Below are 57,671 nucleotides of genomic sequence, written 5' to 3'. Positions count from 1 at the left end.
GCTTGACCTTCCTTATTGATTCCAGCACTTCAACCCCATCCATTTTGGGCATTTTAATATCACAAAGCACGAGATCATAATCTTCATCCTTAATTTTTTCCATTCCTTCCAGCCCGTCGCTGGCTTCTTCTACGGAATAATTTTTATTTTCTTCAGTAAGAATTTTTACCAGTACCCGCCTGATTGCTGCTTCGTCCTCTATTAATAAAATCTTAGCCATATTGGTTTGCTCAATTATTATTAGTTAATCCAGATTCTTGTTACCCTGCATTGCAGAATTTGGGTAAAACATATGCACATCCCTTTGAGGGAATGGAATAGTAATATTATTTAATCTGAATTTCTTATCGATATTAAATCTTAACTCGCTTTTAACTTTCGGGTCCACAAAACTATCGGATATATAGAAGTGAAGTCCAAAATGTAATGCCGAATCCCCAAAATCTTCAAATAGAACAAAAGGTTCCGGCTTCTTCAACACCCCTTTTTGGTCTTTAGCGCATTCCAGCAGCACTTTTCTAACCAATTCAGTATTACTCCCATAGGCCACCCCCACTTTTACTGCTTCCCGGGTGGTTTTATGATTTTGGGTATAGTTAAATATAGTATCACTGATAAATTTATGATTTGGGATCACCATAACTTTATCGTCCCTTGTTAAAGCACGGGTGGTTCTAAGCTTGATTTGAAATATCCTGCCTACCCGGCCGTCCACTTCAATAATATCTCCAACCAGAAGGGATTTATCCATAATGATAAAAATCCCCCCAATAATATCCTGAAACAATTCCTGTAAGGCAAGCCCAATTCCAACAAATAAAACTGCTGAAGCCGTAAGTAAAACGGTTATATCTATCCCTGCCGTACTCAGCGTGATTAAAATGACTATCAGGTAAACGGAGTACTTAATAAATTTAAAGATGCTTACAAACTTCATCTTATCTTCATCAAGCAATTTGCCCATAATGAATGAGCGGAGCACACGAAGTACAATGCTGGTGAGCACGAAAGAAATTATTATCAGCAATAACAGACCAACAGTAATTTCTATAGGAATACCGTCTTTAACCTCGTAATCAAGAATTACAAAGTTCCAGACATCTTTTACAGCCCCCCAGAGATCCTGCTCTATAAGTTCAGATATTTTTTCCTTTGTACCCGACTGCATTACTAATATTTAAGCCATTTATAGATTTCTTTGTAGCTGGCTTTTTTACCATACATTAGAATTCCTATTCTATAAATTCGTGCTGCCAACCAAACTACAGCAAAATTGGTAAGAAGTAAAATTACTATTGAAAGTGTAAGTTCCCACCATGGCACTCCAAATGGGATCCGCATAAGCATCACTATTGGAGAAGTTAATGGTATCATTGAAAAAATGGTGGAGACTGTTCCATGCGGGTTTTCAATTACGGCAAAAAATCCTATATAAATCCCCAGCATTAGTGGCAGGATAACCGGAAACATAAATTGCTGAGTATCGGTTTCGCTATCTACAGCTGCGCCAATTGCTGCATAAATTGCACTGTACAGGAAGTATCCGCCAATAAAGAAAATAAGGAAAAAGATAAGCAGGCTTAAAATTGGAAGATTCAAAACATCAACAATTAACTGCTGAATTTCCGGCTGCATCATTTCCTCTACCTGTTCCTGCGCGGGAGATTGAATGGTAAGAGGATCAATTCCGAAAAAGAAGGCCAGGATTGCAAAAAGAATTCCGCCCAGTACCACCCAGATACTAAACTGGGTGATTCCTGCAAGAGAAGTACCTATTACCTTACCCATCATAAGCTGGATTGGCTTTACCGAAGAAACAATAATTTCTATAATACGGTTGGTTTTTTCTTCAATCACACTACGCATTACCATATTACCGTAAATAATAATAAACATCATTAGCAGATAGCCTGCTGCCCCTCCAAAAAACATTTTGATGTAATTTGACATTTTGGAGCTTCGTTCCCCGGCAAAATTTTGAATTTGTACATTTACCTGTGCCCGGGCTTCTTCAATTTCAGAAGTATCAATACCCCGGTCTTTCAACTCCTGGTTGGTAAGCTTATCGGCTATAATTTTCTCAATATTTTGTAAGGTGCCCATTCCCGGGCTTTCTTTTCCGTAGAAACGAACGGCTTTGGTAAGATCTACATGGCTGGAAGTAATGGGAATATGAATAAGGCCATAATATTCCTGGTCTACCACTTTCTGTTTGGCATCCTGCAGGTCCATTGCGGAGTAATCCAGATACTGTACCTGTTCATTATCTTTAAACTCTTCTTTGAAAAGGCCTGTTTCATCATGAATTCCAATAATTCGCTGTTCACTGCTGTTGAGCATGCTAAGGTAGGCTATAAGCAGAATCATACCTACCAGGATTAAAGGACTAAGAAAGGTCATTACAATAAAAGTCCTATTCCTGACCCTTGCCAGATATTCCCGCTGAATAATTAGCTTCAGATTACGCATTTTGAGTAACTGTTTTGATAAAAATATCGTTAACCGAAGGAATCACCTCTACAAAATGATTAATCTTACCCTTCGTAATTAAATACTGCAGCAAATCGTTGGGAGATTCTCCTTCTTTTAATTGCACACTTACTTTAAGGTCGTCATTAATACTCTTGAAATATGCCTTCCCCAAAGTAAATTTTCCCTCCAAATCCCGGAGCAAGGCATCTTCATTGGACACTTCCACTCCTATTTCATAAGTATTGGATTTATATTGTTTTTTAATGTCGGAGACTTTGCCATCCAGAAGTTTATTAGACTTATTAATTAAAGCCATATAATCACAAAGTTCTTCCACACTTTCCATCCTGTGTGTTGAAAAGAGAATGGTTGCCCCATTTTCTTTAAGCTGAAGAATTTCTCTTTTAATAATTCCAGCATTAACAGGATCAAAACCGCTAAAAGGCTCATCAAAAATGAGCAGTTTTGGATTATGCAAAACGGTGATTACGAATTGCACTTTTTGGGCCATTCCTTTTGAGAGCTCCTGAATTTTCTTGTCCCACCAGCTGGTTATTTCCAGCTTTTCAAACCAATACTGCAGTCTCTCTTTTGCTTCAGATTTTGATAGTCCCTTTAATCTGGCAAGATAAAGCGCCTGCTCTCCCACTTTCATAGATTTGTACAGTCCTCTTTCTTCAGGAAGATAACCTATATGAGCAATATCATTAGGATGTAGCGGTTTGCCCTCAAGAAAAACCACGCCTTCATCGGGCATGGTAATTTGATTGATTATCCTTAGCAACGTGGTTTTTCCGGCTCCGTTAGGCCCGAGCAAACCAAATACGCTGCCCCTGGGAATGCTAATAGAAACGTCATTAAGTGCAGTAAATTTTCCGAAGCGTTTGTAGATATTTTCCGCTACTAAGAGATTCTCCATATAGAAATTTTCCAGATCGGGTAAATATATAGAAATAGCATGAGAGATACCGGAATTGATAGAATTTTATAAGAGGAATATCCTAAAAAACAAAACCCACCCTTAACCAAAGTTAAGGATGGGAAAAAAATTGCTATGAAAAAGAAAAATTATCACTAAATATTTAGTGATTCTCAAATATATAAATTTTTTCTTAAAACCAGCGGTTTATGAAAACATATCTTTAACTTTTTCAAAAAATGATTTATCGCTTTTTTCCGGATTCGGCTGAAAATTCTCGTCATTAGCCATCTTTTCAAAGAATTCCCGCTGTTCTCTGCTAAGCGTTTTTGGTGTCCATACATTTACATGGACCAAAAGATCTCCTTTTCCATATCCGTTAAGATTGGATATTCCTTTTCCCCTTAACCTAAGGATTTTTCCGGATTGTACACCTTCATCTATCTTAATGCGCACTTTTCCTGAAACCGTATCAATTTCACGTGAGCTTCCAAGGGCTGCTTCAGAATAACTAATATATAGGTCGTAATGCAAATTATCGCCTTCCCTTTGCAGGCTTGGATGTTCCTTTTCTTCAATTGCAACAAGCAAATCCCCGGGAACGCCATTTCCGGGAGCATCATTACCTTTTCCGGCAACCTTGAGCTGCATTCCATGTTCAACACCCGCAGGTATTTTAATAGAAACCGTTTCTTCCTTGGTAACCAGACCAAATGCATCTGCATCGGCAGGTTTTTCATCAATAATTTGTCCGCTGCCACCACATACATTACATGGAGATGCCGTTTGCATTCTACCTAAAATTGTATTGGTAACGCGGGTAACCTGTCCTGTCCCTTTACAGGTAGAACAGGTTTTATAAGTAGTTCCGGGAGCCTGTAACTTCCGCTTTACCTTAATCTTTTTTTCTACCCCATTTGCAATTTCTTCAAGGGTAAGCGAAACACGAATTCTAAGATTGCTGCCTTTGGCGCGACGTTGGCCACCGCCAAAGCCTCCACCAAAGCCGGAAAAGCCTCCACCGAAACCTCCTCCGCCAAAGATATCTCCAAACTGGCTGAATATATCATCCATGTTCATGCCGCCGGCACCACCGCCAAAGCCACCGCCTTCAAAAGCCTGATGACCAAACCTGTCGTACTTCGCCTTTTTCTCTTCGTTTCCTAGGACTTCATATGCTTCTGCTGCTTTCTTAAATAATTCTTCAGCCTTCTCATCTCCCGGATTTTTATCGGGATGATATTTGATGGCCATCTTTCGATAAGCCTTCTTGATTTCAGCAGAAGAAGCGCCTTTACTTAGTCCTAATATCTCGTAATAATCCTCTTTCATGATTAAATTTTGCGGGTTCTAAAAGTAATTTCTACTTGCCGGTTACAACTTTAGGATAACGAATAATTCGTTCTCCTAACTTGTATCCTCTCTCAACAACATCTACAATCTTTCCCTTCAAATCATCAGAAGGAGCCGGGATTTGAGTTATCGCTTCATGGATGTCGGCATTAAAAGTTTCACCTTCCTCCACATTCATTGGTTCCAGACCTTTACTGTGTAAAGTTTCACGGAATTTATTATTAATAAGCTCTACTCCCTGCAGAAGGTTTTTGTCTTCAGTTTTCCTGATTTCATTCAGCGCACGATCAAAATCGTCCAATACCGGCAACATGGCTGTTATAACTTCCTGGTTGGCTGTTTTAAATAATTCCAGCCGCTCTTTGGAAGTGCGTTTTTTATAATTTTCAAATTCAGCAAAGAGACGAAGAAATTTATCTTTTTCCTTTTGAACTTCCTCCTTCAGCAATTCTGTTTCAGACATTCCAAAATCAGAGTCCTCTTCAGTATTCTCCTGATCTTTTTCTTTTTCCTCAACCTCCTCAATTGCTTCGTCTAATATTTCTTCTACACGATCTTTTACAGACTCCTGTTCTTCTTTTACTTCTTTATCTTTCTTTTTACTCATTTTCTCACATTTTAAGCTTTGCAATTTAGGACAAAAGTATTGCCAATTCCGCTGAGATGTCAAAATGTCATTGAAATTTTTTAGTAATTATTTATGAACAACCTATTTATCAAATTAGTAATTTCGCCAGCTAATCAAAAAATAAATTATAAACTATGAAAACTAACTTGTTAAATACTTTTTTCGTCGCTTTTATAGCCCTATCCATTGTAGGCTGTAAAAATAACCAGGGCCATGAAGCAGAGGTAGAAGAAGCTAAGGAAGCTGCCGTTGCTGAAGGAGAGGTTATGGAATATATGGCCGATACTACTGCTTCTGTAATAGAGTGGAAAGGATCCAAGCCTACCGGAACACATACCGGAACAATTAAAATTGCTGAAGGAACTTTTTCTGCAAATGATTCTGTAGTAGAAAGCGGAAGCTTTAAAATTGATATGGTTACTATTGACGTAACCGATCTTGAAGGTGAAGACAAACAGAATCTTGAAGCTCATCTTAAAGGTACTGTAGAAGGAAAAGAAGGAGATTTCTTTAATATTATGGAGTATCCTCACGCTACTTTCGAGGTAACAGGGATTAAAGAAGAAAATGACCAGAAAATGATGGAAGGTAATCTTACCATTAAAGATCAGACTAAAAATATTTCTTTTCCTATAGAGATTAATCGATCAGGAGACGAAATAAATATCACCAGTGAAGAATTTGTGATAGACAGAACAAAATGGAACGTAAACTATGGTTCTAAATCTGTATTTGATAACCTTGGAGATAACTTTATTAGTGATGATATTCAGTTAAAACTTGATATTAAAGCTAAAAAAGCATAATCTCTAAAAGAAGTTAAAGTATGAAAAGGCTGCCGGTTTGGTAGCCTTTTTTATTTCAACAAATCCTGCAGTGCGTTTGATAAATGAGTATATCTAAAGTGAAAGCCCGTACTTTCAATTTTTTTATTACTTACCAACTGGCTTGATAATATAAGCCTGCCCATTTCCCCAGCCATAGTTTTTATCACTACTGCTGGCACATTAGGCAGCCATACCGATTTTCCCATATTTTTAGCTACGCATTTCACCAGCTCTTTATTAGTAACAGGATTTGGCGCTACGGCATTGTAAGTTCCCGCTAAATCGTTTTCCAGTGCATGTAAAAAGATTCGTGCCAAATCTTCTATATGAATCCAGGATTGCCATTGTTTTCCACTCCCCAATGGAGCTCCCACATTAAAACCAACAGGCTGCTTAAGCTTTTCCAGCATCCCTCCTTCTTCAGCCAAAACAAGGCCAATCCTTATTTTAGTAACATCTATACCAATATCCTGAAAATTATTTACTGCACTCTCCCATTTTACCACAACTCTGCCGGCAAAACTATCATCCACTCCGGTTTCATCTTCAAAATATAGTTTATCTTTAGAACTTGGATAAATTCCTATGGCACTTGCAGAGATAAAATGATCTACAGAATGATCATTTTTGGAAAGTACATCGAATAGCAGTTTTGCCGTTTCCGTCCGGCTATCCATAATGGCCTTTTTATGACTTTTGGTCCAGGGTTTGGCAATGCTTGCCCCCACCAGATTAATAATTGCACTAACTCCCTCAAGAGATTTTAAATCCATCTCCCTATCATAAGGATTCCAGTAGAATCCTTTGTATTTATCCTTCTTCTCTATCTTACTTTTACTGGTAGTAAGATAATTTACTTCAATTCCGTTTTCATGACACAATCTGGTAACATGTGAACCAATTAAACCTGTTGCTCCCGTAATTAAAACCCGCATATTTTTTCTTTTGAAGATACACATACAAAAGATTGAATGCCAAAGTTTATTATAGGTTTAACACGTGAAGATTAATCTTTTAAAGCTCTTAACATCTCCCTTTTTCCGGGGGGACCGGGAAGTTTTTCAACCTTAAAACCTACCTTAAGCATGGCCCTGCGAACACTACCTTTTGCCGCATAAGTAACCAGTACACCTCCCGGCGTTAAGGAATTAAACATCCTCTCAAAGATTTCTTCTGTCCACAATTCAGGCTGAACGCGGGCTCCAAAAGCATCAAAATAGATAAGATTAAATTTTAACACATTACTTATCTCCTCAATTTTTTTCTTTTGTTTGTGCAAATAAAAATCTTTTGAAATCTCAACTTCTCTATTCCAGGGAATAAGATGCATTTCAGCAAACACATCCTTATATTTTTCGGCGGAAAGAATATCGGGGTAATTTAATTTTTCAATTTCTTCGGGGTTTACAGGATAGGCTTCCACCCCGGTATAATAAATTTTCTTCTGAAGTTTTTGCATTTCCAGAAAAGTAATAAAAGCATTTAAACCTGTTCCAAAACCTATTTCCAGAATTTTAACTTCAACAGCTTCATATTTCTTCAGAAAATAATGCAGTCCGGTTTTAATAAATACGTGTTGTGCTTCCTGTACAGCGCCGTGCCTGGAGTGATATTGCTCATCCCATGCCGGCAAATGTATGGTTACAGAACCATCTGCAGTTGTAATAATTTTTCTTTCCAAATTTTAATTTTTTAGCAAAACTCCTTCTGCCAGAAAAGACCATTTTTGCTCTGGTTGATTGATCGCTGCTATTTCGGCCTCAGAATTCCCTGCGTCTTCAGCAAAATGCTTCAGCTCTGCCAGGGAAACTTCTTTTATATAGGCAATTCCTTCCACAATCACTTCTTTATTTTCAATGTCTTTTGGCATAAAGAAAGCATAATCCTTAAACTTCACCATTACTTCTTCTCCTCCAGGCATCTGAAGCGTCATCCAGCAGCCTTTCTTTTTACAGACGCTCATAATATTTGTTTCCATGCTTACCTGCAAGCTATCCCCAACCTCCATTTTCTTAAACTCTTCCTGCATCTGTGCAGAGGTCAATATTTTCTCAGATTGAATTTTATTTCCGAAAGCTTCATAGGATATAGGTTCCTTCGAATTTTGAGAAACTTTTTCTTCTTTGCTATCATTACAACTAAGTAATAACAAAAACAAAGACAGGGTGAAAATGGTTTTTTTCATAGAAATAAGATTAAAGTATCTACTTTAGTAAAATCAAATTTACCAAAACTTTAGATTTTGATTCTGTGTTTATTTAGGTAAATTTGCGAACATAAATTCAAGTAAATAATGAAAACCAGCACTACCAAGATAGATATCCAGAAGGCCTCTCGTTCCAAAATCAAAAATGTTGATTTTAACAATCTTTCCTTTGGACAGGTTTTTACAGATCATATGATGGTGTGTGATTATAAAGATGGTATGTGGCAAACTCCAACAATAAAGCCATATGGACCGTTTGAGCTGGATCCTTCAGCGAAGGTTTTTCATTACGGACAGGCTGTTTTTGAAGGAATGAAAGCCTTTAAAGATGAAAAAGATCAAATCTGGCTTTTCAGGCCTGAGAAAAATTTTGAGCGTATAAATAAGTCCAGCGAACGTTTGGCAATTCCGGCCTTTCCAAGAGACTATTTTTTTACCGCCATGGAAGAGCTTTTAAAACTGGAACGGGAATGGATTAAAAAAGGCTTTGGCAACTCATTATATGTAAGACCATTTGTAATTGCTACGGAAGCAGGAGTTTCAGCAGCCCCTGCCAAAGAATACAAGTTTATGATTATTTGCTCTCCGGCCCAGGCTTACTACAGCGGAGAAGTGAGGGTTCAGATTTCAGAAAAATTCAGTCGTGCTGCCGATGGTGGAGTTGGTTTTGCAAAGGCTGCCGGAAACTACGCCGCACAGTTCTATCCTACCAACCTGGCAAAAGATGAAGGTTTCCAGCAAATTGTATGGACCGATGCCAGCACTCATGAATATCTTGAAGAAGCAGGCACCATGAATGTTTTCTTCAGGGTTGGTGATAAGCTTCTTACCGCCCCAACCAACGACAGAATCTTAAATGGTGTTACCAGGGATTCTGTTATTAGCCTTGCCAAAGAGTATAATATTGACTTGGAAATACGCCGTGTTTCTGTAAAGGAAATTATAGAAGCTGCTAAAAGCGGAGAGTTGAAGGAGATGTTTGGTTCCGGAACAGCAACTGTAATTAACCCAATTTCAGGCTTTGGTTATGCCGGTGAAAAATATGAACTCCCTAAACTGGAAGATTCCTATGCCAGGTTCTTTAAAGATAAACTGACGAAAATTCAGTATAACCAGGCAGAAGATAAATTTGGCTGGAGGTATCTTGTAAAGTAAATTCACCTTCTATACTGATACTGTTTCCTGTTTTTAAACAATAATTGTTATTGATGAACCAGCGAATACGTTGAATCTATAAATTCCGGTTATCGCAGTTTTGCTGATAAATGAGTATGCACATAAATAAGATATACCTCTTCTTCATTATCATGCAAATTATTAAATCCCTGTTCAGTCAGTCTTAAAAGGAACAACTTATATAATCGTATAATTGCCTGCTGCCATTTTAATAACGATGGGAGGAATTTCTGTTTCCACTACTAGTTTCTCCGGAATCTTTCCTTTAACAGCCAATATCGGCATGCACTTTTTACGCCAGAAATAATAAGAAGATGCTTTATAAAATCTCCTAAAACTTTTATTCACTAAAGATACCTCTAATGTTGGGGCTAAAATAATGCGGACCTTTTAAAACTTTACCGTCTTCACGGTAGATAGGTTCACCATCATCCCCAAGCTTGCTCATATTGCTGGCATGAATTTCATCAAACACTTCTTCAATTTTATGCTGCATCCCATGTTCTATTATAGTGCCACACAAAATATATAGCATATCCCCCAGGGCATCGGCAACCTCAACAAGATCATTATTATTTGCGGCTTGAAGATATTCTTCGTTTTCTTCCTGCATCAGCCTGAAGCGCAGCATATTCTTAGCTGTTCCGAGATCTGCCAAAGGCTCCTCCTGAGTTCCCAGTTTGAAAGCTTTATGAAATTCCTTTACAGCTGATATTCTATTCTTCATAATTTAAAATTTATACTTTTTGAGACTCCAATTGCTTACGGGTAGATCCCTTTAAAAGTTTAACTTTGCGTAAAAATAAATAAAATGTTCAGCACAGGACAACTCATTTTCGCAGGCCTCTTCACAGTAGCTTTTGCCACTGTTATTGCCATTAGTTACCGAAAAGATTTTGCACTGCATAAAAAATATTACAAAGGAAGTATTTTTGTACTAGTAGGATTTATTGTCTTTATCCTCCTTCTTTTTTTAATCAAAAGGTTCCTGAACCACTAGTAAATAAAGGAAGTCCCCTGTAACATTATGGAAATTAATTATCTTAGCTGTTAAATTAAATAAGTACAACATGAAAATCTTCAAATACCTGCTGTTCCTTATACTTATACTTATTATTGGGACGTCCATATATGTGGCCACACAGAAAGGAGGTTTTCAGCTGGAAGAAAGCAGGCTTATAGATGCACCGCAGGAAGTGGTGTATAACGAGGTGAACGATTTCAAAAACTGGAACAATTGGGAGCCGTGGTCCGGCGAAGCTGAAGATATCACTACAAATTACGGAGATACCACCAGCGGCAAAAATGCCTTTTATTCCTGGAATAGTGAAAGCATGGACAATGGTAAAATCTCTACAACACAAGCTAATCCTTTTTCTTCCATTCAACAGGAAATTACTATCCAAACTACTTTCGGAAAATCCACCAGCCAGATTAACTGGAAATTTGAAGAAACCGAAAATGGAACCCTGGTCACCTGGGCCATGAAGGGAAAACAAAGTTTCCTGGAAAAAGCTGCCTTTATGCTTCGGGATAAAAGTATAGCTGAAATAATGCGCCCAAAATTTATACAGAGCCTGGAGGATATGGATGCTTCTATAGAAGAAAAAATGAACGTTTATTTTATTAATGTTGATGGCGTCACCCAACATGGAGGCGGATATTACATGTATACCACTACTGCCAGTAAAACAAGCCAGATAGATGAAAACATGAATAATATGATTCATGACATAGCAGCCTATATGAACAAAAACAATATTGAAAGGACTGGAAAGCCTTTTGTTCTTTATAATGAATGGAACGAAGAAAACAATTCAGCAATTTTCTCTGCTGCTTATTTTATGCCAAGCGAAGTAATTACCCCTGCTGAAAGTCCTGTGCTTACAGGGTATATGCCAAACCAAAGAGTGGTGAAAACCACGCTAAAAGGTAATCACGATAATCTTCAGGAAGCCTGGGATCAAACTTATGCCTATATACAGGAAAATGATCTTACATTAGCGGAAGGTGCCAAAACGTTTGAAGTGTACAATATTGGGCCGGATGAAAATAAAAATCCGGCAAAATGGATTACTTCAATATATATTCCGGTTCAATAAAATTTTATGAAAAGTGCGTTACTGGTATTTTTGGGAGGAGGATTTGGAAGTGTTTTGCGCTACCTGATAAGCAAAGGCTTAAATAATTCTGCAGTAACTTCTATGCCTTATGGTACCTTTACCGTTAACCTGCTTGGAAGTTTATTTTTAGGATTCCTTTTTGGATTAAGCCTTAAAAATCCTAATATTAATCCCGGCATCTCCATGTTTTTTGCTGTAGGATTCTGCGGAGGCTTTACTACTTTTTCCACTTTTGCTCTGGAAAATCAGCTCTTTTTAAGAACAGGAGACTATTTCAATTTCTTCATTTATATGCTCAGCAGCATTATTTTGGGCATTTTTGCTATTTTTCTTGGCTTGTTTTTTTCCCGGCTTACCTGATTCAGTTTTCTACTTATACACTGTAATTCTTCAAAAAACTGAAAATTTCTCCAAAATCTGTTTAAAAATCACACTCTAAAGCTTAAACCGCTCACCTTTAAGCATTTTACCTTCTGATATTTCTACGGAAACATCAAGAAATAACTGCATCTATTATTTTTTCTACAATTAATCCAAAAATAACATCTTTATAAATAAACACCCCTAAAAAAATAGGGGTGTTATTGTTTATTTCGTAAAAATAATCATACACACCCCTATTTTTGTGTGCAGGTGAGATATTTTTATAAATTTGGTTAAAGTTTTAATGAGAAATTATGAAAAAAATTGAAGCCATTATTAGAAAATCAGAATTTGACGAAACAAAGAAAGCTCTTCATGATATAGGGGTTACTTTTTTTAGTTACTGGGATGTCACAGGGGTGGGCAATGAAAAGCAGGGCCATGTCTACCGTGGCGTTTCTTACAGCACCGCCGATATTCAGCGCCGGTTTTTATCTATTGTTGTAATGGATTCCATTGTAGAAAAAGCAGTTGAAACCATTTGCAGTACTGCATATACAGGAGATGTGGGAGACGGAAAAATATTTGTTTCCCCTATAGATGAGGCTTACCGCATAAGAACTAAAGAAAACGGGGAAGACTCTCTTAAATAGAATAAGATCAAAATTTAAATAATACAACTAATTAATTAAGAAGAAATTATGGAAGGATTATTAACAGTTAATAACGTTTGGATGATGATCTGTACCGGACTGGTATTTTTCATGCACCTGGGATTCGCGCTCCTGGAAATAGGGCTTACCAGGCAAAAGAATACGATCAACATTCTTTTTAAAAATATTTTTATTATCACTGTTGGACTTTTACTTTATTGCCTGCTTGGATTCAACCTGATGTATCCCGGTGAATTTAATGGCTTCTTAGGATTTGCAGGTTTTGGCCTAAACAGTCCTTTAACTGACGGATCTCTGGACCTTGCATATAGTGAAGGCTACACCTACTGGACAGATTTTCTGTTCCAGGGAATGTTTGCTGCAACTGCAGCGACAATTGTATCCGGTGCTGTTGCCGAGAGAATTAAGATTAACGCCTTTATGATCTTTGTGGTGCTATACGTAGGCCTTGTTTATCCAATTGCAGGATCATGGAAGTGGGGAGGCGGATTCCTTGATGAAATGGGCTTTTATGACTTTGCAGGATCAACACTTGTACACTCTGTAGGAGGATGGGCAGCTATTGTGGCTATCTGGCTTTTAGGTGCAAGAATTGGAAAATTTAAAGATGGAAAAATAGGGGCATTTCCCGGCCATAGTATGCCTTTTGCTACTACAGGAGTTTTAATCCTTTGGCTGGGATGGTTCGGGTTTAACGGGGGATCAGTCTTATCTGCAGATCCGGAACTTACTTCATTAACCCTGGTTACTACATGCCTGGCAGCTGCCGCAGGTGGAGTAGCTTCCTTTATCTTCTCATCTGCTCTTTATAAGAACTATGATATTACCATGTTCCTGAACGGTATTCTTGGTGGATTGGTTGGGATTACGGCAGGTGCTGATCAAATGAGCCCTACCGATGCGATCCTGATTGGAACTATTGCCGGAGTAATTATAGTACTCGGGGTAGCATTAATTGACAAAATGAAACTGGATGATCCTGTAGGAGCAGTAGCTGTTCATCTTATCTGCGGGATTTGGGGAACTCTTGCCGTTGGAATCTTTGGAAACCTTGCAGGCTTTGATCAGTTCATAACTCAGCTAATTGGTGTTGGGTGCTATGCCGCTATTTGTGTGGTAAGTTCCTTTATCATTTTCTATGTGCTAAAAGTAACTATAGGAATAAGAGTTTCTAAAAGGGATGAGACAGAAGGTCTTGATATTCATGAACATGGCATGGATGCTTATCCGGATTTTGGAATAAAACAGCACTAGCAAAATTAAAAAATAACGGAGCGTTTGGCAGAACGCTCCGTTGTAACCATTTCAAAACTTCATCAATTGATTAACACCCGATCAATTGGTCATACTACTAACATTTAAATCACATATTTAATCAATCTCATTATGAAAATAATTACAACTTCAAAAATAATGAAATTTCTACTTTTTACAGTAGCAGGTTTCACAGGTTTTCAGACTTTTGCCCAGGAAGATGAAGAAACATCTAACTGGCTGCTTAGTGGTAGCGTTGACACCTATTTCCGGACTAATTTTAACGGATTAAACAAACAGGTATATCTTGATGATGGGGATGATATTCCTGATATTTTTCCACAGGCACCAGCTTCCTCTTTTGCAGATAATCCCGGTTTTGCCATAGGAATGGCAAATATCATTCTTGGGTACGAAGGCGAAAAAGTAGGTTTTGTGGCAGACCTGGTTTACGGGCCTCGCGGGGAAGACGCTGTTTTCCTTTCAGATAATTCCAGTAATATTGTAAATCAGCTTTATGTATATTATAAGGTTAACGATGCACTAACTTTTACGCTTGGTAACTGGAATACCTATTTAGGGTATGAGGTAATCTCTCCCGCTGCAAATTTTAATTATTCCACTTCCTACATGTTCTCCTATGGTCCCTTCTCCCATACCGGGCTAAAAGCCGATTTCAATTTTGATGATAACTGGACGGGGATGCTGGCCATTATGAACCCAACCGACTTTACAGAATTTAATCCTTACGGGAAATATTCCTTTGGTGGGCAGCTTGGATATTCCAATGGCATGGGCAGCGCTTACCTGAATTTGCTTTATGGCGAGCAGTCCTATGTTTCCGATGAAGCCACTTTCCAGATAGATCTTACTACCGGTTGGGATTTAAGCGATGTCTTTTATTTGGGACTTAACGCCACCTATCAGGATACTGACGGATTAGGATTCTACGGAGCGGCAATTTATCCTCAGTTTCAGACTTCTGAAAATTTCGCTATAGGTTTAAGAGCTGAGTATTTTAAAGAGCTGGATAATGATGATGGTATTATTGATGATGGCCTGGTATACGGTGAAGATTTTAGGGCACTGGATTTTACCCTTACCGGAAGTTACACCGTTGGAAACCTTATTATAAAGCCGGAATTCAGGCTGGACAGTATTTCTGAAGATGTATTTGTAGATCGAGATCTAAACGCTAATGATAACCTTTCATCTTTTGTACTTGCCGCAATTTATGCGTTTTAGCAAATTATTTGTATATGATTTTAGACCGGCAAATACTTCTACATCCAGGTTATTCTCTGCAGGAGGTATGGGCAGGAATATTTACAGCTACAAGCACAGTAAGGATTATATGCTTTATTAAAATTTAAAATTTTGGAATCACCCTCCGGTATCCTTAGTTCTTTATACCGTCCACCGGAGTAGGTGGTTTCACCATAAAGGCACTCCCCTCCTGATTTCTTACGATATAAGCTTCAACAATCCCGGTATTATCTACCCTGAAAACTCCAGCTTTTAATTTTTTCTGAGGGATTTGTATATCCATTAATGTAAATCAGCAATAACAGCAGGCAGATTTTTATTCAGCGGAAAATTAAATAGCTATAAAATATGAAGTAGAAAAAAACCGCATTTTATACTCCTAAAAGTTAATCCTGAAAAAAATTCCTTAACCCTCTTCCACTTCAGCCTGATAATATTTAGAGCTCCCTAGATACTTTTGAATAAGCTGATTATACTCGGGGCTCAATTTCAAATCCAGTATTCCCGGGATGTTGTATAAAGCTTCCATATCATCAAAACCGGTTTTCAACAGGTCTTCAAGGTAAAGCAAAGCAGTATCATAATCTCCGTCATGTCCTGCCAGTTCAATAATTTTTAAATAAGCCTCAGGATTTTGTTTATCTACCACAGTCCTCAGAACACTGGTAAAGATTTTAGTATCAATGTTTAAATTACTGACTGCAATTACCTGGTAACGCTGCCCGATTATATTTTGTAAAAATCCTTCAAGGCGATGTGCCATTTGCACTTCTGCCAAACTTCCTTCCTCCTGTATTCTTCGCAGTTCATCAATTTGATAAGCCCACCATCCCACGTTTTCGAAATTGGCAGTGGCCAGATCGTTTTCAAGGAAATAAATGTAGTCACTCCTGTGAAGCTGTTCCTCTTCTTCAAGATTTCGCACCTCTCTTCTTTGCCTGCGGAAGGCACGTGTTCTTCGCAAGTCCCTTTTTTTATTCTTTAATATATCTTCAAACTTCTCATATTCCTCATATTTCTCTTCCAGCTGCTCCAGCTTTTTATAAGAAGCAAAATAATTTCTGGTTCGCCGAAGCCTTTCTGCAAAATCCAGTTCACTATTAAACATTCTCTCAATAAGTTCAGGGTTGGCCGGACGTTTTCCTTTAGCTATAGCATTTAATGTAAATCCGCTTACTGCATTAGAAATAAGCCCTTCATCTGGCCACTCCTCTGCATCTCCATTATAATAACCGAGTTCAACAGGAAAATCCTCATTTTCAAAAACGTCTGCAAAACTTTCCAGTTGACCTTTCTGAAAATCTTCTTCACTTACCAAAGCGCTAAAGATAAATTTGTTGCCTTTTTCAAGATATTCGGGATTAACAACAGCATCTCCTACAGCCAGGGCACCGTCTACCTCATCATAAACCATGGGTATTGCTGAAGCAACCTGTGCCCCTTCATTAAGGCCCGCGGTGTACATCAAATTTGTATCTACAGGAATTAGCCGGAGAACACTTCCAACCAGTTTTAGTGCTTTAGTAAGATTCACCTGTAACGAATCCTCATCATAACGGGAGTTGGATGCCGCTATTATATAAGATTGTTCTTCAGCAACCGTACGGAATAATCCGGCTGCCAAAGCACCTCTACCCTTAGGGTCATAAACAAAAATCACCGGATTTACCTCACCGGCATCTATTGATTGCGGTATGTATAATGCATAAGTACCAGAGAGGCTATCCTGAACGGGAATAGAATCAGTTACTCTTCCTTTAAGAATACGCATTTCCTGTGCTCCTGCCATTCCATTGAATAGCAACAAAAAGGAAATTATTAACCATATACCATTTTTCATAAAATCGCACTTTACAGTAAATATAAAAAAAAGCTTCTACCCTGAAGTAAAAGCTTTTTCTAGTAATCTTTTTTTATAAAACAGGTTTTCTATTTACTCCTGACTTTTTTCAGTTTTAAATTTTGTTTGGATTGCTCTGAGAAGAACACTGTTGCCAACAAACTAATGATTAATAAATCAGCGAAAATTAAAAATGCTATTCTTACTACAGCAATACCTGCAAAGCTAATTCCGGAAAATCCGATAATTCCCGTTATTATGGCGATTATCAGATAAAGTAATTTCTTTTTCATAGCGCTTCTTTTTTTGATAAAGATAATTCAGAGAAGCTTTAACTATTCCAAAAAAAAGTACAATTACCAGTTATTTAACGGAAAAAACGCAATAAACCTCAAAATGTTAAAACCGAACCTGATGGCTTCTATTGATAGGCTTGGCAATTAAATTATCTTTACACTAAATTTAATCCATTGAAGAAACACACTACAAATAAGGGGCATTCTGAAGAATTCTTTGGAGATTACAGAAATTTCTGGTGGAACAAACCATTTCTGGACCTTACTGCAGAAAGGCTTCAGCTTAATAATGTTGGAAGCATGTTAGATGTGGGCTGCGGCAAGGGCCACTGGACCAGGATACTGGCCCCCTATCTTAAAGAAAAAGCAGAAATTACAGCGGTAGATAATGACAGGAAATGGCACCTCGGGAATACTGAACTTCAACAGTATTTTCAAAGTGTAGAGCAAAATTTTACTCTTATGGCAGGAGATGCCCAAAATTTACCTTTCCCTGATAACAGTTTTGAATTTGTGACCTGCCAGACTGTACTTATCCATCTTCCAGAGCCGGAGAAAGCTATCAAGGAAATGAAAAGGATATTGACAGATAACGGCCTCCTTTTATGTGTAGAACCAAATAACATTGTACAGAGCCTTGTAAAAAATAGCATCTCTAAAAATGATTCTATAGAAGAAACCCTGGATCATATTAAATACCGGCTTATTATTGAAAAAGGAAAGCGGAAACTGGGCCGGGGAGATAATTCGCTGGGTGATTTACTGCCCGGTATGTTTGCTACAGAAGAACTGAGAGAAATTGAGGTAAGGCTTTCAGATAAAGCAATAGCCATGTACCCACCTTACGATAATGAGGAACAGGTGGCAACGGTAAAACAATGGATTAATGGAAGCTCCTGGAAATCTGAAACCCAGAAAGATATTGATTTTTTCAATGCTGCCGGAGAGGAATATATGCCTTTTTATTTTGAATACCAGGAAAAATATCAGTCGCAGGACGAGCATATAATGGGAGCACTGCAACGGGAACAATATCATGCAGCTGGCGGCTCTTTAATGTATCTGGTAAGCGGAAGAAAATAATTACTTAATGGCCAGCCAGGGCCGTGGTACAGGAGCGTCTTCAATTACATTGGAGAGAACTATATGTGTTTTGGTCTCTCCATATGTAATCATTTTATCTATAAAAGCTTCAAGATGTGCCTGGTCATGAAGCACCACTTCCATAATAATATTCTCATTGCCTGTAATGCGGTAACAATTAATTACTTCTTTAAATTCTTTCACCTTTTCCAGGAAAGCTTTAAGTCTGCCCATAAAAGCCCGAAGGGTGATAATTGCTTTTAACTGATGTCCTGCCTGCCGGTATGAAATTTCGGTATGATATCCCTGAATAACCCCGGCATCTTCCATTTTTTTTATTCTTTCGGATACTGCCGGAGAACTTATACCAACTTTTCTTCCAATTTCAGCGTTTGATAACCGGGCATTGGCCTGGAGATAGGAAAGTATTTCCCAGTTAATTTTATCGACTTTCATTTTAAAGGCTTTAAGTGCTAAATTTAGCAATTTTAAAGCAAATCATACTTTTTGCTTTAAAATCAATATCAATAAAGATTTTCTTGTAATTAAATTTGGAGAAGAATTTTATCATTAAAAATTATTGTGCAATGTCTCCATCTCAGGAAAACACTTCGAATTCAGCCATTTATAAGAAGGCTACAGACATACTAAGGCTTTCCCGACGGATTTCCCAGTATCTGGTGCAGGACCTTTCAAACCTGCAAAAGAATGGCAAAGAAGATCCGCATATTTATTTTTGTGGAGATATTGTGCAGCAATCCGTCTCACTCGCTCCTGAAATTTTAAAAGCAGAGAGCAAGACATTTTCTGAAGAGCGGCACCCTCACATTGCTTCTTTGGAGCGCATGGTAAACCTGCTTTATAAGAATTGTGAACGGCTGGAGCTTTCTAACAGCAACGGAAGGGAGTTTCTTCAACTATTGAAAATTGAACTTAGAAAGTTCAGAAAACTTCAACGCCACTGGATGCTAAAGCTGTAATTAATTCCAGGATATTATTATTAATTATCCATCTATTCCGCAGAAAAGTTCGTAAGCTGTACGGGCTCAAAAAAGGCTATGTGAATGCCTTCAATTAGCATGTTGGTGCCAATAATCGCAATTATGAGTCCCATTATTTTTTCTATCACCACAATTTTATTCTGGCCTATTAACCTTACCAGGTAATCGCTTGAAATAAAAGCCAGGTGGTTTAGCAGCATAATAAGGCCAAACATTAAAATTATTACCAGCATATCAAGATAACTGGCAGTTGTAGTATAGTTCATTGCTGTTACAATTGTACCCGGACCTGCCAGAATTGGAATGGCCAGCGGAGATATGGAAATCCCCTCATTAAAGTCAATTTCTGTCTGGTTATCAATACTGGATTGCTGCGCACGAATCATTTCGAATCCTACAAAGAACACCAAAATCCCACCGGTAATTTTAAAGGCAGGAATGGTGAGTCCAAACAGCTGAAAAATATATTTTCCCAACACTATAAAACCGGTAACAATAACAAAAGCGGTAAAAGTAGCCTTCTTGGAAATATACCTTTTCCTTTTAACATCGGCTTGTTTGGTGAGGCTTAAAAAGATAGGCATATTACCAACTGGATTATTAATCGCAAAAAAAGCGGTAAAAGCTCCTATGGCATACAACCAGATATTTTCCATTTTATTACCTTTTGAGGTACAACAAATTTTCAAAATTTCAAGCTGCAAAAATAGAAGTTAAGTTTGAATTGCATAATCTTCAGATCACTTTCTTTTCTAAAAAATACATTATAAAAAAGCCTCCCGATTTCATTCCCGAAAGGCTATAATTCATTTAAAAACATGCGCGATATTTGAAGGTTTTCCTGCTTTACATATTCCTCCTGTATTGCCCTCCTACTTCAAACAAAGCATTAGTAATTTGTCCTAATGAACAAACTTTAGTTGCACGCATCAGTACCGCAAAGAGATTTTCATTTTTTACGGCGGCATCTTTTAACTCAGCCAAAGCATTATCTGCTCCATTACCTTTGGCTTTATGCAGGGTGGTAAGGGTTTTAATCTGATGCTGTTTTTCCTCTTCAGTAGCGCGGATTACTTCTCCCGGCGTTACTGTTGGAGAACCGGTTGAACTTAAGAAAGTATTCACCCCAATAATAGGAAAATCACCATTATGCTTCAGGGTTTCATAATAAAGGCTTTCCTCCTGAATTTTACCGCGCTGATACATGGTTTCCATTGCACCAAGCACTCCTCCCCTTTCGGTAATCCTGTCGAATTCGGTAAGTACAGCTTCCTCAACCAAATCTGTTAATTCTTCAATAATGAAGGAACCCTGAATAGGATTTTCATTTTTAGCAAGCCCAAGTTCCTTATTAATAATCAGCTGAATGGCCATCGCCCTTCTTACTGAAGCCTCAGTAGGTGTGGTAATTGCTTCATCGTAAGCATTGGTGTGCAAAGAATTACAGTTGTCATAAATTGCATAAAGCGCCTGCAGGGTTGTCCGTATATCATTAAAATCTATTTCCTGTGCATGCAGTGAGCGGCCGGAAGTTTGAATATGATACTTCAGCATTTGCGCCCGTGGGTTCGCCTCATATTTATGCTTTAATGCCTTAGACCAGATTTTCCTGGCTACACGCCCAATTACTGCATATTCAGGATCTATTCCGTTAGAAAAGAAGAAAGACAGGTTGGGACCGAATTTGTTAATGTCCATTCCGCGGCTTAGGTAGTATTCCACATATGTAAATCCATTGGCAAGGGTAAAAGCTAATTGCGTAATTGGGTTTGCCCCTGCTTCAGCAATATGATAACCAGAAATAGAAACCGAATAAAAATTCCGCACCTTTTCTTCAATAAAATATTGTTGTACGTCTCCCATTAACCTCAGCGCAAATTCCGTGGAAAAAATACAGGTATTCTGTGCCTGGTCTTCCTTCAGAATATCTGCCTGCACTGTTCCTCTTACAGAACTTAAGGTTTTTTGTCTTATTTCTTCATAAATATCTGAAGGTAAAATCTGGTCACCGGTTAAACCTAGCAACATCAATCCAAGACCATTATTACCCTCGGGAAGATCACCTTTATAAGATGGCCTGTCAATTCCATTATCATCATAAAGCTCTTTCAGCTTCGCCTCTACTTTATCTTCAAGTCCGTTTTCCTTTATATATTTCTCACATTGCTGATCTATTGCCGCATTCATAAAGAAACCCAGTAACATTGGAGCAGGACCGTTAATAGTCATACTTACTGATGTTAAAGGATCTGCAAGGTCAAAACCGGAATATAATTTTTTTGCGTCATCAAGACAACAAATAGATACACCCGCATTCCCGATTTTCCCGTAGATATCTGGGCGGTGATCTGGATCGTTCCCGTAAAGGGTAACCGAGTCAAACGCAGTTGAAAGCCTTTTTGCCGGCAATCCCAGACTTACATAATGAAATCTGCGGTTAGTACGCTCCGGCCCGCCTTCTCCGGCAAACATCCTGGTGGGATCCTCGCCCTGTCTTTTAAATGGATAGAGCCCGGCGGTATATGGAAATTCCCCGGGAACATTTTCCTGAAGGCACCATTTTAAAATATCACCCCATGCTTCATATTTAGGCAACGCCACCCGTGGAATCTGGGTGTGGGATAGTGATTCAGTATGTGTTTCAATTTTAATTTCTTTGTCCCGAACTTTAAAAGAATATATAGGCTGCCGGTATTTATTCACCTTTTCCTCCCAACCCAGGATCATTTCCCAGTTGTAAGGATCAAGATCCATTTTTACACGATCGAATTCCTTTTTCAGCAGTCCGACAAATTCTTTGTTTTCTTCGGAAGTCGAACTTTCAAGAGCCTCTTCTTCAATTCCATATTTATCAAGGCTGAGTTTTGTTCCGGTTACACTTTCCAGGGTTTTATATATTCCGTAAAGTTTCTGCGCAATTTCAGCCTGGGATTTGGCTTTTTCATCATAACTCCTGTTATTTTCAGCAATTTCTGAAAGATAACGCGTTCGTTTAGGCGGAATCACAAAGATCTTCTCGCTCATTTCCCTGGAAATTTCGAAAGTGGAATTCAGCTTTGAATCTGTTTTCTCATCGATTTTATCCATTATTTTTTTGTAGAGCGTGTTCATTCCCGGGTCGTTAAACTGGGAAGCAATGGTACCAAAAACCGGAAGTTTTTCAGCATCTTCATGCCACAGTGCGTGATTGCGCTGATATTGTTTTTTTACATCCCTAAGCGCATCCTGGGCGCCCCTTTTATCGAATTTATTGATCGCCACCAAATCGGCAAAATCCAGCATATCAATTTTTTCCAGCTGAGTGGCGGCACCAAATTCGGGAGTCATTACGTAAAGTGAAACATCGGAATGGTCGAGAATTTCGGTATCTGACTGGCCAATCCCTGAAGTTTCCAGAATTATAAGATCATAAGCAGCGGTTTTAAGAATATCTACCGCTTCAGCAACATACTTTGATAAGGCAAGATTAGATTGCCTTGTAGCTAAAGAGCGCATATAAACCCGCTCATTATTGATAGAATTCATCCTGATACGATCTCCCAGCAATGCCCCTCCGGTTTTCTTTTTGGAAGGATCTACGGAAACAATTCCTATATTTTTTTCGGGAAAATCGGCAAGAAAACGTCTCACCAGTTCATCAACAAGGCTGGATTTCCCTGAACCTCCCGTTCCGGTAATTCCCAATACCGGGATTTTAATTTCTTCGGATTTTTGAGTTGCGGAAAAATGTTTTTCAAATTCTTCATGCTTATTTTCAGCAAGTGAAATAAGCCTGGAAATAGTATTTACATCCTTTTTCTTTAAAGAATCTCCTACATTTTTTTCATTCTGAAGTGGAAGCGTTGGCTGGTCTACTCTCTTAACCATATCATTTATCATCCCCTGGAGACCCATTTCGCGGCCATCATCTGGAGCATAAATACGGTCAATTCCGTAATCCATCAACTCTTTAATTTCCTCCGGAAGGATCACACCGCCGCCGCCGCCAAAAATTTTAATATGGCCGGCATTTTTCTCCTCTAACAGATCATGCATGTATTTAAAATACTCGTTATGACCGCCCTGATAGGAAGTCATTGCGATAGCATTTGCATCTTCCTGAATGGCACAGTTCACCACCTCTTCCACACTGCGGTCATGGCCAAGATGGATCACTTCCACCCCGGTGGATTGGATAATACGGCGCATAATATTTATGGCCGCATCATGGCCATCAAAAAGAGAAGCCGCCGTTACTATTCTGATTTTATTTTTAGGTGTATATGGTTGCTGTTGTTCCATTTATAATGATATCAATTTTTTGATGCTGCAATTTACGAAAATTGTAAAATAAAGCTTTCTTCATTAACAATTATACAATCTTTATTCCGTGTTTAGAGGAGTGGCTCAAAATGTTTAATTTTAGCAGGCAAACAATCAAGAATGTATAAAATTACGCTGTTAATTCATTGTCCCGACACTTCGGGTATTATCTCTAAAATCACCACTTTCTTCCACGCCCGCAAAGGTAATATAATCTATATAGACCAGTATGTGGACACCGAGAACAAGATCTTTTTTATGCGAATGGAAAGTGAATTCAGCAATAAAATAGATATTGATTCTTTCAGGAAAAATTTTGAAGAGAAAGTAGGGACACCTTATCAAATGTCCTGGCAAATATATACGGCAGGTAAGCCATTAAAAATGGCAGTTTTTGTTTCTAAATATGACCATTGCCTCTACGACATCCTGGGAAGGTACAAATCTGGTGAACTTCCTGTGGAAATCCCCATGATCATCAGTAATCATCCTGATTTGAAATCTGTAGCAGATAATTTTGAAATTCCTTTTTATCATATTCCGGTGACCAGTGACAATAAAAAAGATGCAGAAAAAGCCCAGCTTGAGCTTTTAGAAAAGGAAGGAATTGATTTGGTTATTTTGGCGAGGTATATGCAGATTATTCCGGAAAAATTTATTTTAAACTATCCAAACCGGATTATAAATATTCACCATTCTTTTCTTCCTGCTTTTGCAGGAGCAAAACCTTATCATTCTGCCTACAAAAGAGGAGTCAAAATTATTGGTGCCACCTGTCACTATGTTACCGAAGAGCTTGATGCCGGACCTATTATTGAACAGGATATCACCAGGATTTCCCACAGCCATTCCATTAGGGATCTTATTTTAAAAGGTAGGGACCTGGAAAAAATAGTGTTAGCCAGAGGAATAAAACTTCATGTAGAGCGGAAAACACTGGTCTATAATAACAAGACCATAATTTTTACTTAATTTTTTGCGAGCTAAAAAGACTGGTAATAACTTGAGCCCGAAATCAAATTTGACCAATGTCTGGTTTTTGCTTGATAAAAAGGTCAGGCTTTGGTTATTCCTAATTAGTTATGATTAAATAAATTCAAAAATGAAAAAGTATCTCTCCCTATGCCTGATATTCACATTAACTTCCTGCGCCGAATTACAGGATATTGCCAGCCAACTTCCACAAAGCGGCTATGGTGTGACCAATTCTGAAATTAGTTCAGGCCTGAGACAGGCTTTAAATTTGGGAATAGACAAACAGGTTACCAAACTGGCCGCAGAAAACGGTTTTTTCAGCAATGAACTGGTACGAATTGGCCTGCCTCCTGAACTCCAAAAAGTAGACAAAACTTTAAGAGATGTTGGGCTAGGGTCTTTGGCCGATGAAGGTTTAAAAGTATTAAATCGTGCTGCTGAAGATGCCGTACAGGAAGCAACTCCAATTTTTGTAAATACTGTGAAGGAAATCACATTTACAGATGCACGAAATATTTTATTGGGTGACAATAATGCCGCAACCCAATACCTGCTGAATAATACCGAATCCCAGCTTTACTCCAGGTTTAATCCTATTATCCAAAATTCACTTGATAAAGTTGGTGCTAACCAAATTTGGAACAATCTTATTAAAAAATATAACAACATTCCCCTCACTACTAAGGTAAATCCGGATCTCTCAGATTATGTAACGCAACAAGCCCTGGATGGTGTTTATACCATGATTGCAGTAGAAGAAGAGCAAATAAGGCTACAGGCATCTGCACGTACCACCGCCTTACTTAAAAGAGTATTTGCCTTACAGGATTAATTATCTGGATCCCTCAAAGATATTCGTATAGAATTAACAATTCTAATCTTTATTCAGGAGAATATTACCAGAAGGTTAACTATTAATAATACTTCTTACCCAGACTGGTATTTATCTTTGTAATTGAAAATATTATTAAAAGTTATGTTTAAGATTTTTCAGAAAAAACAAAAAGAAGAGCGACTTTGCGAAAAATACAAAAAACTCATGCAAAGAGCATATAAGGCTGCTCTCTATGATAAAGAAAAAAGTGACAAATTAAATTCCCGGGCAAGAAAAATCCTCTGGGAACTTAGAAGACTGGATTACCGGGAAATAGATGCCTGGTCCTGAAGTTGATTAAAATAATCCATCGCCTTTAGCAAACGACTGCCGTACCAGCTAAAGAATTCTCCATCCACCAGTATTACCTCAGCCCGTAGAGATTCAAAAATTTCTTTATGTTTTTCTTTAAAAGGAAAAGGTTCTGAAGAAAGAAAAATGAGGTCAGGATCATTTTCCTGAAGTTGCTGCAAATCCGTTTCAGGATAACGTCCGGAATATATGTTTTCAAACTGGTTCAATTCCAGCAGATTATTTATAAATGTATCTTTTCCTGCCACCATTAGGGGTTTTTTCCAGATAAAATACGCCACCTTTAACCTCTTCTTTCCCCGAATTTGATTTTCCAGCAGGTTCTGTTTTGCCCTGATCTCAGCAATTATTTCCTCTACCTTCTTTTTACGTTCAAAGATTTCGCCATATTGACGCATAAGCTGAAAGGCATCCTCTAAATTAACAATATCGGAAACATGCACCGGACAGATTTTTTCCAGCTCCAGCACCATTTCTTCAGTATTTTCTTCTTTATTGCAAAAAATAAGATCTGGTTGTAAAGCTTTAATTTTCTCAAAATGAACAGATTTGGTGCCGCCAACAATTTTTTTCCTTTTCTGCAGATCTTCAGGATGTACACAGAATTTAGTGATTCCGGCTATTTTGTTTTCCAGTCCAAGGTCTATCAGTAATTCTGTTTGACTGGGGACAAGGGAAACGATCTGCTTCGGACTGTCAGGAATTTGAAGTTTTCTGCCGAGCTGATCTTTAATTTCCATCAAAGTAATTTAAAGTTGCCTTAGCTGTTCTGCCATTTGCTTTTGAAGAACTTCTGCCTTGGCACCGGCGATTTCAGCAAAATTTGAAGAATCTGAAGCATAAATTATTTTACGGGCTGAATTTACCAACAATCCAACATCTTTATTCATTCCATATTCACAAACCTCTTCCAACTTACCGCCCTGGGCCCCCACACCGGGAACCAATAAAAAGTTATCAGGTACAATATCTCTGATCTCCTTTAAATATTCAGCTTTTGTCGCCCCTACCACATACATTAGGTTTTGGGCATTTTTCCAGGTTTTTGAAATCTTAAGAACCTGTTTATACATCTCTAAGTCGTCAATTTTTCTGGTCTGAAAATCGAAAGCGCCTTCATTAGAAGTTAGCGCCAGTAAAATGGTATGCCTGTTCTGAAACTCCAGGAATGGTTCTACAGAATCTTTTCCCATATAGGGTGCCACGGTAACCGAATCAAAACCAAAATCTTTTAGGAATGTTTTTGCATACATTCTTGAAGTATTACCAATATCGCCACGCTTGGCATCGGCTATGGTATAAATTTCAGGATAATTATCGTGCAGGTAATCTACCGTTTTCATTAAGGCCTTCCAGCCATCAATTCCACAGGCTTCATAAAAGGCTGTATTAGGTTTATAAGCTACGGCAAATTGATGAGTAGCATCAATAACAGCCTTATTAAATGAGAAAATTGGATCCTCCTCAGAAAGCAGATAAGTAGGTATTTTTTCTAAATCTACATCCAGCCCAATGCATAAAAAAGATTTCTTCTTATGAATTTGATTGATCAGTTCTTCTGTAGACATAGTTTTTCAGTTGTTTGTTGTTTGTTGTTTGTTGTTTGTTGTCTGTTAATAAAAGTCCAATCTCATAACCGACAACAGATATCGTTTTCACTTCACTCGTTCCCACTTCTAAATTCTAACTTCGTACTTCCCTAATTTTACTTCTAATTAAAAGATATCGGAATTCTCTTTAAGTTTTTCGGTATTTTCAACCAGCTGAAGCTCGTCCACTATCTTTTGGATATCCCCGTTAATAATATTTGAAAGATCATAAAGGGTTAAGTTTATCCTGTGATCTGTCACCCTGCCCTGAGAATAATTGTAAGTACGAATTTTGGCACTACGGTCTCCACTGGAAACCATGGAATTTCTTTTAGCTGCGTCTGCTTCCATTTTTTTCGCCAGTTCCATTTCATATAATCTGGAACGTAATACTCGAAAGGCTTTCTCCTTATTTTTATGCTGAGATTTCTGATCCTGACATTGCGCCACCAAACCTGTTGGTTCGTGGGTTAAACGTACCGCAGAATAGGTGGTGTTTACCGATTGGCCTCCAGGACCTGAAGAACAGAAATAATCTATACGAACCTCTTTAGGATCAATTTCCACATCAAATTCTTCAGCTTCCGGCAAAACCATTACCGTTGCTGCAGAGGTATGCACGCGGCCCTGAGTTTCTGTTTGCGGCACCCGCTGTACCCGGTGTACCCCGGCTTCAAATTTTAAAGTCCCGTAAACATCTTCCCCGGAAACTTCAAAAATCATTTCCTTAAATCCGCCACTGGTGCCTTCACTAAAATCCACAATATTGTGCTTCCAGCCTTTGCTTTCTATATACTTTGTGTACATGCGATAGAGGTCTCCCGCAAAGATACTGGCTTCGTCTCCGCCGGTTCCTGCACGAATTTCCATCACCACATTTTTAGCGTCTTCAGGATCTTTTGGAACCAGCATCATTCTAATCTTTTCTTCCAGGCCGGGAAGTTCCTCTTTGGCTTCATCCATCTGGAGCTTTGCCATTTCGCTCATTTCCGGATCACTGCCATCGGCAATAATTTCTTCCGCCTCTTTTATATTTTGAGTAAGCTCCATATAAGTTTCACGAACATCCATTAGAGCCCTTAGTTCCTTATATTCCTTATTTAATTCTATATATCGTTTCTGATCTGCAATCACATCCGGCTGAATGATCAAATCATTCACCTCATCAAAACGTTGCTTTACTATGTTAAGCTTCTCAATCATATAACCCCTCTGATTTTAGGATAGCAAATTTACGATAAAAACATTAAATTTCAGGATTGAAAACAAGGTATCTAAACTCTTCTCAGTTTTACATTTCAGAAGTAAAATTGGAAACTATCCATGATAAAACCGTATTTTTAAGCATATAATTAGAAATGTTCAGGAAATTTAAAGTTATTTTTATCTTTTATAAAGGCTATATAATTCCTTCGCTCCTCCTGAATTTGATAATGATTTTTCTTGAAATCGTACCGGCTGTAATAATTATCTATAAAATTTTTTTAGCGACCCTGGTAATTTTCTGGTACCTGAGGCCGTCAAAAAGTGATAAGCTGATCTTCTACTATAACCTTGGCCTTAAAAACAGAAGCCTTTTTGGTATCGCATTCATTTATGATCTTATCTTAACCGCCGCCTGTTTATATATAATTTCTATTATATGAAGCTTGAAATTGATAATGTGGAATTAAATTATTCCGGGAAAAAGATCCTTAGCGGAATTTATCTGAAGGCTGAAAAAGGTCAAATTACAGGATTACTTGGCTCCAACGGCTGTGGAAAAAGTAGTTTACTGAAGATTATCTTCGGAAGCCTTAAGCCAAAAAACAAACTCATAAAAATTAATAATAATCCTTTTCTGAAACGCTTATATACTTCTAAGAAAATAAAATATCTGCCACAGCATCCCCTTTTTCCTAAAGACCTAAAAATCAGGCAGGCCTTCCTTTTATTTGAAGCCGAATGGGAGATGTTTATTTCAGCTTTCCCGGAATTTAAAAAACACTCAGAAGTCAGATTTGGAAAACTTTCGGGTGGTGAACGTAGGCTAACTGAAATTTTCCTGGTGATGAACAGCTATTCAGAAATTATTTTACTGGATGAACCTTTTACTCATCTTTCTCCTCTTTATATTGAAATAATAACAGATCTCCTTCAGAAAGAAAAACATCAAAAGACAATTATCCTTACCGACCATCTATACCGGCATGTTTTAGATTTAGCCGATAATCTTTACCTGATTAAAGACAGGCACAGCCATTTGATTAAAGGTCCTACTGACCTTGAAAAATATAATTATATAGCCGCCAATAGTTTTTGATCCCTCACAATTAACAGAACATGTTGTAAAACTTACACTTCAAGGTTGTTGAAGTCTCCCTCCTTGTTTTCATAATATAAAAATTTCAACAATGCAGTTAGTCCTGTAATGTTGGCCACAACATCTGCCAGATAAAAAACATTAAATTCTAAATAAGCAGCAATTACATAGGCTAAATCTGAAAAAACAAAGCTTATAATAATGAAAACAAAATAGAAAGACGATTTATTTGAATAACGATTATTATAGGATATTCCCAAAGTTGAAACAAAAATGACTAATATTCCAAAAAGCACTATTAAAATATCTGAAAAAAGATAATTGTTATCAGGCGACATCATATTAAGCAACTCAATCAGCAAAAAGATATTCAATCCAACGGCACCAATAAAGATTATTTTCTGAAATAAGTTTGATTTCAAGGCTCTTACTTTGGGGAAAATTACCCATCCCAATAAAATGAAAAGGAGTATCCTGGATAAAAAAATGAACATCTTAAAATACTCATTTTCATAGTTAAACAAAAGGGCATCACACAGTAACAGCAAAAAGAAAATCCCAAGTACTTTCTTATCCGACACCCTTTTATGCTGAACCAGAAAAAAAACAAAAAACAAAAAAGTGGAAAAAAAACGGGTAAGGGCCCCAACTGCTTCTCCGAAAAAGAGAATTACAGCACAGTTAACAGCCACTAAGAATATAACTGATACTAGCAGTAGCGTTTTATAAGCTTTCATGTAAGGTTAAGTTCAAAAACAATTGAGGCAAATTGTTTTTTGTACAATATAAAGGTTTTGCAGCTATCTCCTCATTTCTTTCAAGAATTAGTAGACAAAGTTCCCAAACTCACTGTTAATGCTTAGCTTTTTACCTTCTGAAGCCTCTACTTTTCCCACAATTTTAGCTTCTACATTAAAAGATTGAGATATGGAAATAATTTCGTTGGCAACAGAAGGATCTACATAAAGTTCCATACGGTGGCCCATATTAAAAACCTGGTACATTTCTTTCCACCCGGTATTGCTTTCTTCCTGAATAAGCTTAAATAGGGGCGGCACCTCAAACATATTGTCTTTAATAATATGAAGATTTTCTATAAAATGAAGGATTTTGGTTTGCGCTCCCCCACTGCAATGAATCATTCCGTTAATTTCTTTATTGCTGAAGCGGGAAAGTATTTTCTTAATGATCGGGGCATAAGTACGTGTGGGTGACAACACCAGCTTTCCTGCATCCAGAGGAGAGCCTGTAATTTTATCGGTTAAAGATTTTGTGCCTGAATAAGTGAGCTCTTCAGGAATCCCATTATCATAACTTTCCGGATATTTTTCTGCCAAAACTTTAGAAAACACATCGTGCCTGGCTGAAGTAAGGCCGTTGCTCCCCATTCCGCCATTGTACTCCTTTTCATAAGAAGCCTGCCCGGAAGAGGAAAGACCTACAATCACATTTCCCGGTCTGATATTGGCATTATCTATTACTTCACTTTTCTTAATGCGGGCAGTAACGGTGGAATCTACAATTATTGTCCTTACCAGGTCTCCAACATCGGCTGTTTCTCCCCCGGTAGAATGAATTTCAATCCCAAAATTTTTCAATTCTGAAATAAGCTCTTCCGTACCATTTATAATTGCTGAAATCACCTCACCAGGAACCAGGTTTTTGTTCCTGCCTATGGTAGAAGAAAGCATAATTTTGCTGGTAGCGCCCACACACAACAAATCGTCAATATTCATGATGAGCGCATCCTGGGCAATACCTTTCCAAACCGAAAGATCACCGGTTTCTTTCCAATACATATAAGCAAGGGAAGATTTTGTGCCCGCACCATCGGCATGCATTAAAAGGCAATACTCATCATTTCCTGTTAAATAATCAGGAACTATTTTACAAAAGGCTTTGGGAAAAAGCCCTTTATCAACATTTTTAATAGCGTTATGAACATCTTCTTTTCCTGCCGATACACCGCGTTGCGCATATCTTTTGCTGCTTTCCTGACCCATTAATTAAAATTTAAAAGCTCAAAGATAAGGAGATAAAATTTGCTGCCGAAGTGGAATAAAAGCAAAAGCGGCAACTTAAGATTAAATTGCCGCTTTTGCTTTTATTATCCGTTATTTGCTGCCTACTCCCAATCCGGCATTATAGCATTCTCAACTAATACTGTCCTGTTATTAGAATCATCATCGTCAGGATTGATATCTGTAGTTAAAATAGAATTTTGAGATACCCCATCATTGGAAGTATTTACAAAAATAACCTGAGCTTCATTAGGAGAAAATCGCGGATCCAGATCATTGGTACCATCTTCTTTGTCTTCGCTTATGTTTCTTATTTCACCGGTAGCAAATGTATAAAGGAAAATTCTAGAATCGAGTTGACGGTTATTCGCATTTTCAAATCCCGATACATCGCGGGTAAACAAAAGTGTTTGTTTATCTACTGCAAGATCTATCCCACCAAGGGCACCATCCATCCCGGAAATGACTGTTTGTAAACGATTCCCATCAGCATCAATGGTATAAATAGAACTATTATACCCGTTGGCATCATTAGTAAGTAAAGCAATAGTGTTATCATCATTGCTCACTTCCACATCAGTAATAAAATTGCCATTTTGAGTTTTATAGATCCTTTCGGTGCCTCCTCCGGTAGCATTTACTTTATATAAATTTTCAAAATTAGGATAAACTAAAGATGCTCCATCATTAGCCCATGAGAATCCCGTCTTTTCCAGGTTATAACCTCTTACCGGAATTGTTGAAGTTATCTGGAATTGGTTTGATCCATCGGGATTCATACTCATAACATGTGTTTGCCCACCTATTGTTCTAAGAAAAGCAATTTTATTGGTGGCATTATTTTTTCTAGGTCTGAAACTATTCAATGAAGAAGACGTTAACTGTACCTCATCTCCCTCTTCATTTGAAGAAAAGATCACATTATTACCATTCACCTGCTTCACATAAAGATATCGCCCAGCAGGAAGACCGGAGGTTTCAAAGGCATAAACCGGCCCCAGCACAGTATTAATACTATCAGAAACTTTTACCTGCCAGAAATATTTATAACCGTAATTTAATCCCTCAACCGTGTAGGTGGTATCGTTGATATTTGAAAAGGTACGAATTTCCTCATTGGCACTGTTGCGCAATTCCAGTTCATAGGTGAGATCATCACCATCAGGATCGGCTGAAGTCCATACAAATTCTACATTGACTCCCAATCCCGTAGCATTATCTTCAGGAGAAAGCGGCTGCGGAATATCAGGTTCGCGATTGTTTGCTGTTTCAGCAAGTAATTCAAAAATCACATTCACCGTATTATCCGGCATAACAGTAACGCCTTCAAATTGGGTTAATAATCCTTCCTTACGGGCTTCAACAGAATAATCACCTTCAGGAATATCCTCCAGTATAAATTCTCCATTTTCATCAGTAAAGACTGTAGAAGAGGCCGGGTTGGTTGAAATTCTTACATTTTCAACCGGTTCATTGCCACCCTCTTCCACTACAGTCCCGGTTATAATACCGCTTCCATAGGAATCTATAGTGTCTTCACTACAGGAAAGCAGTGTTCCAAACAAGATAAATCCAAGTATATATTTTGCTAATTTCATCCTTTTGTTATATTACTTTGTGCCTTTATTGCCTGATCCTCCCAGGTAAAAATTAACTCCCAATCCAAAATTAAAATACTGGTCGTTTCTCTTCCCATTAATTATATAATCTACCTCATCATCAAAAGAAAGGTTATGCTGTGCAAAGATTTTAAGCCCAAGGTTATTATTTAAAAGATATTCTAATCCCAGGCCGTACTGAACTTTAAGATGTATATTTTCCTGATCTTCCGGGATGTTGTCCAGACCCAGAATAATCCCGGGGCCTCCATAAATATAGGGAGAGAGGTTATCATTTGGAAGAACAAGATAACCGGCATTTAAATCAAAACCCGCTAATTTTCTGGAAAAGGCATTTTGATTCTTCAGCTCAAAAGCACCCAGATTCATATTCAAAAACAGCGATCGGGAAAAATTTGTGGTGAAATCAATATTAAGCGCTGCTCCCACTTCTTCATCAGAATAATCACCGCTCATTAAAGTACCTCCAATACCTACCCCAAAAGAACTCCCTGACTTTCTTTCCACAAATTTGCGATCATATAACTTGGTCATTTCTGCCTCTTCTTTTTCAGCTTCATAGTCGGCAATCATTTTTGCCTTTACATCATCTCCTTCTTTTGTGTTCCATAAATTGTCTTTCACACCCTCAATTATAAGACCTTCAACGGCTTTTTCTATAGCTTCCTTTACAGCCAGTTGCACGGGTTCATTCCGCGTAAATCCAACTTCAACTTCCAGCAAACGCTGAAAATTCACATATTTATATAAGCTCGCATCCAAAGCCTGGGATAGAATGGTTTTGGAGATATAGACATTTTTTAAAATTTTCCCATTAGAGGTAGAGATCGCTCGTAGATAGACTGTAATCCTGTCTTCCCTGTATTGCGTACTTCCGCCAACTCCAAAATAACGTGCACCCATGCCGCCTGTGATAATATTGGTATCATAGGAAACTATACCTCCCTCTAATAATATCCCGGCGTATAGCAATGGCGGCACCTGGGGCTGACTTTCATTTGACCCCTGATATTCCTGCCTGGTAGATCTGATGATATTGCGCTCATTCAGAAGGTTTCCAATATTTTCACGCTCAATAGGAGTAAACCATTTAGAGTCTTCCAGGGCTTTTATCAAAATTGAAGTTGCTCCCTGTGTAACGGCTGTACTAAAAGTGCTCCCAACATCTGAAGGCTTATATTGTCCTGTAAGATCCCTGAAGTTATAGACCCCCACAACAACCGGTTCCTGTGGAAGAGGCAGGGTGTTAAGTCTTTTGGTAACGGGAGAAGTTTCTCCAATCCTTGCTTCTGTAAAATCAACAGGCTGATTAAAATAAGTACCACAGGATATTGTAGTAGTTATTACAGATACTAAACAAATTATCTTTAGTAATTTCATAAATAGTAGGTGGAACAGTTAATTTGGAACAACAATTTGTGTCTGCTCTCCGGTATCGGTGTCAAGAATATTAATTACAAGACCTTCATTAGAGGGATAAATATCTACTGCCAGGCTTCCGAAGGAATATGTTCCCGGTGTTAATCCATCTTCTCCAAACTCTCTTGTAAAGGCACTTCGCGATACCTGACCCAGAAGTTGTGAATTAAGACTTTCGGTAAAACGGTCCAGTTCTGAAAGCTGCTCCCTTTGTGAAGCATTGGGATCTTCAAAAGAATTTTGTGCCTGGGCAGATGCCAACAGCCATTGTGAGTTATAAGGATTACCACCAAAAGCAGGATTCTTTGGCGTGTAAACCAAATCCTGTGCATTAATAGAAAAACCTGCAAAAAAAATAAAAAGTAGTAGCGTTAATTTCATTAGAAGTAATTTTGAGGATTAATATTGAACAAAGTTCTCATTTCTGTTCTTTAAATATTCAAAGTATCTGTTAACCTGTTTTAGAGCTTCATCGGCCTGTTCTTTTAAATAATCCAGTTTTGGCCGGGCAAAAAACTGATAGACAATCCTGTCATCTATTTTCACCATAATCCGGGTTGTCCTTCCAAAACTAATCATTTCATCTATATGAATAATCTTATTTCCTTTGTTTGATCCCAGGCTGTATTGCTGATAGAAAAAATCATAGAAATCCCTTCCCGGTTTTGTTTTGGTATTTTCAGTAACCATACCTATTAATCTAATACCTTCATTTGGCTTTTGATAGGAAATTTTATTTTCCTGATTATTTCTATCTGCCTTGTTATACACAACTCTTTTCATTCCTATAGGCTTATTATCTTCATCATGAATCATTAGAAGAATGATGGTTTCTTTATCGGGATTTACAGAAACAGAAGTCTGAGATAAATTTTCGGTCTCAAATGGTTCCAGGGTAAAACGCCCACTTTGAGCATTTTTAGAGGTATTATTTTGGGTTTCATTGGTAATTACGGAAAGTTCATAACGTAGACTATAATTAGCTTCGGTTAAGTTTTTTGCTGAACCTACTATATCCAAAATATCCTGTTTAGAATCATTTATGTTGATAACAGCCTCAACTTTGGAATTAAAATTTTGTCCCAGAACGATTACTGAACACAGAAAAAATAGCAAAGTGCTGCAGTACCTGAACATTCGGAAAAATTTTAAATCACTAATCATTGAAAATTGCTTAAAATTATTGCTTTAGAATGATCACTCATACTGGATTGAAGTTTACAACCAATTGAATTGGTTCCATAACTTAAGAAATGCTGCTCATTTCAAATTTATGTTAGGTTCCAATTTTCTCTTGATAAAGGCCCTTGCAAAATTTAGAAAAATTATTATTCAGGCAATGAAATTATCTGGAAAAATTTAAATCCGAATTTTGATATTAATAATATTTTTTAATCTGATGTATTAATGATTTTGAATCTATTGTCTATTTCTAAAAACATTCTTATTCCTATAATTTCCTTCTATACGTGATAAATTCAGTACCTAACAGCGCTGACCAAGTGAAGCAAAGTTCATATAACAATGCGTTAAACAGGAAATAATTAAATTATATTCGAAAAAATAAAGGACAGTCTAAAAATCTCAAACTGTCCTTTATATAATTTTAATTAAAATTTCCTGACTGGATCACAGTTGTACTGTTGGCTGCTCCATTTTGAGACACAGAACTGTTATGACCATTTCCTGCTTGGAAAGATCCTGCATAATTGTTCTGGCCAGATTGGGTATGAGCTATGGTATTGGCATCTCCAAATTGATTTGTTACCGAGAAATTTTCACCAACTCCATGTCCGCTTCCATTATTATCCCTTTGAGTGGTTACCACATTATTACCATTCCCAAACTGGGATTGCCATGATATATTTTTATCACCAGTTTGGTCCGTCAGCGCTATATTGCCATTTCCCCATTGCAAAATAGAAGCAAAATTCTCCTGATCCTCCTGTTTAATACGGGCGGAATTTGGATCTTCTCCATTTCCGAATTGAACTACATAAGCATCATTACCCTCTCCCGGATTATTGGGATACTGTATTACGTTTGCATAGTTTAATGATCCAGACTGGGCTACAAAAGCCTGCCCATCAACTCCATCCTGAGTTATTGCCGCTTCGTGGTCTTCTCCAACTTGTGAAACGACAGAGAGATTGTTTTGATTTCCGGAACGATTTTGTTTTACTCTTACTTCATTTTCACTCCCATCCTGATTGATGAAACTCCTGCTTTCCATACCTCTTTGACCTACTTCTATGGTATTGCCAGCACCTGTTTGATAAGAATTTGAACTATTCCCCTGATTGGTTTGATTAATCTGTGCACTGTTGCTGCCAACTTGACTAACTGTTGCCTGATTGTTAGTGGAAAGCTCCCCTGCTGTACCTTGAGTAATTGTACTGGTGTTTTGAGCAAACGCCATTACCCCACACATTAGCGCTGCTGCGCTTAAACCTGCTTTTTTCATAATAATAAATTTATAAATGGTTAATAATTGATTACACAATTTCAAGCAGGTAAAGATGTATGGGGCTCAAATTCTGTAGGGCAAGAATCTATTCTACAGCTAATATAGAAGAAGCAAATGGTACAAACTTAAAATTTCGATGAAGAGCGAAAATTCTTGTTAAAAAGAAGAAAATTATTAATACTACCCCTTATTAGGTAGTATAAAATATTAAAAATCCTGAAACCGATTGGCCTTTAGGCAAGCCGTAGCATTTCAATTCAGTAGTGTGGTATCAGAGGTACTTGAGGAGAGATTTATATATACTACAATTAGCTTTTGCTAATGATTTATAGCAGCAATTCTGTTTAAATATTCCTGACAGAGTTACTAATTTTATAAAGCCTCAACTTGAAAGTTGGAATTCTGAGAAGTAGTAAGGAGGTATTTTAGAGTCTAGAAAAAGATAATAGCAGCTTAAGTAGCTATAAAGGCATTTATTGATAACTTCTAATAATGAGTGATTTGTAATCTCCTGTAACATCCAATTTCAGCTTATTAGTAATAGAATTTGTCCCGTATTTTTCTACGTGGATATTGCTACCCTGTTGTTTCAAATTCAGCGTAGCAGACTGTGAAGGTGCAGATGTAAAATCAAAAAATTGATTATGATTTCCATTTTGCTGAACATTATAGGTAGCTTCATTTGCCATCACCTCCATCTGCATATTATTTCCATTACCAGACTGCTGTAGATGCATTTTTGTATTTGGAGAAGAAACCCTGGTATTTAAATTATTCCCATCCCCAATTTGCCTTATAAAAACTTCATTATTTTCAGGTAAAGCTTTAGCAGCATCCCCAGAAAATGATTTAATAGCCTCTGAAGCGTTAAACAGTAATTCTTCATTCTGAAGGGCCACTTTTGAAGGATTAACAGGAGCATCCTGAGCATAAGTAATGTAAGAAATAAAAATAATAAAATTTAAAAGAAAGTTTTTTGCTTTCATGACTGTACTAATATTAAAATTAATAGATGATTAGCCTCACCTCTTCCTGAATTCAATTTTAGACATAACAACAGCTAATGAAATAAATTGATTCCTTAAAGAAAAAAAGATGCACAGTGTTACTGTACATCTTTTTTTAAACTAATTAAACCATTATTTCAGAGTAGGTCCTGTAGTTGGTCCCCCAGGGCCAGGAGTTCCAGGAAAGTCCACTGAAGACTGATAAACACTAGCAGCATTGTTATTACCTACCTGGTTTATAGTACTGGTATGCCCATCACCCAACTGAGTAGTAGAGGCTCCATTATTCAGGCCGTTTTGAGTATGAAGAGCATAGTTTGCTTCACCATTTTGAGCAATAGTTGAGATGTTTAAACCTTCACCTGTCTGCCGGGTAGTTGCCCAGTTATCATCACCAAATTGCTCCTGAAAGGAATCATTTGAACTAAAATACTGCTGAGTATTTGCATAGTTTCCGTTTCCTTCCTGATACTGTCTTGAAAAGTTTTCATTATTTCCCTGATACGCATTTACCTCATTATTATCTCCTAGTTGAGCCTGTAAAGCTGTATGCGCACTTCCTCGTTGGGTGATTTTTGCAACATTGCCATTTCCATATTGCTCCTGTTGTGCAACACTAGCCTGAGAGCTTGCCCATCCGGTTAAAGATTCCCCCTGCAATATGTCGGCATCATTACCATTGCCTACCTGAAATTGAAATGCTGTATTATCATTACCCCATTGTCTTACATTTGCATCGTTACTGTTACCGGTTTGTTCAATCTCAGCATAATTGTAATTTCCTTCCTGTAATATACTGGCGGCATTTAACTGTCCGTCCTGAATTACAGAGGCAGTATTTCCAAGTCCTGCCTGCTCTACTTCCCCTTCATTGTTAGGCTCTGAATCGTTCGCATCACCAATCTGCACAATACTAGTAGCGTTTAGCAACCCGTCCTGATACACATCAGCATAATTCGAAGAACCTGACTGATCTATAGAGGATTCATTAAGAGATCCATACTGCTCCACAACTGCAATTTGGTCATCTTCTACCTGATTAACTTCAGAAGTGTTAGAAGCCCCTTCCTGTATAACGGTAGCTTCATGGTTAGCATTCTCATCTGCATCCCCTCCGCTTTGGTAAATATCCGAGAAATTATCACTGCCCACCTGTCTGACATCCGCTTGATTAGCATTGCCAATTTGATCAACATTACTTTCATTGCTTTGGGCAAAAGCAACTGTACTGAGCATAAATGCTCCTGTGTAAAAAATAATTTTTTTCATAAAATAATAAATTAGAATGGTTAAAGATTAATAAACATTTTTTCAACTTCTGTAGTTTAAGCAAAAGCCCCCAGTTTAATGAGATTACGCGTAATTGTTTTACTAAGCTACAGGGAAATATATTAGGGAAATAAATTATTCGACAAACAGTGCAGATTCTAGTTAAACGTATATTTTTAACATTAAACTTCAAATCTCTGTGCTGTAACTTGATTATAGATATGAAAAATACCTTAATGGCAATCTACAAAAATTTAAATAAAATGCAACATAATTTCTGTTTTACAGAGAATATTCCTACAAAATTGAGATTTTGAAGAAAAAATTAAAACTAATTGTTTGCAGATACTAATAAATTATCTAGGTTTGGTATGAGTGAAATATTTTACTTTTTATTAACCTTAATTTTTAATTTATGAAAATCCAAAAACTATTACTTCTCGCAGCAATTATTCTAGCTGCTTCATGCCAAAAAGAAGAAGAGGTAACTAATACTTCTGAATCTTCTTCTATCCAGGATTCTAAAGTTTCCAAAGAAATAATTGAAAAAATAGAATCTTTGAACTTCAATTCTGAAGGAGTGGAAAAGGTTGAACTGCAACTACCCGGCGGGGAAAAAAAAGTTTCTTACCTAATTGAAGGTGATATAACCTTAGATGCTGAACAACTAAACAATATGAAAGCCGGAGATGTTACCGATAAGCAGTACAGGACCTATAGTCTTGTTTATTCTCCTAGGGTTATACAGGTAGTAGGCTGGACAGGATTAGGGTCTGGGCAGAATCTTACTGACAAGCAACAGCAGGCTTTAGAAAACGCAGTAGAAAATTACAATGCTCTTGATCTTGGACTTACTTTTGAACTTAGTTTTACTAATGATCAGAGCCAGGCTGATATTCTGATATTTCAGGTTCCCGATGGTTCAGTAGGTGGTAGTGCAGGTTTCCCAACTGGAGGTGATCCATATCCTTTTGTTCAAATTTATTCCGGAATGGAACAATACAGCCTGGAAGTAAATACTCATGTTATGACGCATGAAATAGGTCACACCCTTGGATTACGCCATACCGACTGGTTTACAAGAGAAAGCTGCGGAAGGCCAAGTTTTGGTGAATTAGCGAATCCTACAGGAGCCGTACATATTCCCGGAACACCTTTTAGATTAGATCCTAATTCCATTATGCTTTCCTGTTTCAGCACAAGTGAAGATGGAGAGTTTGGAGAATATGATGTAGTTGCCCTGGAATATCTTTACTAAGAAAATATTTTTAGCATATTTAAAGCCCTACCTGATTTCTCAGGTAGGGCTTTTTTAATATATTATCTATGATTATAGTGACCTGTTTAGCTATAGGGTATTTATCCACGTGATTAGTATTTGTATTGTCTTGTTTCAAAATAAGAGTTCATTGATAACTCCTTATAATTAATGATTTTGAATCTCCTTTAATATTGAATTCTAGCTGGTTAGTAATAGAATTAGTACCATACTTAAGAACCTCATTTTTATTCCCATTTTGATAAAGATTAAATTCGGCAGTTTTATAAGATGTGTAGGTGTGATCCTGAAGGTAATTATTATTACCAATCTGGATTACGTTATATCTCACCTTTTCGGCCTGTAAATCTATATAAATTTCGTTCTCCATTCCATCCTGAATTAATTTTGCCTGGCCGGTACTGGAAGAAATCGCAGATTTTACAAAGTTATTTTCACCTAATTGTTCTATGAAAATATTATTTTGAAAGAATACACGATCAATTTGGGATTCAGCTATTTTCAAATTTTGAAAAGTATGGATGGTATATTGTTGTTCCTTATTTACATGCCCTAATTCTGAAGTCATTCTTCCCGTTTCCTGTGAAAACGCCAGTAACGAAGCAGAAAAATAAATAAACCCTAAAACACTAATATTTTTTATTAAATTCATGGCATTATTTTATTAGTCTTTGTTGAAAGTTATTTTCACATCATCCTATCTTAACTAAATTAATTACTATTACAGCCTCACTTATATTCTTTCGCTGACCATCGTTTTTACTTGATTGTATAAAAAAAGTAATAGGATCTAATAGTACTAACGTATTTAAAAGCTCTTTTCATGATTGATTCTCTTCTAGTTCAACTTAATTTCATTAATAAGAAAAGCATGAGAGCTAGCAATTGCCCCATGCTCTTCTTATTCTTTTATAAGTACTAAGAATATTTACAGTTGTAAAATTCTACTTTTTGCTCCAAAAATTACTAATTTGTTCTCCCATAAGAACCACGAGACGACGCATGATCCAGTTGTTCTACAGTAGAAATATTCCCACTTCCGGTTTGTTTTACATTACTCCCTTGATTAGTGCCATTTTGAGTCACCATAGATTGGTTGTACTCTCCGCTCTGATTCACAATACTTTCATGTGAGAAACCGTATTGCCAAACCTCTGAACTGTTGTTAGAACCTCTATCGGGATATCCTGCAAGTCCATTTTGATTTACAGTTGAAATGTTCTCATCTCCATCTTGCCACACAAGAGAGGAATTATTTGCACCTCCTCTTTGTGTAACATAACTGTCGTTGTCGTTACCAATTTGGTCGACATAAGAACTAGAAGAACCAGTTTGATATACATCACTATAGTTACGGTCACCCCCTAATTGATCAACTGAAGAAAACGCCAGAGACCCGGTTTGTTCTACATAACTCTGATGTTCACTTCCTAATTGATCTACATAAGAGGTATTTGGTCCATCTCCATCTTGTGCTACCTGAGAAATATTGTCGCTACCAATTTGTTCAACATCACTTTTGTGAGGTCCCAACGTTACACCACCAATACCTTGAGCAACATCTGATTCGTTACCAGAACCGTCTTGAAGAACAGTACTAGTTGAACCACCTCCATGCTGCATGACATAAGAGTTGTTCCCATCGCCCCCTAATTGATCTACATTAGAAGTTTGATTACGCCCATTTTGATAGACAGTAGATTCTTGAGCATTACCGTTTTGATCAACGGTACTTTCATTGTTTTGAGCAAATCCAATTACTCCAATCATTAGCGCTGCTGCGCTTAAAACTACTTTTTTCATAATTTAAAATATTTAATGGTTAAAATTGATTACAAAATTTAAAGCAGGAATAAGATGATGGAGCCTTGAGATCATTAATAATTCTTTAACGAATATAGAACTATAAGCCCTACAAATTAAAATTTTTCGATAAACAACCTTAATTTTAGTTAAAATATTATCAATAATATATTTATACCACTATTTGGTTAGGAAATATTTAATATAATAACAACTTAAATGTAAGAAACCGGGGGTGCACTTATTTGAAATACATGGATGTCACCTTCTTTATGAATAGCACAGAACAAGAAAACATGAATAAGTTAAAATATAAAAGCCACCCTGCTAATGCAACGTGGCTTTTATATTTTAGTTAGGAAAGACGTTTATCTTGTAAACAACAACTCTCTATATTTGGTCAATGGCCATAATTCGTCATCAACCAATAGTTCAAGCTTGTCGCAGTGATATCTAATTTCTTCAAAGAATGGACGTACATCATCACAATAGGCGAATGCCTTTTCTTCAGCATCTTCTATCTGATTAGCGACTTTACGGGCGTCTATCATTTCCCCAACTTTACTGTTTATGGCAGCAATGTGAGTTGAAATATTTTCAATAATATCCAATTGTTCATCGGCATGCTGTTTATAATGTTCAGCATAAATCTCTTTGATCCCGCGTACGTTCTTAATCAGGATATTTTGATACCTGATTGCAGTTGGAATAATATGGTTTCTGGCAATATCTCCAAGGATTCTGCCTTCAATCTGAATACGCATGGCATATTCTTCCAGCTCAATTTCGTGACGCGCTTCAATTTCCACCTTATTCATCACTTCAAGTTCTTCGTATAACTTGATGGTTTTCTCTGAAACCTGAACTTTAAGTGCCTGTGGAGTTCTTCTATTATTACTTAAGCCTCTTTTTTCTGCTTCCTTTTCCCAGGCTTCACCATAACCGTCTCCTTCGAACCTGATTTTTTTAGATTCCTTAATATATTCCCTAAGCACATTAAAGATCGCATCATCTTTCTTCATTTTCTTATCCTTGATGAGCTTATCTACCTCTACTTTAAAATCTTTCAGTTGTTTAGCCAATATAGAATTCAAAACAGTCATAGGACTGGCACAATTCTGCAAAGATCCAACAGCTCTAAATTCAAATTTATTACCTGTAAAAGCAAAAGAAGAAGTCCTGTTACGATCTGTATTATCCAATAAGATTTCAGGAATTTTACCTACTACATTTAATTTGAGTTCGGTTTTTTCCTGAGGAGATAATTTTCCGTCAGTCACTTTTTCAAGTTCATCAAGCACAGCAGTTAGCTGAGACCCTATAAAGACAGAAATTATAGCCGGAGGTGCTTCATTGGCTCCAAGCCTGTGATCGTTGGAAGCACTTGCTATGGATGCTCTAAGTAATTCCTCATTATCATGAACAGCCTTAATAATATTAACAAAGAAGGTAAGAAACTGGAGGTTTTTCATAGGAGTACTACCTGGAGAAAGAAGATTTGTTCCGGTATCTGTTCCTAAAGACCAGTTATTGTGTTTCCCACTACCATTAATTCCGGCAAAGGGCTTTTCATGTAGTACTACTTTGAAGTGATGCTTCTCAGCTGTTTTGCTCATAATATCCATAATAAGGGAATTATGATCTACAGCAAGATTCGCCTCTTCAAAAATAGGAGCAAGTTCAAACTGATTTGGTGCCACCTCATTATGCCTTGTTTTTACAGGAATTCCAAGCTTCATACACTCAATTTCCAGATCTCTCATAAAGGCCAGTATTCTTGAAGGAATAGAACCAAAATAGTGATCGTCCAGTTGCTGTCCTTTTGCAGGAGAATGTCCTAACAAGGTACGTCCGGCCAATTGTAAATCTGGACGGGTTACCGCCAAAGCAGAATCAATTAAGAAATATTCCTGCTCCCACCCAAGGGTCGCATTTACTTTAGTCACATTTTTATCAAAATACTTTGCAACTGCAGTAGCCGATTGATCTACTGCCTGAAGTGCACGTAGCAAAGGAGTTTTATAATCTAATGCTTCCCCTGTATAGGAAACAAAAACTGTAGGAATACATAAAGTGGTTCCCCAGATGAAGGCGGGAGATGTAGGATCCCAGGCAGTATAGCCCCGGGCTTCAAACGTATTTCTAATTCCACCATTAGGAAAGCTGGAAGCATCAGGTTCCTGCTGCACAAGGGCTCCACCTCCAAATTTTTCTATAGCCCCACCATCTCCGGTAGTTTCAAAGAAGGCATCATGCTTTTCAGCAGTTGAACCCGTTAAAGGCTGAAACCAGTGTGTGTAGTGGGTGGCTCCCTTAGCCATTGCCCATTGCTTCATTCCTGAAGAGATATGCTCGGCTACTCCCCGGTCTATTTTTGATCCATTTTTAATAGCGTCTAATACACTGGTGTAAGCTTCTTTTGTAAGGAACTGTTTCATTATTGAAGTGTTGAAGACATTACTCCCGAACAATTCTGATCTTTTAGAAGGTTCTTCAATCTTCACCGCACTCCGGTTGAATGTTTGTTTTAAAGCTTCAAATCTTAAGGTTGACATATTGCGTTGTTTGATATTTTAAAAGTTGCCTGCCAATTTAAAAATTTTTATCCATCCCCCCTAAAATTAGATCCTATTTTAAGAAGAATTAAATATTTCGCATTACACCCCCCTAAATTTATCCTAAAAATGCAAGACTCACAAAAATTGTATATCCTACAAATAATATGATACCCTTATACCTGCCCATTTCCAGTTTAACAGGTAAAAAAGCCAGTGGAATTAAAATAAATGCCACCCCAATCATCCAGAAAATATCATTGCTGAGGATTGCTTCAGATTGAATATAGATAGGTTGTATTAAAGCAGTAATTCCCAATACCGAGGCTATATTAAAAATGTTAGAACCTATCAGGTTACCAAGAGAAAGCGCTTTTTCCTTTTTTAATGCAGCCATTACAGAAGCAGCAAGTTCGGGTACGCTTGTTCCAATGGCAATCATAGTTACTGAAATTACTCTTTCACTTACTCCCAGTTTTGTTGCGAGATCTACCGCTCCGCTTACCAAAAGCTCAGATCCTCCGTACAATGCGGCTCCCCCTATTAGCAGCCACAAGACGATCTTAAAAACAGAAACAGCCTGCAGGGATTCATCTACCTCTTCTACCACCACATCCTTTTTTTTACGAGACCTTGTAATAAGAATTATCAGGTAGGTCACTATTCCTAAAAGAAAAGCCACACCTTCAATCCGGGAAATATTCTGACCGCTTTTCAGAAAAAAATAGAGGGCAATAGAAAAAATCATCATTACCGGCCAGTTAAAACGATAAAAATCACGATCTATTCCCAATGGAGTAATAATTGCCGTTATGCCCAGTACCAGCGCAATATTGGCAATATTTGAACCTATAACATTACCCAGAGAGATGTCGCTAAATCCCTGCACAGCAGCCTGCAGGCTCACCAGTAATTCGGGTGCTGAAGTAGCAAAAGACACTACCGTAAGCCCAATCACCATTCTTGAAAGGTTAAGCTTAAAAGATAGAGCTACAGAAGATCTTACCAGAAATTCCCCTCCAATTACTAAAAGAACCAGACCTACAAGAATAAATATTACGCTCATTTACTTTTTTATGCGAAGATAACAGAATCTTTTAAAGCTAAATAAGTACAGGAATCCGTATTAAAACTAAAAATCAAGTTGAATAACTATATTCGTAGTTTTATATTAAGAATTCTACAACTATGCTAAAAACTTTTATTCTTTCACTATTGTTCGTTTATGTCAATGTCGCAACCAGTCAGGAGAAACTGAGAGGTATTATATATAATGCAGAAGATTCAACTGCTGTCTTTGGAGCATCAGTATATTTTGACGGCACAAGCATTGGCGTCTCTTCAAATAAAGACGGCACTTTTGCTTTAAATAAACCTTCGGAAATACTAGCACCCCTGGTTATTAGTTCCCTCGGGTTTGAAACTGTAGTAATCAAAGATTACGATCGATACACTTCCTACCTGCCTCCTGTTTACTTAAAGCCGGGCAAAGAACAACTGGCAACTGTAAATATTGAAGCCGATCCATGGAGCCGGGAGAAAAAACTTAAAATTTTCAGGAGAGAGTTTATTGGCAGCACCAAAGAAGCAAAAGATTGTTTTATTGAAAATGAAGAAGTAGTAAAACTCACTTATCGCCCTTCTACAGAAGTTTTAACTGCTTATTCAAATGAACCACTTAATATAACAAATAAATATTTAGGTTATCAGGTAAAGTATAATCTGCAAAATTTTAAAATACAGTTCAGCATAGGAACTTCCGGTATTCAGTTTACTCATTTTGTATATTATGATGGCACAAGTTTTTTTCAAGAACTTAAAGAAAAGACAAAGCGAAAGATTTTAAGGCACCGGAAAAGAATTTATAACGGCTCCATTCTCCAATTTATGAGAAGCCTCGCCACAAAAGATCTGGAAAATAACAATTTTGATATTTACCACGACCGCTATAAGGTGCCTCCGTATAAATATATAAAGCTCAGTAAAAGGAATAATTTAGTTGAAGTAAAACTGCTTACCGATAAAATTATCATACTTCACAAAAACAAAAACCAATCTGCCATGAGTACAGAAGGAACTTTTGTAATAGATGCTTTGGGCAATCACAGTCCTCCACAGAATGTAATTTTTAGTGGTGTTATGTCAAACGGCAGGACCGCTCACCTACTTCCGCTAGATTACCAACAATAAAAAAACTATATTTTTAGTAATTAAACTATTTTTATAGTTATATTAGCAAAATATTCTTGGAAATTTCTGAACATCAATTTTCAGCATTATGGAAAAACTTACCAATAAAGAAGAGGAAATAATGGCAATCTTATGGAAGCTGGAAAAGGCTTTTGTAAAAGAAATCCTGCCTGAGATTACAGAGCAGAAACTTCATTACAATACCGTTTCCACAATTGTAAGAAATCTGGAAGAGAAAGGTTTTGTTTCGTATAATGCCTATGGAAACACTCACCAATACTATCCTGTAGTTTCCAGAGAAGCTTACCGGAAGCAGTTTATGACACAGGCCACCAAGAAATTCTTTGACGACTCTTATAAAAGTGTGGTTTCGTTTTTTGCTAAAGAAGAAAAAATTAGTGCTGAGGAGTTACGGGAGATACTGGATATTATTGAAAAAAAGAATAAGTGATGGAAAATTTTCTAATTTACCTACTCAAAAGTGCGGGCATTTTAAGTATTTTTTGCCTGAGTTACTATCTTTTTCTACGGAAGGAGACTTTTTTTATTCTAAACAGAAGTTTTCTTCTGGGTGGTATTCTTGCTTCTTTTATTCTTCCCCTAATTTATTTTACCAAAACTGTTTACGTTGAAGCTATAACCATGCCGGGCAACTATAGTATCGATATGGAAGATAACACCTTTCCCATAGCTGAAGAGGCCACTATAAACTGGTGGCTGATTGGCGGACTAATATATTTTACTGTAGCTGCCTTTTTCCTGATCCGGACAGGTATTCAACTTTTTCAAATTTGGAGGATCATAAAGCTGAATGGAAAGAAACCGGAAAACGATTACAGTCTCATTGATATGGGCGGCGATTCGGCTCCATTTTCTTTTTTCAAATATATTTTCATTAATCCCGATGCTCATTCCCACAGGGAAATGAGGCTTATTCTAGAGCACGAAAAAGTACATGCCCGCCAATTACATTCCGCAGATATTCTTCTGGCAAATATTACTGCCGCTATACTGTGGTTTAACCCGTTTAGCTGGCTCTTCAGAAAGTTTATTGAACAAAATCTTGAATTTATCGCCGACCGCAGAACAGTTGCAGGCACTAATTCTACTAAGGAATATCAGCATACTTTGGTAAAGAATTCCATTGCTGGTATGCACCCGGAATTGACTAATTCCTTTTATCAATCATTCATCAAAAAACGAATAGTTATGCTTAACAAAAAAAATGACAATCAAAGAAACACCTGGAAAATTGTATTAGTTTTCCCTTTCCTCCTCACTTTTATGCTTTTATCTAATGTAAAAACTGAAGCACGAATTAAGAATTCTTCAACAACACCTGCATCTCTTCAGGTTTATCCTTCGGAAGAGAAAGATTTGCTTGCCACTATGGGAAGAGCTCCCCTCTATATTCTTGATGGTGAAAGCTATTCCGCTAAAGAATTACATGGCAAACATCTTTCTTTTGAAGAAATTTCAGGCCTTTCCCCAGCAGATGCTATTGCAGAATATGGTACTGAAGCTAAGGATGGAGCACTCATTTTAAAGGGTGCCGAAATAATTGATGATTTTTCAAAAGAAGCTCAAAGAATAGATCTTCAGAAAAAAGAGGTAAAACGGAAATATATTAAAGTAAGCCCTGGGTATGAAAAACCGGTACTAGTTACACTAGACAACAAACCCCAGGTAAAACATGAAGTTACAATAAAGGTGCACGAAAATAAAATTACTGGCGTTGGCAGTAAAAAAACCGATAGTTCATCAACATTCGCCGTAAAAAAAGCAGGCAATTCAAACACAGATTCTACCAATGTCATTTACGGCAATGGCATTATAAGAAACGAAACAACATCATCTAAAAGTAACGGGGAGGTAATTGTAGTTGGTTATAGCCAACCCAACCACCCACATGATATTAATGCCTATGAAGGCACGGAAAGTAACGAGCAGGAAGCAAAAGAATATGCACAAACTCAGGAAAAGAAACCTCTTTTTATAGTTGATGGAAAAATAATGGATGAGGACTTTGATCATAAAGAGCTTGATGCAAATAAAATTGCCAGCATTAACGTTCTGAAGGGTGATAAGGCAATAAAGAAATATGGAAAAAAAGCTGCTAATGGAGCCGTGCAGATATTTACCAAAAAAAACAGCATAAATAAAACAGGAATTATTACCTCCTCTTCTACTGAAGCAGACCTGGAACAACTGAAACGAAGACTCAAAAAAGAAGCCAGCCTCGAGGTTACTTACAATAGTATTAAAAGGAACAGTGATGGAAAAATCACTGAAATTGAAGTAGGTATAAGAAGCAAAACAGCTAACAGCTCTGCCTCTTTTTCAGTAGAAAGTGGAATCCCTGATATTATTGTGGGCATCCAGGCTGGTACAACGATAGTAAGAGCCGGTGAATAAATCAGCTAGCATTTTCAGAGAGATTGTTAATGAAGATTATAAACTCCTACTGGAGCAGATAATTAAGAAAGGGGGAGAGCATTCTTCTAACAATCTCTTTGGATATTGTTTATATTTGGGAGAAAGGAACAGTAATGAAAAAGAAAATCTTTCAAATACTCGCAGGGCTAAATAAGAAAATATTTCCCAGTTACAGTAAGAATCAGTTAGACCTGCAAAAAGCCAGCAAAATACAGAAAGTCATTATAGGCTGGAAACTTTGGGTAACAAAGAATTCCCTGGATTAACCAATCATTTTTCTGTCCATTACCGCATAGCCATTATTCACTCATTTTTTTAGCCTTTTCCTCCAGTTTATTCACCTGCGTTGGATACGGATTTTCCTTTAATGCTTTAGCAAGATGCACCATATTATGAACCATTAGCAGGATCATATTATTAGTAAACTCATGTTTATCACCTTCTGCCTCTATATAACTTGGCCCTGGTCCTGCTTTACCCACATAATAGGTAAATCCGTTAACCGGTATAGAGAAGCCATGTTCAGACAGATCAAAAGTGATGCTGGAAATAGCCTTTTTCGCGCCATCTTCATTTCCATCTACCATTACTCCGGCAACTTTATTATAGGTAGGAAATTGGCCGTTCTCATCATTAGCCTCTTCCATAATACCATCAAAACGCTCTGCTACCAACTTAGCCACGGCGCTGCGATCACCCCGCCAGATGGGAGTCGCAATAATTAGCATATCTGCTGCTTTTACTTTTTGAAGAACAGTGGGCCAGGCATCTCCCTGTCCTTCATCTGAAGTATTTCCAAATTTTACATCATAATCTACAACCCTTACAACTTCAGTGTTTACATTAAGTTCGTGAAAAAATTTTTCAGCATTTTTTATAAATGCTCCTGTATTGGAAGTTGCAGGAGACTTCTTTAATGTACAATTTAAAAATAGTGCCTTTAGTGCCATGATTTTCTTTTTTAAATTAGTTTAGCTGAACTTATTAATTTTCTGATTCAATCGCAGTTAAACTCGGGTTAAAGAAGATAATGAATCTATTAATATGCAAATAAGAATTCTCCAGGCTTTTAATAAAGATACCATACACTCGAAATTTAAAAATTGTCGTTCTTAAGTATTGACCGGTATTCAACAAAAATTTTATCAGGAAAAAATTAATACCGGCCATTGAAGATGAGGATAAATATTATTGCTTTCGCAAAGCCCTGCCTACCTCTATCATTCAATTTTAGCTCCCGGAATCCAGGTACAACTATTACGTGGCCCAGAAGAACATCCTGTTTGTAAGGTTTAACAAAAACGGCAACTGCTCTCCGTTAATGTTGAACCTCTTCCATAAAAAATCCTTTAGAAAAATTCTAAAGGACTTTTTAACTAGACTGCTCTAATTTGAAAATTTGAAATTCCCTAAAACTCCTGAACTGTCGGGCGAATAACTATTTCATTTACATCTACATCATTAGGCTGCTCAATTGCATATACTACAGCTCTGGCAATAGAATCTGCCGGAATAGCCTGCTTGTAAAATTCCTTTACATTCTCAGCACTTTCGTCATGGCTGCTACCAAATTTTAGTTCAGACTCTATAGCTCCGGGTTCTATGGTTGTGGTTCTTATATTACCTCCAACTTCATGTCTTAAACCTTCAGAAATGGCTCTTACTGCATACTTGGTTCCACTATAAACCGTACCACCGGGACTAAATACTTTGATGCCTGCTACTGAAGATAAATTAATAAAATGTCCATACCCCTGTTCCTGGAATACTGGTAAAGCAGCAGAAATTCCATATAAGACACCTTTGATATTTATATCTATCATTTTGTCCCATTCTTCTACTTTGTCTTCAGCAATTGGAGCAATAGCCATCAAGCCGGCATTGTTTATCAGAACATCTATTTTGCCATATTCCCTTTTAGTTGTTTCAATAAGATTTTTAACTTCTTCTCTATTTGTAACATCTGTTTTTACAACAAATACTTCTCCTCCATTTTTCTGAATATCTTCAGCAATAGCCTGGAGTTTCTCCTTACGCCTCGCAGCTATAATCACCTTTGCTCCTTTAGAGGCAAGGTGACGTGCAGTATGTTCTCCCAATCCGCTGCTTCCACCTGTAACTATTACTACCTTTCCTTTAATATTATCTTCCATAATAATTTCAATTTAATATTGTTTAAAGGAACTAATTTAAGGCACATTGCGCCCGATATCTAAGGTTCATTTATGATTGTAAATATTTTAACCAGCTTTATTAACCTACATCAAGAGGAATTCTTAACAGGAATATAAAATTTGATAAATTTATTCTATACTTCTACCAAATATCAAAATTCAGGTCTCCAGATTGATTCAAGATATATTAAGAGAACCAAAAACTTCAACTTTTCTATATGCAGAACTGGATCATCAACAAAATGTAGCAATCGTGGAATGAATATATATCTCTAGCGGCGGTACCGTGTTTGGAACCTCCAAAATTTGTGCATTTAATATAAATTAGCAGAAGTATTGTACTTATCTACCTTTAAAATATTCTATAAAAAATTGTTGATTTAGTTGCTTTCCTACTTTATTTCCCCTGTTCCTTTTTTAGCTGATTTTCTTTTTTCACATACTCTTTATGCTGAATATCACCTTCCATATGTTTGGATCTGTTATAGATATTTTTAAAAACTTCCGCTTTTCCATAAAGCGTAATTACATCACCCGGCAGGATTTTTGAGTTTCCTGAGGGCGAGCCTAAATAATCTTTACCCTTACGGTCTATTCCCAGCACGGTAATGCCTTCTTTCCTCAGCTCAAGTTCAATCAAAGTTTTATTAGCCAGCCAGCTATCGGCTTCCACTCTTTTTTCACTTACATGGTAATTATCATGTAAATGCAGTACCGCGGCATAGTCCTGAACGTTGATATCAGTATATTTTTGTAGCATCCTGTTAATCAATTTTGAAAGACCACGATCTACCCAATCACTTCTAATTGCCCACCAAAGAAAACCAAGCCCACCTACCACAATAAGCAGTCCGTAAAGCTTAGAGGTTAAGGTATCGGGAAGTACAAAAGTGAGGATTAAGGAAGACATTGCGGTTACAATGCCGGCATTACCAATGAGCATTAAGGTGTAAACGATTTTTCTACGAACCGGGTGGTTCATTATTTTCTCAGATTCTGAAGTACTATACCCCGTACCGGTATATGCTGAACGTGCCTGAAACCTGGCACTTTGTGTAGAAAGGCCGGTATGGGCCAGGGCGATCGCCGCAACCCTGGTTATGAGAGCAAATATGGTAATAATCAGGAACAAGGTGATAGCAGCAATCATACTCGAGTTTTTTATAACCTGAAATATAAAAATAAGTCATGAAATAATGTAAAAGCCAAAAGCCTCAATATTACTAAGAATGAGATTATATATTTCAGGGTCCTCTTAATTAAAACCTTTTGAATAAATCTGTCAGTTTTTATCGCACAAGAATTTGCTGCGTCTGCCGGTAAAGCACCTGAAGGTTTTAGATTGGACCACAAATAGCCGCTTCAGCGATATATTGAAAGGCGTGGGATGAGCCTATCCACAGGAAGAAAAAGGGAGGTGTTAAAATGCCCGATTATAAGTTTCATGGAGGATATTCCCTATCTTGTCAGCTTCAGCGGTGCTGCTACCCGTAATTTTTAGCAGAACCAGCTGTTATATTCTTTAGACTGGAAATCTATCTAATCAGCCTATGTAGACAAAATGCGAACTTAAAATTTAAATTTTGAGACAAAAAAATCGCAATCCCTTTATTTATTGAGCATTGCGATTGATTTAGACTATAGGTGACTTTAGATTTTTACTGTTAAAAAAATGAACCACTATGGACTCCAAGTCCATAGTTTCGGGCTGGTGACTTTAAGTCACCGCTAAGGTTTAGTCTTCAATGATGAAATTCGTGCCTCCCCTATCGTCCGGTTTTCTGTGATGTTCCAAATATTCATTTACCATTTCATCAGTAATATTTCCCGTACTCCAACAACCATATCCGATTGCCCAAAAATGTCGACCCCAGTACTGCCTTTTTAACTCGGGGAACTCCTGTTGTAATTTCCGAGAACTTCTACCTTTTAATTTCTTGACTATATTGCTTATGTTCTGCGAAGGACGGTAATCTATATGCATATGCACGTGATCCTTAGATATCACGCCTTTTAATATTTCCACATCCTCAGCTTCACATATTTGTATTAAAAGGCTACGACATCGAACTTGTATATCTCCCTTTAAGACTGAATATCTGTATTTCGTGCTCCATACTATATGGGCGGTAAGAAGAGAAACGCTATGTCCATTCGACCGTTGTTCCGACATAGAACAAAGATAGTTTTTTTAGAAGCTAAAGCGAGATGCACTAAAGTGCATAGTTTGAACTATTCCTGAGACCAATAAAATAATTATTTATTCCGGAGCATTCCGAAAAAGGAAAATCTTCTAGTTGTCTAGAACGTTCTTCTTTTTGGATTCAATAATTTGCTCAGCAAGGAATTTCAGTTCTTGACCCTTAGTTTGCGGCATTTTGAGCTTAACCCATATAAGTTGGAGTACCATCATAAAAGTGAAGATTCCAAAAATTGGAGGAGCCCCAATGTTGTCTCATAAGAAAGGTAGAAAAGAGGGTTTTGCTGAAGTGAATTTTTACTAATGAAAGCAAATGTGGTAAGCGATTATTTAAATATTTCCTTTCGTCAAAAAAATCCATTTTTTATAAAAATTTTCCGGTTTTACCAGGCTTCACCATAGGTGAATAAATCTCCATCATTATTTATAAATACTTGTAGTCTGAATTCCTCTTCTAAATTCTCTTTCAAATTTAATTCTCCCTTGAAACAAGGAATATTATTTAAATTACCAAAATTCCATTGGGTCAGTCTGCGGGACCAGGAAATGCAAAAATTTTAGTTATTGGAGTAATATCGAAGATTTTAATAAGCTCGTGAAAACCATTAAAATTATTTTAAGCACAAATCTAAATCATATCTAATTATCTCTTTAATTAATGGCTTAGAGATTTTCCACCTCTCTCAGTTGCCATGAAAGCAAAATTACCCCCCTCCGCATCTAATGTTAATACTATTAATCCTATTTTCTGGTAAATCCGTTTTTTAAAATAGAAATTTTTGCCCAGAAATGATCCTTTCAAAGGTTCATACTATTTAATCCTTATATGCTCGCTCCCTGAAGATATACTGACACAGGAAAATTACCATCATCATTCGCGAAAATCGCTTCAGGAACTTTCAGCCTAAAACTATGATCCCCTGCTTCCACCATTCCTAAATCATAAGTTCTAATAGGTATGGTATTACCGGGACACCAGTTACTCCATTTATTCCAGTTTGTTCGTGGCTCTCTCCCATAAATTCCGTTTCGTTGGGTATTATAAACCCTAAATGGTTCGCAGCTTTTACCTCCCGGAGTATATTCGGCAATAAGTTGCTCATCAAAATACAAATAATGCTTTCTGCGAATATATTCTTCACCTTGGGACTGCGCCCCGTGATTGGAAATAATTACGTGCAAGCTGGCATTGCGAATATCCTTGTCTGTTTTAAACTTAAAAGTTTTATAGGATTCACCAATTTCATCTGAAGCACCTTCTTGATAATCATTAAATTGAAAATTATCGCTGATACTAAGAATATATTGATTGTGTGCAGAAGAAACGGATCCAGAAGTTTCTAAAGCAACAGTACCCTCAAAAACATCATTTCTTCCTTCACAACCTTCAACTTCCTTATTTGCCGCATAAGGCACACCCCCCAGATAAAATTTAAGGTAGAAGTCGTATTTCTTCTGCATGGCCGGGTCATTTAAAATTGCGGCCAGATTATTTACTTCAAAACTATATGGAACTTCTTTAGGCTCCTTATTTTTGTTCATAAAAGGAGTTATAAATCGTCCTATTTCTAAACGTTGTTTAACATTTGCAGAAATGAATTCTTCACCCTTTGGTACTAAATCCATAAAGAGTCCGCCAATTCGGTCATAATTATCACAACGGGCACCTATTCTGAGATTTATAGTAAGTTTTTCTCCTATACTTAAAGATTCCAGATCCAATTTTTTAGCGTAAGCCGTATTATCAATCCGAATAATTCCTTCAGGAACAGGTTCATCCACTGTCTCTGCGTAAAGATCATAAAATACAACCTCATCAAAAATTATGTCGCCTGCTATTGGTTTAACCTCAAACTTTTCCATGCCTGATCCAACCATATTTGCATTGTAAATAGAATCTTGACCTATACATAATGCAAATGGAGCGAATAGGAAAAAGAATAAAATATGTCTAAAATATTTGATAGTCATTTTCTAAATTTGATTTAATCCGAATTCGATTTTTATAATAGTTGATATTTGATTTTTAAACTATATCTTGATGGTTATAAGGAACAATTTTCTGAAAGAAATGAACGCTCCCCAAATCAAATAACAACTGTTAAAATATAGCGAAAAAGAATGTGGAGATTCACTCGATATTTACCAATATTACCATTTTGAACCGCTTTTCGTTTTTGTTATTTAAATATATAAGCTATTGTGAATAGAAAAGTGAACGATATTTGCCATGATTTGAAGTATTTATCCTCCACCCTTTTAATCTCCATAAATTCTTTTGAAGAATAATTATCTTCTTAATTAAAATAAGTGACATACAGATGAATTATAAAAAATTGTTGCTTCTAGTTTTTATTATTAGCTGCCTTTCGCTGAATGCTCAAAGAAAAACGGCTCCCCATCATTTAGAAAAAAAATCTAATACCGAATGGTTTGAAAATGCTGATTTTGGCATGTTTATTCACTTTGGCTTATATAGTGAACTCGGAGGCTTTTGGAAGAACGATACTATCCAAGGTTATGCAGAATGGATTCAGGCCAAAGCGGATATTCCATCTAAAAAATATTCTAAACTTATTAAATCTTTTAACCCTGAAAATTTTGATGCCGATGCTATTGCGAAGCTGGCGAAGAAAGCCGGAATGAAGTATTTGGTGGTCACGGCGAAACATCACGAAGGATTTTGCCTCTGGAGCAGTGATTACACTAAATTTGATATTTCAACTACGCCGTATAAAAAAGATATTATTGAGCAACTTACGGAAGCCTGTAAAAGTAACGGACTTAAATTTGGTGTTTACTACAGTATTATAGACTGGCATCATCCTACTCAGAAAACAAATAACTCTGCAAAGGATTATTGGGATAAATGGGCGCAAATTGAAATGAAGAAAGGACAATTTGAGGATTATCTGGCTTATATGAAAAATCAGCTTAGCGAGCTCATCACTGAGTATGATCCTGATATAATATGGTTTGATGGCGATTGGGTGGACTGGTGGAGTCTGGAAGAGGGTATCGCTTTATATGACTATATCAAAAATTTAAATCCTGAAATACTGGTCAATAACCGGGTGGCCAAAAGAGAATTATTCAAAAAAGATTTCGGCACTCCCGAGCAGGAACATTTAAAAAGTGGAGAAGATTACCTCTGGGAGGCCTGTTATACCTTGAATGATTCCTGGGGTTATAAAAAGGGTGATGATAATTGGAAATCTGCCAGCACGATTTATAGCAAACTTCAGGAAATTAAAGTCAACGGAGGGAATTTATTGCTAAATATTGGTCCGAAAGCTAACGGCTCCATTCCGGAAAAATCACGTTTCATACTTCTTGAAGTAGGCGAAATGCTGGAAAACGAATAAAAGTAATAGATTTATTGAATATCCGTTTGATG

57 protein-coding genes (1 of these 57 running past the window's edge) are annotated in these 57,671 nt (G+C 37.2%); 19 read left to right on the top strand and 38 right to left on the bottom strand.

Annotated features, from left to right (window positions below; all coding sequences use genetic code 11):
* From RM539_RS16405 to RM539_RS16380, 6 genes are all read right to left on the bottom strand, one after another.
* Positions 1 to 220 carry the start of a sigma-54-dependent transcriptional regulator gene (locus RM539_RS16405; RefSeq protein WP_311504502.1) on the bottom strand. The gene continues 947 nt to the left of window position 1, outside the view, so the window shows 220 of its 1,167 coding nt (coding positions 1–220); its start codon is at positions 218 to 220; its stop codon lies beyond the left edge, outside the window.
* Positions 221 to 244: 24 nt separating this feature from the next.
* Positions 245 to 1,168, bottom strand: coding sequence for a mechanosensitive ion channel family protein (locus RM539_RS16400; protein ID WP_311504501.1), 924 nt, complete (start codon positions 1,166 to 1,168; stop codon positions 245 to 247).
* Between the two features lie 2 nt (positions 1,169 to 1,170).
* Positions 1,171 to 2,469: an ABC transporter permease gene (locus tag RM539_RS16395; protein WP_311504500.1), complete on the bottom strand. Its 1,299-nt coding sequence runs from the start codon at positions 2,467 to 2,469 to the stop codon at positions 1,171 to 1,173.
* Positions 2,462 to 3,391 (bottom strand): ABC transporter ATP-binding protein, encoded by a 930-nt coding sequence (locus tag RM539_RS16390; RefSeq protein ID WP_311504499.1) that lies wholly within the window; start codon positions 3,389 to 3,391, stop codon positions 2,462 to 2,464. Before RM539_RS16390 ends, RM539_RS16395 begins: the two co-directional genes overlap by 8 nt.
* Before the next feature lie 207 nt (positions 3,392 to 3,598).
* Entirely contained in the window at positions 3,599 to 4,723 is a 1,125-nt protein-coding gene (gene dnaJ, locus RM539_RS16385; protein ID WP_311504498.1) for a molecular chaperone DnaJ, read from the bottom strand.
* A gap of 31 nt (positions 4,724 to 4,754) precedes the next feature.
* Positions 4,755 to 5,351, bottom strand: a complete 597-nt coding sequence (locus RM539_RS16380; RefSeq protein ID WP_311504497.1) for a nucleotide exchange factor GrpE — start codon at positions 5,349 to 5,351, stop codon at positions 4,755 to 4,757.
* A 155-nt stretch (positions 5,352 to 5,506) separates the two neighbouring features.
* Between RM539_RS16380 and RM539_RS16375 the strand changes: the two genes are divergently transcribed.
* Positions 5,507 to 6,178, top strand: a complete 672-nt coding sequence (locus RM539_RS16375) for a YceI family protein (RefSeq protein WP_311504496.1) — start codon at positions 5,507 to 5,509, stop codon at positions 6,176 to 6,178.
* A 50-nt stretch (positions 6,179 to 6,228) separates the two neighbouring features.
* Here the strand turns inward: RM539_RS16375 and RM539_RS16370 are convergent, their stop codons facing one another.
* The 3 genes from RM539_RS16370 to RM539_RS16360 all read right to left on the bottom strand — a co-directional run bounded on the left by RM539_RS16370 (position 6,229) and on the right by RM539_RS16360 (position 8,384).
* A complete protein-coding gene (locus RM539_RS16370; protein WP_311504495.1) occupies positions 6,229 to 7,134 on the bottom strand; it encodes a TIGR01777 family oxidoreductase in 906 nt (301 codons plus the stop codon).
* A 71-nt stretch (positions 7,135 to 7,205) separates the two neighbouring features.
* Positions 7,206 to 7,880 carry a tRNA (5-methylaminomethyl-2-thiouridine)(34)-methyltransferase MnmC2 gene (gene mnmC2, locus RM539_RS16365; RefSeq protein ID WP_311504494.1) on the bottom strand — a complete coding sequence of 225 codons (675 nt, stop codon included), beginning with the start codon at positions 7,878 to 7,880 and terminating at the stop codon, positions 7,206 to 7,208.
* 3 nt (positions 7,881 to 7,883) lie between these two features.
* Positions 7,884 to 8,384 (bottom strand): DUF4920 domain-containing protein, encoded by a 501-nt coding sequence (locus RM539_RS16360; protein WP_311504493.1) that lies wholly within the window; start codon positions 8,382 to 8,384, stop codon positions 7,884 to 7,886.
* 108 nt (positions 8,385 to 8,492) lie between these two features.
* Between RM539_RS16360 and RM539_RS16355 the strand changes: the two genes are divergently transcribed.
* Entirely contained in the window at positions 8,493 to 9,560 is a 1,068-nt protein-coding gene (locus RM539_RS16355; RefSeq protein WP_311504492.1) for a branched-chain amino acid aminotransferase, read from the top strand.
* Between the two features lie 361 nt (positions 9,561 to 9,921).
* On the opposite strand, the gene RM539_RS16350 is transcribed toward RM539_RS16355, so the two are convergent.
* The gene (locus RM539_RS16350; RefSeq protein ID WP_311504491.1) at positions 9,922 to 10,308 is read right to left on the bottom strand and encodes a pyrophosphohydrolase domain-containing protein; all 387 of its coding nucleotides are present in this window, start codon (positions 10,306 to 10,308) and stop codon (positions 9,922 to 9,924) included.
* 343 nt (positions 10,309 to 10,651) lie between these two features.
* Here RM539_RS16350 and RM539_RS16345 point away from each other — a divergent pair, with 343 nt between their 5' ends.
* The 5 genes from RM539_RS16345 to RM539_RS16325 all read left to right on the top strand — a co-directional run bounded on the left by RM539_RS16345 (position 10,652) and on the right by RM539_RS16325 (position 15,240).
* Entirely contained in the window at positions 10,652 to 11,683 is a 1,032-nt protein-coding gene (locus tag RM539_RS16345) for an SRPBCC family protein (protein WP_311504490.1), read from the top strand.
* A gap of 6 nt (positions 11,684 to 11,689) precedes the next feature.
* Complete coding sequence (crcB, locus tag RM539_RS16340) at positions 11,690 to 12,064, top strand: fluoride efflux transporter CrcB (RefSeq protein ID WP_311504489.1); 375 nt, start codon at positions 11,690 to 11,692, stop codon at positions 12,062 to 12,064.
* A 317-nt stretch (positions 12,065 to 12,381) separates the two neighbouring features.
* The gene (locus RM539_RS16335) at positions 12,382 to 12,720 is read left to right on the top strand and encodes a P-II family nitrogen regulator (protein ID WP_311504488.1); all 339 of its coding nucleotides are present in this window, start codon (positions 12,382 to 12,384) and stop codon (positions 12,718 to 12,720) included.
* A gap of 48 nt (positions 12,721 to 12,768) precedes the next feature.
* Positions 12,769 to 13,995: an ammonium transporter gene (locus RM539_RS16330; protein ID WP_311504487.1), complete on the top strand. Its 1,227-nt coding sequence runs from the start codon at positions 12,769 to 12,771 to the stop codon at positions 13,993 to 13,995.
* A gap of 132 nt (positions 13,996 to 14,127) precedes the next feature.
* Complete coding sequence (locus tag RM539_RS16325) at positions 14,128 to 15,240, top strand: porin (protein WP_311504486.1); 1,113 nt, start codon at positions 14,128 to 14,130, stop codon at positions 15,238 to 15,240.
* Positions 15,241 to 15,278: 38 nt separating this feature from the next.
* Here the strand turns inward: RM539_RS16325 and RM539_RS16320 are convergent, their stop codons facing one another.
* The 4 genes from RM539_RS16320 to RM539_RS16305 all read right to left on the bottom strand — a co-directional run bounded on the left by RM539_RS16320 (position 15,279) and on the right by RM539_RS16305 (position 17,394).
* Positions 15,279 to 15,392: a DUF1684 domain-containing protein gene (locus RM539_RS16320; RefSeq protein ID WP_311504528.1), complete on the bottom strand. Its 114-nt coding sequence runs from the start codon at positions 15,390 to 15,392 to the stop codon at positions 15,279 to 15,281.
* 2 nt (positions 15,393 to 15,394) lie between these two features.
* Positions 15,395 to 15,544, bottom strand: a complete 150-nt coding sequence (locus RM539_RS16315) for a hypothetical protein (RefSeq protein WP_311504485.1) — start codon at positions 15,542 to 15,544, stop codon at positions 15,395 to 15,397.
* 123 nt (positions 15,545 to 15,667) lie between these two features.
* Entirely contained in the window at positions 15,668 to 17,101 is a 1,434-nt protein-coding gene (locus tag RM539_RS16310) for a hypothetical protein (RefSeq protein WP_311504484.1), read from the bottom strand.
* 89 nt (positions 17,102 to 17,190) lie between these two features.
* Positions 17,191 to 17,394 carry a DUF1328 domain-containing protein gene (locus RM539_RS16305; protein WP_311504483.1) on the bottom strand — a complete coding sequence of 68 codons (204 nt, stop codon included), beginning with the start codon at positions 17,392 to 17,394 and terminating at the stop codon, positions 17,191 to 17,193.
* A 177-nt stretch (positions 17,395 to 17,571) separates the two neighbouring features.
* Here RM539_RS16305 and RM539_RS16300 point away from each other — a divergent pair, with 177 nt between their 5' ends.
* Positions 17,572 to 18,480 carry a class I SAM-dependent methyltransferase gene (locus RM539_RS16300; protein WP_311504482.1) on the top strand — a complete coding sequence of 303 codons (909 nt, stop codon included), beginning with the start codon at positions 17,572 to 17,574 and terminating at the stop codon, positions 18,478 to 18,480.
* Here RM539_RS16300 and RM539_RS16295 read toward each other — a convergent pair whose 3' ends face one another.
* A complete protein-coding gene (locus tag RM539_RS16295) occupies positions 18,481 to 18,936 on the bottom strand; it encodes an Lrp/AsnC family transcriptional regulator (protein WP_311504481.1) in 456 nt (151 codons plus the stop codon).
* Between the two features lie 131 nt (positions 18,937 to 19,067).
* On the opposite strand from RM539_RS16295, the gene RM539_RS16290 reads away from it, so the two are divergent.
* Entirely contained in the window at positions 19,068 to 19,460 is a 393-nt protein-coding gene (locus RM539_RS16290; protein ID WP_311504480.1) for a hypothetical protein, read from the top strand.
* 32 nt (positions 19,461 to 19,492) lie between these two features.
* Here RM539_RS16290 and RM539_RS16285 read toward each other — a convergent pair whose 3' ends face one another.
* Complete coding sequence (locus RM539_RS16285; RefSeq protein WP_311504479.1) at positions 19,493 to 20,137, bottom strand: MarC family protein; 645 nt, start codon at positions 20,135 to 20,137, stop codon at positions 19,493 to 19,495.
* A 190-nt stretch (positions 20,138 to 20,327) separates the two neighbouring features.
* On the bottom strand, positions 20,328 to 23,762 hold the full coding sequence (locus RM539_RS16280; RefSeq protein WP_311504478.1) for a methylmalonyl-CoA mutase family protein: 3,435 nt from the start codon (positions 23,760 to 23,762) through the stop codon (positions 20,328 to 20,330).
* A 141-nt stretch (positions 23,763 to 23,903) separates the two neighbouring features.
* Here RM539_RS16280 and purU point away from each other — a divergent pair, with 141 nt between their 5' ends.
* The 3 genes from purU to RM539_RS16265 all read left to right on the top strand — a co-directional run bounded on the left by purU (position 23,904) and on the right by RM539_RS16265 (position 25,923).
* Positions 23,904 to 24,755 carry a formyltetrahydrofolate deformylase gene (purU, locus tag RM539_RS16275; protein WP_311504477.1) on the top strand — a complete coding sequence of 284 codons (852 nt, stop codon included), beginning with the start codon at positions 23,904 to 23,906 and terminating at the stop codon, positions 24,753 to 24,755.
* 130 nt (positions 24,756 to 24,885) lie between these two features.
* The gene (locus RM539_RS16270; RefSeq protein ID WP_311504476.1) at positions 24,886 to 25,590 is read left to right on the top strand and encodes a DUF4197 domain-containing protein; all 705 of its coding nucleotides are present in this window, start codon (positions 24,886 to 24,888) and stop codon (positions 25,588 to 25,590) included.
* A gap of 144 nt (positions 25,591 to 25,734) precedes the next feature.
* On the top strand, positions 25,735 to 25,923 hold the full coding sequence (locus RM539_RS16265) for a Lacal_2735 family protein (protein WP_311504475.1): 189 nt from the start codon (positions 25,735 to 25,737) through the stop codon (positions 25,921 to 25,923).
* On the opposite strand, the gene RM539_RS16260 is transcribed toward RM539_RS16265, so the two are convergent.
* The 3 genes from RM539_RS16260 to prfA all read right to left on the bottom strand — a co-directional run bounded on the left by RM539_RS16260 (position 25,896) and on the right by prfA (position 28,736).
* Entirely contained in the window at positions 25,896 to 26,684 is a 789-nt protein-coding gene (locus RM539_RS16260) for an ABC transporter substrate-binding protein (protein WP_311504474.1), read from the bottom strand. The two genes, RM539_RS16265 and RM539_RS16260, sit on opposite strands and share 28 nt — an antisense overlap.
* Before the next feature lie 9 nt (positions 26,685 to 26,693).
* Positions 26,694 to 27,512, bottom strand: coding sequence for an orotidine-5'-phosphate decarboxylase (gene pyrF / locus RM539_RS16255; RefSeq protein WP_311504473.1), 819 nt, complete (start codon positions 27,510 to 27,512; stop codon positions 26,694 to 26,696).
* A 147-nt stretch (positions 27,513 to 27,659) separates the two neighbouring features.
* The gene (gene prfA, locus RM539_RS16250) at positions 27,660 to 28,736 is read right to left on the bottom strand and encodes a peptide chain release factor 1 (protein WP_311504472.1); all 1,077 of its coding nucleotides are present in this window, start codon (positions 28,734 to 28,736) and stop codon (positions 27,660 to 27,662) included.
* A 439-nt stretch (positions 28,737 to 29,175) separates the two neighbouring features.
* Between prfA and RM539_RS16245 the strand changes: the two genes are divergently transcribed.
* Positions 29,176 to 29,835 (top strand): ATP-binding cassette domain-containing protein, encoded by a 660-nt coding sequence (locus RM539_RS16245; RefSeq protein ID WP_311504471.1) that lies wholly within the window; start codon positions 29,176 to 29,178, stop codon positions 29,833 to 29,835.
* Between the two features lie 32 nt (positions 29,836 to 29,867).
* Here the strand turns inward: RM539_RS16245 and RM539_RS16240 are convergent, their stop codons facing one another.
* From RM539_RS16240 to RM539_RS16200, 9 genes are all read right to left on the bottom strand, one after another.
* Positions 29,868 to 30,257 (bottom strand): hypothetical protein, encoded by a 390-nt coding sequence (locus RM539_RS16240; protein WP_311504470.1) that lies wholly within the window; start codon positions 30,255 to 30,257, stop codon positions 29,868 to 29,870.
* A 402-nt stretch (positions 30,258 to 30,659) separates the two neighbouring features.
* Positions 30,660 to 31,838, bottom strand: a complete 1,179-nt coding sequence (locus RM539_RS16235; protein WP_311504469.1) for an AIR synthase related protein — start codon at positions 31,836 to 31,838, stop codon at positions 30,660 to 30,662.
* Positions 31,839 to 31,960: 122 nt separating this feature from the next.
* Positions 31,961 to 33,454, bottom strand: coding sequence for a carboxypeptidase regulatory-like domain-containing protein (locus tag RM539_RS16230; protein ID WP_311504468.1), 1,494 nt, complete (start codon positions 33,452 to 33,454; stop codon positions 31,961 to 31,963).
* 12 nt (positions 33,455 to 33,466) lie between these two features.
* Positions 33,467 to 34,855, bottom strand: coding sequence for a CsgG/HfaB family protein (locus RM539_RS16225; RefSeq protein WP_311504467.1), 1,389 nt, complete (start codon positions 34,853 to 34,855; stop codon positions 33,467 to 33,469).
* A gap of 18 nt (positions 34,856 to 34,873) precedes the next feature.
* Positions 34,874 to 35,275 carry a curli production assembly/transport component CsgF gene (locus tag RM539_RS16220; RefSeq protein WP_311504466.1) on the bottom strand — a complete coding sequence of 134 codons (402 nt, stop codon included), beginning with the start codon at positions 35,273 to 35,275 and terminating at the stop codon, positions 34,874 to 34,876.
* Positions 35,276 to 35,293: 18 nt separating this feature from the next.
* Complete coding sequence (locus RM539_RS16215; RefSeq protein ID WP_311504465.1) at positions 35,294 to 36,031, bottom strand: CsgE family curli-type amyloid fiber assembly protein; 738 nt, start codon at positions 36,029 to 36,031, stop codon at positions 35,294 to 35,296.
* Between the two features lie 469 nt (positions 36,032 to 36,500).
* Positions 36,501 to 37,358 carry a hypothetical protein gene (locus tag RM539_RS16210; protein ID WP_311504464.1) on the bottom strand — a complete coding sequence of 286 codons (858 nt, stop codon included), beginning with the start codon at positions 37,356 to 37,358 and terminating at the stop codon, positions 36,501 to 36,503.
* Positions 37,359 to 37,834: 476 nt separating this feature from the next.
* Positions 37,835 to 38,347 (bottom strand): hypothetical protein, encoded by a 513-nt coding sequence (locus RM539_RS16205; protein WP_311504463.1) that lies wholly within the window; start codon positions 38,345 to 38,347, stop codon positions 37,835 to 37,837.
* A 153-nt stretch (positions 38,348 to 38,500) separates the two neighbouring features.
* A complete protein-coding gene (locus RM539_RS16200) occupies positions 38,501 to 39,637 on the bottom strand; it encodes a hypothetical protein (RefSeq protein ID WP_311504462.1) in 1,137 nt (378 codons plus the stop codon).
* Positions 39,638 to 40,052: 415 nt separating this feature from the next.
* Here RM539_RS16200 and RM539_RS16195 point away from each other — a divergent pair, with 415 nt between their 5' ends.
* On the top strand, positions 40,053 to 40,895 hold the full coding sequence (locus tag RM539_RS16195) for a M57 family metalloprotease (RefSeq protein ID WP_311504461.1): 843 nt from the start codon (positions 40,053 to 40,055) through the stop codon (positions 40,893 to 40,895).
* Between the two features lie 148 nt (positions 40,896 to 41,043).
* On the opposite strand, the gene RM539_RS16190 is transcribed toward RM539_RS16195, so the two are convergent.
* The 4 genes from RM539_RS16190 to RM539_RS16175 form a co-directional block, all read right to left on the bottom strand.
* Complete coding sequence (locus RM539_RS16190) at positions 41,044 to 41,568, bottom strand: hypothetical protein (protein WP_311504460.1); 525 nt, start codon at positions 41,566 to 41,568, stop codon at positions 41,044 to 41,046.
* Between the two features lie 314 nt (positions 41,569 to 41,882).
* Positions 41,883 to 42,719: a hypothetical protein gene (locus RM539_RS16185; RefSeq protein WP_311504459.1), complete on the bottom strand. Its 837-nt coding sequence runs from the start codon at positions 42,717 to 42,719 to the stop codon at positions 41,883 to 41,885.
* 368 nt (positions 42,720 to 43,087) lie between these two features.
* Positions 43,088 to 45,274 carry a glutamine synthetase III family protein gene (locus RM539_RS16180; protein ID WP_311504458.1) on the bottom strand — a complete coding sequence of 729 codons (2,187 nt, stop codon included), beginning with the start codon at positions 45,272 to 45,274 and terminating at the stop codon, positions 43,088 to 43,090.
* Positions 45,275 to 45,392: 118 nt separating this feature from the next.
* Positions 45,393 to 46,340, bottom strand: coding sequence for a calcium/sodium antiporter (locus RM539_RS16175; protein WP_311504457.1), 948 nt, complete (start codon positions 46,338 to 46,340; stop codon positions 45,393 to 45,395).
* Positions 46,341 to 46,462: 122 nt separating this feature from the next.
* On the opposite strand from RM539_RS16175, the gene RM539_RS16170 reads away from it, so the two are divergent.
* The 4 genes from RM539_RS16170 to RM539_RS16155 all read left to right on the top strand — a co-directional run bounded on the left by RM539_RS16170 (position 46,463) and on the right by RM539_RS16155 (position 50,166).
* Positions 46,463 to 47,464, top strand: coding sequence for a carboxypeptidase-like regulatory domain-containing protein (locus RM539_RS16170; protein ID WP_311504456.1), 1,002 nt, complete (start codon positions 46,463 to 46,465; stop codon positions 47,462 to 47,464).
* 88 nt (positions 47,465 to 47,552) lie between these two features.
* The gene (locus RM539_RS16165) at positions 47,553 to 47,915 is read left to right on the top strand and encodes a BlaI/MecI/CopY family transcriptional regulator (RefSeq protein ID WP_311504455.1); all 363 of its coding nucleotides are present in this window, start codon (positions 47,553 to 47,555) and stop codon (positions 47,913 to 47,915) included.
* On the top strand, positions 47,915 to 49,879 hold the full coding sequence (locus RM539_RS16160) for a M56 family metallopeptidase (RefSeq protein ID WP_311504454.1): 1,965 nt from the start codon (positions 47,915 to 47,917) through the stop codon (positions 49,877 to 49,879). The genes RM539_RS16165 and RM539_RS16160 overlap by 1 nt, the downstream gene beginning before the upstream one ends.
* A gap of 134 nt (positions 49,880 to 50,013) precedes the next feature.
* Positions 50,014 to 50,166 (top strand): SsrA-binding protein, encoded by a 153-nt coding sequence (locus tag RM539_RS16155; protein ID WP_311504453.1) that lies wholly within the window; start codon positions 50,014 to 50,016, stop codon positions 50,164 to 50,166.
* 33 nt (positions 50,167 to 50,199) lie between these two features.
* On the opposite strand, the gene RM539_RS16150 is transcribed toward RM539_RS16155, so the two are convergent.
* The 5 genes from RM539_RS16150 to RM539_RS16130 all read right to left on the bottom strand — a co-directional run bounded on the left by RM539_RS16150 (position 50,200) and on the right by RM539_RS16130 (position 56,245).
* Complete coding sequence (locus RM539_RS16150) at positions 50,200 to 50,850, bottom strand: flavodoxin family protein (RefSeq protein WP_311504452.1); 651 nt, start codon at positions 50,848 to 50,850, stop codon at positions 50,200 to 50,202.
* A gap of 459 nt (positions 50,851 to 51,309) precedes the next feature.
* A complete protein-coding gene (locus RM539_RS16145; RefSeq protein ID WP_311504451.1) occupies positions 51,310 to 52,053 on the bottom strand; it encodes an SDR family oxidoreductase in 744 nt (247 codons plus the stop codon).
* A gap of 418 nt (positions 52,054 to 52,471) precedes the next feature.
* Positions 52,472 to 53,224 (bottom strand): TrkA C-terminal domain-containing protein, encoded by a 753-nt coding sequence (locus tag RM539_RS16140; protein WP_311504450.1) that lies wholly within the window; start codon positions 53,222 to 53,224, stop codon positions 52,472 to 52,474.
* Between the two features lie 585 nt (positions 53,225 to 53,809).
* Entirely contained in the window at positions 53,810 to 54,247 is a 438-nt protein-coding gene (gene tnpA / locus RM539_RS16135) for an IS200/IS605 family transposase (protein ID WP_311504449.1), read from the bottom strand.
* An 849-nt stretch (positions 54,248 to 55,096) separates the two neighbouring features.
* Positions 55,097 to 56,245 carry a peptide-N-glycosidase F-related protein gene (locus RM539_RS16130; protein WP_311504448.1) on the bottom strand — a complete coding sequence of 383 codons (1,149 nt, stop codon included), beginning with the start codon at positions 56,243 to 56,245 and terminating at the stop codon, positions 55,097 to 55,099.
* Positions 56,246 to 56,595: 350 nt separating this feature from the next.
* Here RM539_RS16130 and RM539_RS16125 point away from each other — a divergent pair, with 350 nt between their 5' ends.
* Positions 56,596 to 57,639: an alpha-L-fucosidase gene (locus RM539_RS16125; protein WP_311504447.1), complete on the top strand. Its 1,044-nt coding sequence runs from the start codon at positions 56,596 to 56,598 to the stop codon at positions 57,637 to 57,639.
* Positions 57,640 to 57,671: the final 32 nt, after the last annotated feature.

Source organism: Autumnicola musiva, assembly GCF_031846585.1.
In the GTDB taxonomy this organism is placed as follows: domain Bacteria; phylum Bacteroidota; class Bacteroidia; order Flavobacteriales; family Flavobacteriaceae; genus Autumnicola; species Autumnicola musiva.
The sequence above is the reverse complement of the archived record's forward strand: the minus strand, read 5'-3'. Positions and strand labels throughout refer to the sequence as shown.

Bases quoted from the DNA above. Each gene is read 5' to 3' on its own strand.
- RM539_RS16400 (WP_311504501.1), bottom strand. From the start codon at position 1,168: ATGCAGTCGGGTACAAAGGAAAAAATATCTGAACTTATAGAGCAGGAT.
- RM539_RS16305 (WP_311504483.1), bottom strand. From the start codon at position 17,394: ATGAAAAAGAAATTACTTTATCTGATAATCGCCATAATAACGGGAATT.
- RM539_RS16200 (WP_311504462.1), bottom strand. From the start codon at position 39,637: ATGAAAAAAATTATTTTTTACACAGGAGCATTTATGCTCAGTACAGTT.
- RM539_RS16335 (WP_311504488.1), top strand. From the start codon at position 12,382: ATGAAAAAAATTGAAGCCATTATTAGAAAATCAGAATTTGACGAAACA.
- RM539_RS16190 (WP_311504460.1), bottom strand. From the start codon at position 41,568: ATGAATTTAATAAAAAATATTAGTGTTTTAGGGTTTATTTATTTTTCT.
- RM539_RS16225 (WP_311504467.1), bottom strand. From the start codon at position 34,855: ATGAAATTACTAAAGATAATTTGTTTAGTATCTGTAATAACTACTACA.
- RM539_RS16145 (WP_311504451.1), bottom strand. From the start codon at position 52,053: ATGGAAGATAATATTAAAGGAAAGGTAGTAATAGTTACAGGTGGAAGC.
- RM539_RS16230 (WP_311504468.1), bottom strand. From the start codon at position 33,454: ATGAAATTAGCAAAATATATACTTGGATTTATCTTGTTTGGAACACTG.
- RM539_RS16285 (WP_311504479.1), bottom strand. From the start codon at position 20,137: ATGGAAAATATCTGGTTGTATGCCATAGGAGCTTTTACCGCTTTTTTT.
- RM539_RS16290 (WP_311504480.1), top strand. From the start codon at position 19,068: ATGTCTCCATCTCAGGAAAACACTTCGAATTCAGCCATTTATAAGAAG.
- RM539_RS16140 (WP_311504450.1), bottom strand. From the start codon at position 53,224: ATGATTGCTGCTATCACCTTGTTCCTGATTATTACCATATTTGCTCTC.
- RM539_RS16130 (WP_311504448.1), bottom strand. From the start codon at position 56,245: ATGACTATCAAATATTTTAGACATATTTTATTCTTTTTCCTATTCGCT.
- RM539_RS16205 (WP_311504463.1), bottom strand. From the start codon at position 38,347: ATGAAAGCAAAAAACTTTCTTTTAAATTTTATTATTTTTATTTCTTAC.
- RM539_RS16170 (WP_311504456.1), top strand. From the start codon at position 46,463: ATGCTAAAAACTTTTATTCTTTCACTATTGTTCGTTTATGTCAATGTC.
- RM539_RS16280 (WP_311504478.1), bottom strand. From the start codon at position 23,762: ATGGAACAACAGCAACCATATACACCTAAAAATAAAATCAGAATAGTA.
- RM539_RS16210 (WP_311504464.1), bottom strand. From the start codon at position 37,358: ATGAAAAAAGCAGGTTTAAGCGCAGCAGCGCTAATGTGTGGGGTAATG.
- RM539_RS16175 (WP_311504457.1), bottom strand. From the start codon at position 46,340: ATGAGCGTAATATTTATTCTTGTAGGTCTGGTTCTTTTAGTAATTGGA.
- RM539_RS16260 (WP_311504474.1), bottom strand. From the start codon at position 26,684: ATGGAAATTAAAGATCAGCTCGGCAGAAAACTTCAAATTCCTGACAGT.
- RM539_RS16370 (WP_311504495.1), bottom strand. From the start codon at position 7,134: ATGCGGGTTTTAATTACGGGAGCAACAGGTTTAATTGGTTCACATGTT.
- RM539_RS16295 (WP_311504481.1), bottom strand. From the start codon at position 18,936: ATGAAAGTCGATAAAATTAACTGGGAAATACTTTCCTATCTCCAGGCC.
- RM539_RS16195 (WP_311504461.1), top strand. From the start codon at position 40,053: ATGAAAATCCAAAAACTATTACTTCTCGCAGCAATTATTCTAGCTGCT.
- crcB (WP_311504489.1), top strand. From the start codon at position 11,690: ATGAAAAGTGCGTTACTGGTATTTTTGGGAGGAGGATTTGGAAGTGTT.
- RM539_RS16245 (WP_311504471.1), top strand. From the start codon at position 29,176: ATGAAGCTTGAAATTGATAATGTGGAATTAAATTATTCCGGGAAAAAG.
- RM539_RS16345 (WP_311504490.1), top strand. From the start codon at position 10,652: ATGAAAATCTTCAAATACCTGCTGTTCCTTATACTTATACTTATTATT.
- RM539_RS16155 (WP_311504453.1), top strand. From the start codon at position 50,014: ATGAAAAAGAAAATCTTTCAAATACTCGCAGGGCTAAATAAGAAAATA.
- RM539_RS16395 (WP_311504500.1), bottom strand. From the start codon at position 2,469: ATGCGTAATCTGAAGCTAATTATTCAGCGGGAATATCTGGCAAGGGTC.
- dnaJ (WP_311504498.1), bottom strand. From the start codon at position 4,723: ATGAAAGAGGATTATTACGAGATATTAGGACTAAGTAAAGGCGCTTCT.
- tnpA (WP_311504449.1), bottom strand. From the start codon at position 54,247: ATGTCGGAACAACGGTCGAATGGACATAGCGTTTCTCTTCTTACCGCC.
- RM539_RS16125 (WP_311504447.1), top strand. From the start codon at position 56,596: ATGAATTATAAAAAATTGTTGCTTCTAGTTTTTATTATTAGCTGCCTT.
- RM539_RS16310 (WP_311504484.1), bottom strand. From the start codon at position 17,101: ATGAAAAATGGTATATGGTTAATAATTTCCTTTTTGTTGCTATTCAAT.
- RM539_RS16160 (WP_311504454.1), top strand. From the start codon at position 47,915: ATGGAAAATTTTCTAATTTACCTACTCAAAAGTGCGGGCATTTTAAGT.
- RM539_RS16180 (WP_311504458.1), bottom strand. From the start codon at position 45,274: ATGTCAACCTTAAGATTTGAAGCTTTAAAACAAACATTCAACCGGAGT.
- RM539_RS16390 (WP_311504499.1), bottom strand. From the start codon at position 3,391: ATGGAGAATCTCTTAGTAGCGGAAAATATCTACAAACGCTTCGGAAAA.
- RM539_RS16375 (WP_311504496.1), top strand. From the start codon at position 5,507: ATGAAAACTAACTTGTTAAATACTTTTTTCGTCGCTTTTATAGCCCTA.
- purU (WP_311504477.1), top strand. From the start codon at position 23,904: ATGTATAAAATTACGCTGTTAATTCATTGTCCCGACACTTCGGGTATT.
- prfA (WP_311504472.1), bottom strand. From the start codon at position 28,736: ATGATTGAGAAGCTTAACATAGTAAAGCAACGTTTTGATGAGGTGAAT.
- RM539_RS16235 (WP_311504469.1), bottom strand. From the start codon at position 31,838: ATGGGTCAGGAAAGCAGCAAAAGATATGCGCAACGCGGTGTATCGGCA.
- RM539_RS16165 (WP_311504455.1), top strand. From the start codon at position 47,553: ATGGAAAAACTTACCAATAAAGAAGAGGAAATAATGGCAATCTTATGG.
- RM539_RS16330 (WP_311504487.1), top strand. From the start codon at position 12,769: ATGGAAGGATTATTAACAGTTAATAACGTTTGGATGATGATCTGTACC.
- RM539_RS16220 (WP_311504466.1), bottom strand. From the start codon at position 35,275: ATGAAATTAACGCTACTACTTTTTATTTTTTTTGCAGGTTTTTCTATT.
- RM539_RS16325 (WP_311504486.1), top strand. From the start codon at position 14,128: ATGAAAATAATTACAACTTCAAAAATAATGAAATTTCTACTTTTTACA.
- RM539_RS16215 (WP_311504465.1), bottom strand. From the start codon at position 36,031: ATGTTCAGGTACTGCAGCACTTTGCTATTTTTTCTGTGTTCAGTAATC.
- RM539_RS16360 (WP_311504493.1), bottom strand. From the start codon at position 8,384: ATGAAAAAAACCATTTTCACCCTGTCTTTGTTTTTGTTATTACTTAGT.
- RM539_RS16150 (WP_311504452.1), bottom strand. From the start codon at position 50,850: ATGGCACTAAAGGCACTATTTTTAAATTGTACATTAAAGAAGTCTCCT.
- RM539_RS16185 (WP_311504459.1), bottom strand. From the start codon at position 42,719: ATGAAAAAAGTAGTTTTAAGCGCAGCAGCGCTAATGATTGGAGTAATT.
- RM539_RS16315 (WP_311504485.1), bottom strand. From the start codon at position 15,544: ATGGATATACAAATCCCTCAGAAAAAATTAAAAGCTGGAGTTTTCAGG.
- RM539_RS16350 (WP_311504491.1), bottom strand. From the start codon at position 10,308: ATGAAGAATAGAATATCAGCTGTAAAGGAATTTCATAAAGCTTTCAAA.
- RM539_RS16380 (WP_311504497.1), bottom strand. From the start codon at position 5,351: ATGAGTAAAAAGAAAGATAAAGAAGTAAAAGAAGAACAGGAGTCTGTA.
- pyrF (WP_311504473.1), bottom strand. From the start codon at position 27,512: ATGTCTACAGAAGAACTGATCAATCAAATTCATAAGAAGAAATCTTTT.
- RM539_RS16355 (WP_311504492.1), top strand. From the start codon at position 8,493: ATGAAAACCAGCACTACCAAGATAGATATCCAGAAGGCCTCTCGTTCC.
- RM539_RS16270 (WP_311504476.1), top strand. From the start codon at position 24,886: ATGAAAAAGTATCTCTCCCTATGCCTGATATTCACATTAACTTCCTGC.
- RM539_RS16265 (WP_311504475.1), top strand. From the start codon at position 25,735: ATGTTTAAGATTTTTCAGAAAAAACAAAAAGAAGAGCGACTTTGCGAA.